This is a genomic window from Acinetobacter sp. UBA3106, assembly GCA_002365595.1.
Lineage (GTDB): Bacteria > Pseudomonadota > Gammaproteobacteria > Pseudomonadales > Moraxellaceae > Acinetobacter.
The window spans coordinates 108,345-166,015 of sequence record DFAM01000013.1; the positions used below are offsets into that span (position 1 = coordinate 108,345).

49 protein-coding genes and 1 tRNA gene (1 of these 50 only partly in view) are annotated in these 57,671 nt (G+C 42.4%); 25 read left to right on the forward strand and 25 right to left on the reverse strand.

The window, feature by feature from the left end:
• Together B4C48_RS06225 and purN are read left to right on the forward strand one after the other, a co-directional pair.
• Positions 1 to 315, forward strand: a 315-nt coding sequence (locus B4C48_RS06225) for an AIR synthase-related protein (protein ID WP_291354744.1), incomplete at its 5' end; no start/stop codon positions are given.
• Between the two features lie 9 nt (positions 316 to 324).
• Complete coding sequence (purN, locus tag B4C48_RS06230) at positions 325 to 954, forward strand: phosphoribosylglycinamide formyltransferase (RefSeq protein WP_291354745.1); 630 nt, start codon at positions 325 to 327, stop codon at positions 952 to 954.
• An 81-nt stretch (positions 955 to 1,035) separates the two neighbouring features.
• On the opposite strand, the gene B4C48_RS06235 is transcribed toward purN, so the two are convergent.
• Both B4C48_RS06235 and sppA read right to left on the reverse strand, forming a co-directional pair.
• A complete protein-coding gene (locus B4C48_RS06235; protein ID WP_291354746.1) occupies positions 1,036 to 1,839 on the reverse strand; it encodes an alpha/beta fold hydrolase in 804 nt (267 codons plus the stop codon).
• Complete coding sequence (gene sppA, locus B4C48_RS06240; protein ID WP_291354747.1) at positions 1,836 to 2,861, reverse strand: signal peptide peptidase SppA; 1,026 nt, start codon at positions 2,859 to 2,861, stop codon at positions 1,836 to 1,838. The genes B4C48_RS06235 and sppA overlap by 4 nt, the downstream gene beginning before the upstream one ends.
• Positions 2,862 to 2,992: 131 nt before the next feature.
• Between sppA and B4C48_RS06245 the strand changes: the two genes are divergently transcribed.
• A complete protein-coding gene (locus B4C48_RS06245; RefSeq protein WP_291354748.1) occupies positions 2,993 to 3,976 on the forward strand; it encodes a lysophospholipid acyltransferase family protein in 984 nt (327 codons plus the stop codon).
• Positions 3,977 to 3,983: 7 nt separating this feature from the next.
• Here B4C48_RS06245 and B4C48_RS06250 read toward each other — a convergent pair whose 3' ends face one another.
• From B4C48_RS06250 to B4C48_RS06260, 3 genes are all read right to left on the reverse strand, one after another.
• Entirely contained in the window at positions 3,984 to 6,434 is a 2,451-nt protein-coding gene (locus B4C48_RS06250; protein ID WP_291354749.1) for a DNA internalization-related competence protein ComEC/Rec2, read from the reverse strand.
• A gap of 363 nt (positions 6,435 to 6,797) precedes the next feature.
• Positions 6,798 to 7,481, reverse strand: coding sequence for a lipoprotein-releasing ABC transporter ATP-binding protein LolD (lolD, locus tag B4C48_RS06255; protein ID WP_291354750.1), 684 nt, complete (start codon positions 7,479 to 7,481; stop codon positions 6,798 to 6,800).
• A complete protein-coding gene (locus B4C48_RS06260; RefSeq protein ID WP_291354751.1) occupies positions 7,474 to 8,709 on the reverse strand; it encodes a lipoprotein-releasing ABC transporter permease subunit in 1,236 nt (411 codons plus the stop codon). Before B4C48_RS06260 ends, lolD begins: the two co-directional genes overlap by 8 nt.
• 23 nt (positions 8,710 to 8,732) lie before the next feature.
• On the opposite strand from B4C48_RS06260, the gene B4C48_RS06265 reads away from it, so the two are divergent.
• Positions 8,733 to 9,302, forward strand: a complete 570-nt coding sequence (locus B4C48_RS06265; protein WP_291354752.1) for a PilZ domain-containing protein — start codon at positions 8,733 to 8,735, stop codon at positions 9,300 to 9,302.
• 4 nt (positions 9,303 to 9,306) lie between these two features.
• On the opposite strand, the gene B4C48_RS06270 is transcribed toward B4C48_RS06265, so the two are convergent.
• A complete protein-coding gene (locus B4C48_RS06270) occupies positions 9,307 to 10,230 on the reverse strand; it encodes a DMT family transporter (RefSeq protein ID WP_291354753.1) in 924 nt (307 codons plus the stop codon).
• A gap of 12 nt (positions 10,231 to 10,242) precedes the next feature.
• Positions 10,243 to 10,713: a YaiI/YqxD family protein gene (locus B4C48_RS06275; RefSeq protein ID WP_291354754.1), complete on the reverse strand. Its 471-nt coding sequence runs from the start codon at positions 10,711 to 10,713 to the stop codon at positions 10,243 to 10,245.
• Between the two features lie 270 nt (positions 10,714 to 10,983).
• Between B4C48_RS06275 and B4C48_RS06280 the strand changes: the two genes are divergently transcribed.
• Positions 10,984 to 11,913: a hypothetical protein gene (locus B4C48_RS06280; RefSeq protein WP_291354755.1), complete on the forward strand. Its 930-nt coding sequence runs from the start codon at positions 10,984 to 10,986 to the stop codon at positions 11,911 to 11,913.
• A gap of 412 nt (positions 11,914 to 12,325) precedes the next feature.
• Positions 12,326 to 12,466 (forward strand): hypothetical protein, encoded by a 141-nt coding sequence (locus B4C48_RS06285; RefSeq protein WP_291354756.1) that lies wholly within the window; start codon positions 12,326 to 12,328, stop codon positions 12,464 to 12,466.
• An 85-nt stretch (positions 12,467 to 12,551) separates the two neighbouring features.
• Here B4C48_RS06285 and serC read toward each other — a convergent pair whose 3' ends face one another.
• Positions 12,552 to 13,631, reverse strand: coding sequence for a 3-phosphoserine/phosphohydroxythreonine transaminase (serC, locus tag B4C48_RS06290; RefSeq protein ID WP_291354757.1), 1,080 nt, complete (start codon positions 13,629 to 13,631; stop codon positions 12,552 to 12,554).
• Between the two features lie 353 nt (positions 13,632 to 13,984).
• On the opposite strand from serC, the gene B4C48_RS06295 reads away from it, so the two are divergent.
• The 6 genes from B4C48_RS06295 to B4C48_RS06320 all read left to right on the forward strand — a co-directional run bounded on the left by B4C48_RS06295 (position 13,985) and on the right by B4C48_RS06320 (position 21,815).
• Positions 13,985 to 15,472 (forward strand): TolC family protein, encoded by a 1,488-nt coding sequence (locus B4C48_RS06295; RefSeq protein WP_291354758.1) that lies wholly within the window; start codon positions 13,985 to 13,987, stop codon positions 15,470 to 15,472.
• A gap of 18 nt (positions 15,473 to 15,490) precedes the next feature.
• Positions 15,491 to 16,669 (forward strand): HlyD family secretion protein, encoded by a 1,179-nt coding sequence (locus tag B4C48_RS06300; protein ID WP_291354759.1) that lies wholly within the window; start codon positions 15,491 to 15,493, stop codon positions 16,667 to 16,669.
• Positions 16,670 to 16,671: 2 nt separating this feature from the next.
• Positions 16,672 to 17,802 (forward strand): ABC transporter permease, encoded by a 1,131-nt coding sequence (locus tag B4C48_RS06305; RefSeq protein ID WP_291354760.1) that lies wholly within the window; start codon positions 16,672 to 16,674, stop codon positions 17,800 to 17,802.
• A complete protein-coding gene (locus B4C48_RS06310) occupies positions 17,799 to 18,908 on the forward strand; it encodes an ABC transporter permease (protein ID WP_291354761.1) in 1,110 nt (369 codons plus the stop codon). Before B4C48_RS06305 ends, B4C48_RS06310 begins: the two co-directional genes overlap by 4 nt.
• A 269-nt stretch (positions 18,909 to 19,177) precedes the next feature.
• Positions 19,178 to 20,473 (forward strand): glutamate/aspartate:proton symporter GltP, encoded by a 1,296-nt coding sequence (gltP, locus tag B4C48_RS06315; protein WP_291354762.1) that lies wholly within the window; start codon positions 19,178 to 19,180, stop codon positions 20,471 to 20,473.
• Between the two features lie 175 nt (positions 20,474 to 20,648).
• On the forward strand, positions 20,649 to 21,815 hold the full coding sequence (locus B4C48_RS06320; protein WP_291354763.1) for a type I restriction endonuclease: 1,167 nt from the start codon (positions 20,649 to 20,651) through the stop codon (positions 21,813 to 21,815).
• A 50-nt stretch (positions 21,816 to 21,865) separates the two neighbouring features.
• On the opposite strand, the gene gyrA is transcribed toward B4C48_RS06320, so the two are convergent.
• From gyrA to B4C48_RS06340, 4 genes are all read right to left on the reverse strand, one after another.
• Positions 21,866 to 24,874, reverse strand: coding sequence for a DNA gyrase subunit A (gene gyrA, locus B4C48_RS06325; RefSeq protein WP_291354764.1), 3,009 nt, complete (start codon positions 24,872 to 24,874; stop codon positions 21,866 to 21,868).
• Positions 24,875 to 25,433: 559 nt separating this feature from the next.
• Positions 25,434 to 26,366, reverse strand: coding sequence for an FAD-binding protein (locus B4C48_RS06330; RefSeq protein WP_291354765.1), 933 nt, complete (start codon positions 26,364 to 26,366; stop codon positions 25,434 to 25,436).
• Positions 26,367 to 26,383: 17 nt separating this feature from the next.
• The gene (locus B4C48_RS06335) at positions 26,384 to 27,136 is read right to left on the reverse strand and encodes an electron transfer flavoprotein subunit beta/FixA family protein (protein ID WP_291354766.1); all 753 of its coding nucleotides are present in this window, start codon (positions 27,134 to 27,136) and stop codon (positions 26,384 to 26,386) included.
• Positions 27,137 to 27,639: 503 nt separating this feature from the next.
• Positions 27,640 to 28,245, reverse strand: a complete 606-nt coding sequence (locus B4C48_RS06340) for a LysE family translocator (RefSeq protein WP_291354767.1) — start codon at positions 28,243 to 28,245, stop codon at positions 27,640 to 27,642.
• Positions 28,246 to 28,358: 113 nt separating this feature from the next.
• Here B4C48_RS06340 and B4C48_RS06345 point away from each other — a divergent pair, with 113 nt between their 5' ends.
• Together B4C48_RS06345 and B4C48_RS14210 are read left to right on the forward strand one after the other, a co-directional pair.
• Positions 28,359 to 28,853, forward strand: coding sequence for an Lrp/AsnC family transcriptional regulator (locus tag B4C48_RS06345; RefSeq protein ID WP_291354768.1), 495 nt, complete (start codon positions 28,359 to 28,361; stop codon positions 28,851 to 28,853).
• 10 nt (positions 28,854 to 28,863) lie between these two features.
• Positions 28,864 to 29,229 carry a GNAT family N-acetyltransferase gene (locus B4C48_RS14210; protein ID WP_414631500.1) on the forward strand — a complete coding sequence of 122 codons (366 nt, stop codon included), beginning with the start codon at positions 28,864 to 28,866 and terminating at the stop codon, positions 29,227 to 29,229.
• 189 nt (positions 29,230 to 29,418) lie between these two features.
• Here B4C48_RS14210 and B4C48_RS06355 read toward each other — a convergent pair whose 3' ends face one another.
• The 6 genes from B4C48_RS06355 to B4C48_RS06380 all read right to left on the reverse strand — a co-directional run bounded on the left by B4C48_RS06355 (position 29,419) and on the right by B4C48_RS06380 (position 35,093).
• The gene (locus B4C48_RS06355; RefSeq protein ID WP_291354769.1) at positions 29,419 to 29,790 is read right to left on the reverse strand and encodes a hypothetical protein; all 372 of its coding nucleotides are present in this window, start codon (positions 29,788 to 29,790) and stop codon (positions 29,419 to 29,421) included.
• Positions 29,791 to 30,066: 276 nt separating this feature from the next.
• On the reverse strand, positions 30,067 to 30,960 hold the full coding sequence (xerA, locus tag B4C48_RS06360; protein ID WP_291354802.1) for a site-specific tyrosine recombinase/integron integrase: 894 nt from the start codon (positions 30,958 to 30,960) through the stop codon (positions 30,067 to 30,069).
• A gap of 230 nt (positions 30,961 to 31,190) precedes the next feature.
• Complete coding sequence (gene dapF, locus B4C48_RS06365) at positions 31,191 to 32,036, reverse strand: diaminopimelate epimerase (protein ID WP_291354770.1); 846 nt, start codon at positions 32,034 to 32,036, stop codon at positions 31,191 to 31,193.
• Between the two features lie 14 nt (positions 32,037 to 32,050).
• On the reverse strand, positions 32,051 to 33,295 hold the full coding sequence (lysA, locus tag B4C48_RS06370; protein ID WP_291354771.1) for a diaminopimelate decarboxylase: 1,245 nt from the start codon (positions 33,293 to 33,295) through the stop codon (positions 32,051 to 32,053).
• 38 nt (positions 33,296 to 33,333) lie between these two features.
• Positions 33,334 to 33,555 (reverse strand): LPS translocon maturation chaperone LptM, encoded by a 222-nt coding sequence (lptM, locus tag B4C48_RS06375; protein WP_291354772.1) that lies wholly within the window; start codon positions 33,553 to 33,555, stop codon positions 33,334 to 33,336.
• Between the two features lie 134 nt (positions 33,556 to 33,689).
• Positions 33,690 to 35,093, reverse strand: a complete 1,404-nt coding sequence (locus B4C48_RS06380) for an amino acid permease (RefSeq protein WP_291354773.1) — start codon at positions 35,091 to 35,093, stop codon at positions 33,690 to 33,692.
• A gap of 284 nt (positions 35,094 to 35,377) precedes the next feature.
• Here B4C48_RS06380 and radA point away from each other — a divergent pair, with 284 nt between their 5' ends.
• From radA to B4C48_RS06395, 3 genes are all read left to right on the forward strand, one after another.
• Positions 35,378 to 36,769, forward strand: coding sequence for a DNA repair protein RadA (gene radA / locus B4C48_RS06385; protein WP_291354774.1), 1,392 nt, complete (start codon positions 35,378 to 35,380; stop codon positions 36,767 to 36,769).
• Between the two features lie 113 nt (positions 36,770 to 36,882).
• The gene (locus tag B4C48_RS06390; RefSeq protein ID WP_291354775.1) at positions 36,883 to 37,854 is read left to right on the forward strand and encodes a Tim44 domain-containing protein; all 972 of its coding nucleotides are present in this window, start codon (positions 36,883 to 36,885) and stop codon (positions 37,852 to 37,854) included.
• Positions 37,855 to 38,058: 204 nt separating this feature from the next.
• Positions 38,059 to 38,577, forward strand: coding sequence for a tetratricopeptide repeat protein (locus B4C48_RS06395; RefSeq protein WP_291354776.1), 519 nt, complete (start codon positions 38,059 to 38,061; stop codon positions 38,575 to 38,577).
• A gap of 50 nt (positions 38,578 to 38,627) precedes the next feature.
• Here B4C48_RS06395 and B4C48_RS06400 read toward each other — a convergent pair whose 3' ends face one another.
• Positions 38,628 to 39,152 carry a cysteine peptidase family C39 domain-containing protein gene (locus B4C48_RS06400; RefSeq protein WP_291354777.1) on the reverse strand — a complete coding sequence of 175 codons (525 nt, stop codon included), beginning with the start codon at positions 39,150 to 39,152 and terminating at the stop codon, positions 38,628 to 38,630.
• Between the two features lie 235 nt (positions 39,153 to 39,387).
• Here B4C48_RS06400 and ahcY point away from each other — a divergent pair, with 235 nt between their 5' ends.
• The 7 genes from ahcY (at position 39,388) to B4C48_RS06435 (ending at position 49,857) form a co-directional block, all read left to right on the forward strand.
• Positions 39,388 to 40,770 carry an adenosylhomocysteinase gene (gene ahcY, locus B4C48_RS06405; protein WP_291354778.1) on the forward strand — a complete coding sequence of 461 codons (1,383 nt, stop codon included), beginning with the start codon at positions 39,388 to 39,390 and terminating at the stop codon, positions 40,768 to 40,770.
• Between the two features lie 138 nt (positions 40,771 to 40,908).
• Positions 40,909 to 41,745, forward strand: a complete 837-nt coding sequence (metF, locus tag B4C48_RS06410) for a methylenetetrahydrofolate reductase [NAD(P)H] (protein WP_291354779.1) — start codon at positions 40,909 to 40,911, stop codon at positions 41,743 to 41,745.
• Between the two features lie 29 nt (positions 41,746 to 41,774).
• On the forward strand, positions 41,775 to 42,491 hold the full coding sequence (locus B4C48_RS06415) for a 16S rRNA (uracil(1498)-N(3))-methyltransferase (RefSeq protein WP_291354780.1): 717 nt from the start codon (positions 41,775 to 41,777) through the stop codon (positions 42,489 to 42,491).
• Positions 42,492 to 42,661: 170 nt separating this feature from the next.
• Positions 42,662 to 45,523 (forward strand): bifunctional diguanylate cyclase/phosphodiesterase, encoded by a 2,862-nt coding sequence (locus B4C48_RS06420; protein ID WP_291354781.1) that lies wholly within the window; start codon positions 42,662 to 42,664, stop codon positions 45,521 to 45,523.
• A gap of 145 nt (positions 45,524 to 45,668) precedes the next feature.
• Positions 45,669 to 47,948 carry an NADP-dependent malic enzyme gene (locus tag B4C48_RS06425; protein WP_291354782.1) on the forward strand — a complete coding sequence of 760 codons (2,280 nt, stop codon included), beginning with the start codon at positions 45,669 to 45,671 and terminating at the stop codon, positions 47,946 to 47,948.
• Positions 47,949 to 48,029: 81 nt separating this feature from the next.
• Positions 48,030 to 49,265: a multifunctional CCA addition/repair protein gene (locus tag B4C48_RS06430; protein WP_291354783.1), complete on the forward strand. Its 1,236-nt coding sequence runs from the start codon at positions 48,030 to 48,032 to the stop codon at positions 49,263 to 49,265.
• Between the two features lie 151 nt (positions 49,266 to 49,416).
• A complete protein-coding gene (locus tag B4C48_RS06435) occupies positions 49,417 to 49,857 on the forward strand; it encodes a GNAT family N-acetyltransferase (RefSeq protein ID WP_291354784.1) in 441 nt (146 codons plus the stop codon).
• A gap of 39 nt (positions 49,858 to 49,896) precedes the next feature.
• Here B4C48_RS06435 and epmA read toward each other — a convergent pair whose 3' ends face one another.
• The 5 genes from epmA to B4C48_RS06460 form a co-directional block, all read right to left on the reverse strand.
• The gene (gene epmA, locus B4C48_RS06440; RefSeq protein WP_291354785.1) at positions 49,897 to 50,877 is read right to left on the reverse strand and encodes an EF-P lysine aminoacylase EpmA; all 981 of its coding nucleotides are present in this window, start codon (positions 50,875 to 50,877) and stop codon (positions 49,897 to 49,899) included.
• Complete coding sequence (locus B4C48_RS06445) at positions 50,874 to 51,941, reverse strand: 4-phosphoerythronate dehydrogenase (protein WP_291354786.1); 1,068 nt, start codon at positions 51,939 to 51,941, stop codon at positions 50,874 to 50,876. The genes epmA and B4C48_RS06445 overlap by 4 nt, the downstream gene beginning before the upstream one ends.
• A gap of 160 nt (positions 51,942 to 52,101) precedes the next feature.
• On the reverse strand, positions 52,102 to 53,331 hold the full coding sequence (locus B4C48_RS06450) for a CaiB/BaiF CoA transferase family protein (protein WP_291354787.1): 1,230 nt from the start codon (positions 53,329 to 53,331) through the stop codon (positions 52,102 to 52,104).
• 51 nt (positions 53,332 to 53,382) lie between these two features.
• Entirely contained in the window at positions 53,383 to 54,705 is a 1,323-nt protein-coding gene (locus tag B4C48_RS06455) for an MFS transporter (protein WP_291354788.1), read from the reverse strand.
• A gap of 230 nt (positions 54,706 to 54,935) precedes the next feature.
• Positions 54,936 to 56,159, reverse strand: a complete 1,224-nt coding sequence (locus tag B4C48_RS06460; protein WP_291354789.1) for an acyl-CoA dehydrogenase — start codon at positions 56,157 to 56,159, stop codon at positions 54,936 to 54,938.
• A 245-nt stretch (positions 56,160 to 56,404) separates the two neighbouring features.
• Between B4C48_RS06460 and B4C48_RS06465 the strand changes: the two genes are divergently transcribed.
• Positions 56,405 to 57,343: a LysR substrate-binding domain-containing protein gene (locus B4C48_RS06465; protein WP_291354790.1), complete on the forward strand. Its 939-nt coding sequence runs from the start codon at positions 56,405 to 56,407 to the stop codon at positions 57,341 to 57,343.
• 313 nt (positions 57,344 to 57,656) lie between these two features.
• Here B4C48_RS06465 and B4C48_RS06470 read toward each other — a convergent pair.
• Positions 57,657 to 57,671: transfer RNA gene (locus B4C48_RS06470), tRNA-Ser, on the reverse strand (it continues 75 nt past the right edge of the window).

Sequence of the window (57,671 nt, forward strand, 5' to 3'; positions counted from 1 at the left end):
ACAGGTGGCGGCTTACCGGGTAACTTACCGCGCGTACTTCCTAATGGCGCTCAGGCAGTGATTAATGAATCATCTTGGCAATGGCCAGAATTGTTCAAACTGCTTCAACGTGAAGGTGGTGTAGAACAGTTCGAAATGTACCGCACATTTAACTGTGGCGTAGGTATGGTACTGGCTGTTGACGCAGCAGATGCTGACAAAACTGTTGAATTGCTGAATAGCTTGGGCGAAAAAGCATGGACTATGGGTCACATTGTTGATAATGCTGAATCCGTTGAAGGTGCTGACGAAAAAATCCGTGTGGTTTTTGCATAAGTACTTCGCATGATTAAAATTGCTGTCCTGGTTTCAGGAAGTGGAAGTAACCTGCAAGCTCTGATTGATGCCAATCTTTCAGGTCAAATTGCCGGGGTTATTTCCAATAAACCTGAAGCTTATGCTTTAGAACGCGCTGGAAAAGCAGGAATTAAAACCGCCGTTATTGAACACAAGCAATATCCGAATCGGGAAGCCTTTGATGATGTCATGCATCAGCAATTACTCGACTGGGATGTTGATTTAGTGGTGCTGGCAGGCTTTATGCGCATCTTGAGTGCCAAGTTTGTCAAAGCTTGGGAAGGGAAAATGATCAACATTCACCCTTCTCTCTTACCAAATTACAAAGGTATGCATACCCATCAACGTGTACTGAACACCGGTGATGTTTTGCATGGCTGTACGGTTCACTATGTCACTGCTGAACTGGATGCAGGACAGGCACTTGCTCAAGGCGTGTTAAAAGTAAATCTGCATGACAATGTCATCAGTCTTGCCAATCGTGTGCATGTGCTTGAACATCTGATTTATCCGCAAGTAGTAGAATGGATTTGTACGGGTACAATTCAGCATACTGAACAAGGTGTATTGTATCGTGGTCAAGCCATGATTGAGCCGGTGCAGTTCTGCAAGATTTAAAAATGGTTACAATATAAAAAAACGCATCTGAGGATGCGTTTTTTTATGGCTTGATTTTTTATTGATCAACTGGCGCAGAAATTACGCTGCCTGCTGTTGAATCAATTGCTTAATCAATTCTACGGTCTCTAGCGGTTTTTCCAGCGGAAACATATGACTTCCCGGAACAACTGTATACGGAATACCAAACTTCTTTTTCGCTATTTGCGGAAAGCCACGTGCAATAAATGGCCCTTTCTCAGCTATCAGCAGCTGGACAGGCACTTGAAGTTTTGGCTGTGGCAGCCACCACAATGATGGATTGGTTCTGAAAATATTCACCTCATCCATTTTGGAAATAGTCAACTCCACACCGCCTCGCAGCTTGTCTTCTGTTAAAGCATGATCGATATAGGCCTGGAAACATTCTTCATCAAAATGTTGATAAAAGCCTTTAGAACGAAGCAATTCAGCGGCCTGTTCCCGACTTTCCCAATGATCTCGACGACGTAAGGATAAAGATGCCGGCGACATCTTATCCACAGCCTTTAACTTTAAGGTTTTGGCTACATGCAAAGCAAAGCCGTCTTTGCCCATAATTAAGGGCGGATCAATCATAATGACCTGTTCAAACAGCTCAGGACGTTTTAAGGCCGCCTGAAAAGTCAGCACCGATCCCAAAGAATGGCCAAGGCCGATGACTTTGCGTCCCTGAGCTTGGCGCGTAATGCTGTCAATCACCTGATTAGTTAAGCTGTGCCAGTGATTGTCTATAGGATAACGCTTGTCCGGACCAAGCAAGGGCACGTAAATAATGTCATATTCATCTTTCAGTCCATCAAACAGTTTTTGATAGACCTTCGATGGCACGCCATTGGCGTGCGCAAAGTGGATCAGTGGTTTCATTGCAATTTTGTCGTTTGTTCAGATTGTACTTGCTGTGAAATTGAGCTGGCAAAACCCTGCCCCATTGAACTTCCCACACGTCCCAGAACTGAATCGAAAGGACTATATTCGATGGTGTAATTCACCGCTTTTTCTACTTTCAGTTCACGTTTTAAGCTATTTAAACTACCGGTACGGTCTGCAATGCCCAATTTCACCGCCTGTTCACCTGTCCAGAACAAACCTGAGAAGATTGCAGGATCAGTCGATTTCAATTTTTTCCCACGGCCCTGTTTCACGGCATTGATAAAATGGTCGTGCACATTATCCAGCACCCCTTGTACGTGGGCCTTTTGTGTAGCATCTACCGGCTGAGTCATCGATAAAAGAGCTTTATTTTCACCTGAAGTCATGGTGCGGTCTTCAACGCCCAGTTTCTGCATTAAACCTGTTACTCCGTAGTTCGGCATAATCACACCAATAGAACCAACTAGACTTGAAGGATTGACAATGATCTCATCTGCAGCAGAGGCAATGTAATATGCACCTGAGGCACCTGTATCACCAATGATTGCATACAGTTTTTTGTCTGTATGGGCTTTCTTCAAATATTGAATTTCCTGCCAGATTTCATCCGATTGAACAGGTGAGCCACCTGGAGAATTAATATTTAAAACTACCGCTTTACTTTGTTTATTTTCAAAAGCCTTCTTCAGTGCTTTGACTGTATCGGTGCTATTCACGCTTTGCTTGTCTGCAGCAATGGTGCCAATAATGTCGACCACGGCAATATGCGAACTGGTTGTCGCTGTTGGATCTGTCGTTGAAGTACTGCAGCTTTTAGCCAGTAGTACCAAAATAAACAGGATATAAGCAAAAGTTAAAAATTTAAAAAAGATGCCCCAACGGCGTGCACGGCGCTGTTCTTCTACAGAGGCTAAAACGGCTTTTTCTAAAATGTGCCATTCTTTTCCAGTTATATTTTGCGGATTGGGTTGTATGTTTTGAATTTCATTTTCTGGTTTTGGTGGCCAATCGGACATGAAAAACGATCCAATGTTGAATTAAATTGGACTCATTATATACACTGATCGGGTTAAATCTGTCTAAATTATCGGTTTTCCCTTATAATAAATTTATCTTTTCCATTCATAATGTAATTGACAATACAACAATGACCGATCGAAGCTCCCAGAATACAACATATCGTCTTTTACATTTTATTAGCCGACAACCTATTCAAATTTCTCGATTTATAGCTCGTGGTTTAGCGGGTCTGGTCAATGCCCTTAAAATTTCAAAAACTTCAGAAACCATTCGACTGAATTTAAATATTGCCCTGCCCGAACTGAGCGATGCAGAACGGGAAAAAATTACCGCTCAAGCCATCCGCAATGAACTGATCTCTTATTTTGAGTTCTTCAGTATCTGGGGTTCCAGCAATGAAGCCAATCTTGCGCGCATTCACAAAGTTCATGGCAAGCAGCTGCTTCTGGATGCACTGGCAGAAAACAAAGGTGTGGTGTTAATTGTTCCGCATTTTGGTACCTGGGAAATCATGAATGCTTATATTGCTCAATTTACTAAAATGACCATCATGTATAAGCCGGTAAAAAATGAAGCGGCCGATCTGTTTGTGCGTAACGCGCGCAGTCGTGAACAGGCAACTTTAGTACCTACCGATGAATCCGGAGTTCGCCAGATTTTTAAAGCCTTAAAGCAAGGCGGAACGACGGTTATTTTGCCGGACCACACACCCAATGTTGGCGGTGAAATGATTCCTTATTTTGGACTCCCTTTGGCGACCAGTAATTTGAGTGCCAAACTGATTCAAAAAACCAAGGCCAAAACATTGTTTTTATATGCACTGCGCAATGATGATCAGGGCTTTGATTTGCATTTTGAAGCGATTGATGATCGCATTTATACAGTCGATACCAATCAAGGCACCGGCATTATTTTCCAAGCGATTGAAAACCTGATCCGTCGTTATCCTGAGCATTACCACTGGAGCTATAAACGCTTCAAAGCCAGTCCCGAATTAGATGCACTGTACTATCTTAAGAAACCAGAAGCTTTAGAACTGGTTGCTAAAGTCCGTGCCGAGACAGCAGCTCAAAATACAGCAATTCCATTAGCAAATGAGCAGGTCTTATAATTAAGCTTTATGATTTAAGCTTGGCTGTTGCACGTTTTAACCATTGTCTTTGTTCACGCGCGTAATGTAATTGCATCTGTCCATTAGTCTGTCTGATAAACTGAATACTGCCCTGCTGTACTGTGCTCAATACCGGAATATTCAACTGCTTGAGACGTTGCAGTGTTATTTCGCTGGGATGACCATAGCGGTTATGAAACCCTGCCGATGCAATCACCACTTTCGGTTTTAATTGCTTTAAAAAAGCGTAGGCTGAGCTGTGCCGACTGCCATGATGCCCCAAAACCAGCACATCAACTTTTAAATCCGGATAATCCTGCAGAATTTGATATTCCGTTTGCCAACCTGCATCTCCCATCAGTAAAAAATTTTGATAAGGTTGGGCATGTTTCACCTGCACATACATCACACAGGACATTTCATTTTTCTCAGCGTTGGCATAGACCAGATTTTCGGTTTTGGGTGACAATACGGTCATGTTTACCCGATCACCCCACTGCCAGTTTTGTCCTTGATGACAATAATCAAACCGGCTGGAAGCAGCCACTTCAAGCTGTTCATTTGAATAGACTTGCCTGATGGGTAATTGCTGTTTGATCGACTCATAACCGCCTTTATGATCCTGATCCAGATGAGTCAATATGAGTTGATTCAACTCGCTCACACCCTGCACCGATAAAAAGGGCAAAATGATTTGCTTGCCAATACTAAATTTACTTTCATCATAATTTCCGCCCATGTCTATCATCAGGGTTTGCTCATGATCACGGATAAAAATCGCCTGTCCTTGTCCCACATCCAAGACATTCAGTTCAAATTCGTTTTTACTGCTGTCTAGAGCAATCAAAGGCATAAAACACAATACAGCCCAGGTTTTAGGCAACACATTGCGCGGTAAAAACAGGATGATCAAGCCTAGACACACACTGAACCATACGACAGAATTCATGGCAATCGGTTGTAATGTCGGGGCAATCAGCCGATCTAAAAGTTGCATTAACAACAGCAAAGCAGCTAGACACTGATCATTGATTTGAAAAACCAGACTGCCCAAAGGTTCAGCAATGAAATAGCACAGCGCTGCAAGCAGATCCAATGGAACAATCACCAGACCAATCCAGGGAATGGCAAATAAATTGCTCAGTGGCGTAATCCATGCCATCTGTTTAAAGAACAGGATCATCAGTGGAAATAAGGCTAGAAATATTTTCCATTGCGATTCGATTAAGAGCTTCAACTGCATTTTGAGGTATTGAATTCTAGTCTTCAGCTCATCTGTGCCACTTTGCTGCTGCACGGTCTGATAAATTCGCAGTAACACAAAGCATGCACCATAAGACAGCCAGAACGCGGCCGATAAAATACTGAAAGGGTCAAAAATTAACAGGATTGATGCACTAAAAAGTAAAATATTAAGCGGCCGGACCTTGTGTTTGAACAAGATAAAAACACTGATCAATAAGCAGCTCAACAGCGTTCTTAACGCCGGAATTTCAAAGCCGACAAATGCACAGTACAACGCTACGCTAATACAAAAAGGCCAGATCAGCAGATATTGCTTAGGCCATTTTAAATAGAGCTGGGGTCGATAACGACGAATCAGCTGATGTAAACTCCAGCACAGCAATACGGCAAAAATCAGCACATGCGGCCCAGAGATGGCCAATAAATGACTCATGCCAAAGCGCTGAAACAGTTGCTCGGTTGCTGTATCCAGTAAGCTTTTGTCCCCAGTCAATAAAGCCAGCATCAAACCTTTATGCTGCACCGGCTGCTGCCTGATAAAATAGCGTAACGCCAAACGCTGCTGTTCGACCCACAGCTGAATCTGACTGGAAACAGAAGCTTGTTGTCTTAGGTATTTTCCATAACCCAAAGCCGCCACCTGTTGTTCTGACAACCTTTCTATTGCATTAACCTTAAATCCGGACATGACATTTTGCTGGATATACCATTTCTCCTGATCAAAAACACCCTCAGTGGCATAACTATGGGCGGGCAGAATTTGTCCCTGCAAACGGTAATATTGACCCAATTCAAGTACGGAAGATGAACTTGGATTTGCTTCATTTCTTAAAAATGCCTGCCACTGCACCACTTCTCTATGACGGTTCAGCACCTGTATTTTTTGCTGGATGGTCTGATCGCCTTCTTCATTCAGGTTTTTAATATAGGCAATTACTTCCACCTGTTCAGTCTGCTGTTCTCGAAGCAGTAAGCGTTCACTCAGTTGAGGATCAGCATAACTATAGCCGAGTGTGATCCCGAGACTTAATCCCACACAAAGCTGTAAAAAATTAAATCCCAAGGAATGAACCTGTTTAAAAACAGTCCACTTTAAAATAAGAGTCAGGGTAAAAAGAGCGATACAGGGAATGAATAAAGACTGCAAGATCGGGAAGGTTTTTCCCATGGTTGCAATACCCAGTACCCAGCCAATACATATGATTTGAATCATTGTGATTATAATTTTTTTATTTTTGGCAATATTAAAGCCCACCGCAGTGAGCTTCAATTATTTTTTAAATTTGTCGATCAGTGTCTAGGGTTGGTTGACACTTCGTCTATGTTTGCGACGACGAGTATTTTTTAGATGATACAAGGCGTGAAATACGAAATTTAGTCATTCTAAATGAGTAGTTCACAACGATGTAGCATCAAAAAATATTCACGTCCCGAAGGGTTGAAAGCGAAGATTAGCTTAAACCTTGTCATCAAATTTAAATATATGCCCTTCTTTGCATTTCATTTTTACGCTGTTATATCTCATTGTTTAATTGGAGCTTACAACGCAAACCCTTTATGAAATGTTAACAAACCCTTAATCATCAATCCAGACACCGTCTTGCATATGCAAGATCGAATCGGCAGTTTGTGCCAGCTGTTCATCGTGGGTCACAATCAGCATCGCCATATTGAACTCATTACGTAATTCGCTCAGCAGTTCAAAAATTTTCACCGCCGTTTTACGGTCCAGGTTACCGGTCGGTTCATCCGCCAGCATCAGTTCCGGTTTAGCCACCAGAGCACGTGCCAAGGCAACACGCTGACGTTCACCGCCAGACAGCTCACCCGGTTTATGGGTCATACGATGCGATAATCCAACCCGATTGAGCAGGTATTCAGCCTGTTCTTTAGATTGCTTATAGGTCGTTCCTGCACGCAGCATCAATGGCATAGCCACATTTTCCAACGCCGTAAACTCCGGCAATAGATGATGAAACTGATAAACAAAGCCCAAATGCTGATTTCGCAAATAACCACGTTCAGCTTCACCTAAACTATCAAAGCGCTTGTCGTTTAAGAAGACCTGCCCTTCAGTAGGACAATCCAGACCACCCAGCACATGCAGTAAGGTACTTTTACCGGAACCACTGGAACCGACAATAGAAACAAACTCGCCTTTTTTGACCTGCAAGGACAAATTTTTAATCACTTCTACCGTAGTCTTGCCGTCAGTAAAACTTTTCGAGATATTTTTCGCTTCGAGGACAATATTACTCATAACGTAAGGCCTCAGCTGGTTGAGTTTTGGCAGCACGGAATGCCGGATAAATTGTGGCAAGGAAACTTAGAACCAAGGACAGGCTCACAATCACCACGACATCTTGCCAGCGTAAATAAGACGGCAAGTAATTAATGAAATAAGCATCAAACAGGTTCAAACCGAATGCGGTATTCAACCAACCGATCAAACCACTGATACTCGAAGCGAAGATAATCCCCAAAATAGCACCGGAAACAGTCCCGATCACTCCAATGATGGTGCCCTGTACCATAAAAATTCGGGTAATGGTTGAAGGTGAAGCACCTAAGGTACGCAGAATTGCAATATCGGACTTTTTGTCAGTCACCACCATCACCAGTGAGGACACAATATTAAATACAGCCACCAGTACAATCAGGAACAGTAGCAAGCTGACCATGGCTTTTTCCATCTGAATGGCGCTGAACAAATTCCCGTGGGTAAAGGTCCAGTTCGATGCATAAAAATTGCTTGGCAGATCTTTAACAATATCATCAGCCACTTCAGGCGCCAGGAAAATATCATCCAGTTTTAAACGGACACCTTGGGCACCATCCGGCAAGCGCAATAAAGTTGAAGCATCGTTCAGGGCGATATAACCCATCATCGAATCTACTTCAGCTCCGATACTGAAAATACCGACAATCTTAAAACGCTTGAAACGTGGCACCACTCCTGCAGGAGACGGCGTTGCCTCAGGAAGCACTAAAGTAATATTGTCGTTTAATCCCAAACCCAGTGAATCGGTCATTTGTTTACCTAAAACAATGCCAAATTCACCTTTTTTCAGACTATCAATACTTCCCGCAATCATGTGATTCTGGATAATGGACACTTTCTTTTCGTATTCAGGTTCAATGCCCGTGACCATAATTCCAGCCACTTGGCCCTGTGCAGTTAGCATGCCCTGTAACTGGGTAAATGGTGCTACACCTTTGACATGTTCATGCTGTTCAACTTTTTTTGCAAGTTCCGGCCAATCTGTTAAAATTTGTGTTGAAGAAACAGTAGCTTGAGGTATCATTCCCAAGACACGGTTTTTCAGCTCTCGGTCAAAGCCATTCATTACCGATAACACAGTAATTAATACAGCCACCCCTAGGGTGAGACCGATCATAGACACCAAAGCAATAAAAGAAATAAAGTGGTTACTACGCCGTGCGCGAGTATATCTCAACCCTATGTACAGCGAGATTGGTTTAAACATACCATTTAGTCCGAGGAATAATTATGGAAAATTTACAGCATCAAAGCGGCAATATGGAACGCCGCGTTATGTCGCGAATCGATGCTGCCTTGCGAATTAATTATCAGATTATTTCTGATGATGTCGCACTTAATGACCCTTATGATCCTAACTTTGTGCTGCCCCGCTATTTTCTACTACTCGCAGAATTAGATCAATTTGATCACGCAGTAAACTACGAATTAGAACAATTAACTGAAAAAGATCAACAAATTGCTAGAATATTATCCTTATTCAACCAGAAATTAAACCTTATTACCGGTTCTTTGTACGATGCAATTGTACAATCCATGTTACCAATCCCGGAACATGTCAATTTTTCCGAAACAGGTTTCAGTTTCTTTAATGATCGCCCGATTCAGGAAGGTACTTATATTCATGTGACTTTAAGCCACCCTGAAAATTTCTTCCATATTGCCGCAACTGCTCAGGTCGTCTATAGCCGTGCAGAAGATAACGGTAAGTTCCGCACCGGTGCCTATTTTATTACCTTACACCCACAAGACCGGGTAAAACTGGCCGAATGTGTAATCGTGAGCAAAAATAAAGACTAGTTATTTAACCTTTAGACTGAAGGTTAGATTTGATCTTAGTGGCGAGATTCTGGCTCGCCTTAAGATCACGATAAAAATAAACGAACAGGCCAAACAATAAAATAAAGGATCCCACAAAAACCATCACCGATAATTTTTCATCATTCAGCACAGCACCAAACAGCAGAGCTAACATGGGCGTCAACACGGTGGTCAAAGATAACGTGGTCGCCTTGATATTTTGTACCAGTTTGAAATAACAGAACATGGCGAGCAGTGAAGCCATAATGACCGCATAAAACAGCCCGATCAATGCCTTTGTATTGGGGATATGATCTGGTGCATGCTGCCAGATCAAGGGCAGCATGCACAGTGCAAACAGGCTAGAGACCAAAATGGAGCCCGTCGCCTGCGCCATGGGTTTCAACGGTGCATTGACCTTTTTGACCCAAAAAAGGGAGGCGCAATACACAAAAACACTGATCAGCATCAACCCTATGCCCATCGGCTGGACATGCTGGTCACTTCCTCCCAGACAGATGGTGCCGAGTCCCAATAGCGCAATGCACATCCCCAGCCATTGCAAGCGATGTAAATGAATATTAAAAGCAAAACGTCCGATTAATCCGGTCATGATCGGTGCCAAACCAAACATCAAGGCAATAATGCCAGAGCTTAAATAGCCGGTCGCCAAATAGGTAAAAATTTGCGAACCAATAAAACTACAGGCACCTGCAACATAACTATGCAGGGAAATGGCATTCAAAGGTAATCTGGTTTTCAAAAATACCAACAAGCCCACAGCTAAAGGCAAAGCAATAAAAAAGCGCAGTGCCAAAGCCCATAAACTATGCAGATCAGCAACACTCCAGACGATTGCCAAAGGTGTGGTTGCCCAGATAAATACCAATAAGGCATAGGTGGACATGATGTTGGTTTTTGACGGCATGATTAGCTCAAATTACGGTGTAGTTTTACGTTTCTGTTTCTGAATGGTTTGATCCAGTGCACTGGAAAATTCACGTTTATCTCGTTCAGAAATCGGTGGCGGACCACCCGTATTGACACCTGCTCCGCGTAATGAATCCATAAAATCACGTAAATGCAGACGCGCTTTAACATTGGCGGTGGTATAGATTTCACCGCGAGGATGAATAGCAATTCCACCTTTTTCAATGACTTGAGCAGCCAGAGGAATATCTTGAGTCATGACAATATCATGCTCTTTCATACGTTCAATAATTTCTTTATCTGCAGCATCTGCCCCACTCATGACCTGAATGGAATTAATCCGTACTGACGGGGTAATCCCCACATTTTGATTGGCGACAAACGTCACTTCCAGCTGATAACGATCAGAAGCGCGAATGATCACTTCACGCAGGATTTTAGGCAATGCATCGGCATCCACCCAAAGTTTAAATGGCAGCACACCACATCCATATTTAAAAATAATTATGCCTAGTTTAGCAAATTCCCTGTGACAGGAGGATGGCTAAATCGATTCAGCTGGTGCGCGATTTTTAGATTTCGCCAAGATGCTCATGATTTGCTTAACGAAATTTCAGATTTCATCGTATTCAAATTCAGGAATTTGAGTACATTTCACTGAGTTTAATGGTTAAATTTCACCATTTGACTTGAAATTTAACAATAACCCTCGATTTAATAGATAAATACAACCCAACCCTCGATTGTGAATATGAAAAATCAAAATAGACCGGAACTGATCACCATTGAAGATCAGAACTTTGGCAGTCATGTCGAACATTGGAATCTGCTCACAGAAAATCCGGCTACAGATGTACCCAAGTGGCTAGGGCTGGCCCTGGATGCACCAATCATGCCGATGGGTTTATGTAAACAAGAATGCGACATGGACGCATCAGCCTGGCTGATTCAGGGACCTAAGCAAGCCACAGTAAAATTGACCCAAGTCATTGCCGTTGAAAATAACAAACCGCAAGCGGTCAAAACAGCCTTCCCAAGTTTTGAAAGCCCGTATAAGGTGCCTGCTACGATTGAACGGATTATTACCTGTAAATCCAACACCCAGGCAGTACTACGTTTAAACCTGGGTGCCAATACCATTGTCTATGCCTTTGACACACTATATAGCGTCAATCATGGTCAATACGAAAAAGATCAACCCTATCTTGCGCAGCTCAATGCCTGGGCCTATGAACTGGAAGCTGTTTCGGATCATGAACAACTGGTGGTCGATGATCCTGCTTCCATTAAGCATCACCGTGCCTTAAATGACATTCTTGCGCGCAATAACGGCGTGGCACCTGCCAATTTGCAAGAACAGATTGATGCTTGGGAACCCAAATCGGAAGATGATAAAGACCCGGTCACCGTCGATTTTTCCAAAATGGTTGCCTATCTGTATGGTGAAAATATGGGACAGGAAGATGAAGCCTGGTTCCAGGGCAATATTGTTGGTAAAACATCGATGTCTTTTATGGATCAGCCATATACCCTGTATGACGTTGCCTTAATTCATGATGAAAATCAGGAAGCCACATTAATTCGTATTGCCACCAAAAATCAGGCGCATAAAGACTTTGAAATTGGTCAATTCATTCGTGGCAATTTATGGATTCAAGTGAATATTTACGCTAAAAAATAATTGGCTACAACAGGCAGCGCCATCGCATGATTATTCCTGCACCTGTGGCGCTGCTTTTTTATGTGTAGTATTTATTATCTGCAGATTCAATTTGATCAAAATTTATCCACAGTAACGCATTATATTTAATATTTTTAAATTCAAATTAAAATACATTTATCCACAGTTTTAAATTCAAACTTTTATTTTAAATCGTTAGCTCAGCTATTATATTTTTATGAGTTATTTTAAGCTATGTATCCCGCACAGCCCGGTGGTGACAGGAATTTGAAAGCCAGCAGCTATTCTGCTAAATAAAAATAAATATTTTAATTACATATTTTTATTTAGTACTTTATTTAATCAATCTTTTATGCTAAAAATACAAACTAGCAATATAAATTAACGATAAATAAATCGGAATAGAGTTTCCATGAAAATCGTGCAAGAAGAAAATATACAAACAGTTGAACATCAACTGGTTAAACGCTTCCAATTAGACACCATCTCATGCCTATTTTTTGTACTGGGCATGTTTATGTCTGCCTACCTTTTGCATCACTTTATTCTTTAAGCTGATTGTAACGATCTTATCTTCAACACCCAGATTCTATTCAATAAAAAGCCCATCATGTGATGGGCTTTTTTAGCTTTAAGGATTAACCATTGCGCTTGGCAAAGTCATCCATAAAATTAACCAGAGCCTGTACGCCTTCTAATGGTACAGCATTGTAAATACTGGCACGCATACCGCCCACTGAACGGTGACCTGCCAAGTTAAGCAGATGATTCGCTTCAGCTTCTTTCAGGAATTGTTTCTCAAGCTCAGCTTTTGCCAAGGTAAACGGTACATTCATGATTGAACGATTTGCTTCTGCAATCGGGTTGGCATAGAAATCGCTGGCATCGATATAACCATACAGTAGCTTGGCTTTTTCAAGGTTGACCTGATGCATGGCATCGACACCGCCATTTTCAAGCAGCCATTCAAATACCAGACCAGACAAGTACCAGGCATAGGTTGATGGTGTGTTGACCATAGACCCGTTTTTCGCCTGATCTGAGTATTTCAAAATGCTTGGAATTTCAGGTTTGGCCTGATCGAGTAAATCTTCGCGGATAATCACTAAAGTTAAGCCGGCAGGACCAATATTCTTTTGTGCACCTGCGTAGATTAAACCGAACTTGGATACATCTAATGGCGCAGATAAAATGCTCGATGAAAAGTCACATACTAGTGGTTTATCTGTTTCAGGAATACCCGCAAACTGAAGACCACCAATAGTTTCGTTATCGGCATAATGCACATAGGCTGCATCATCAGACAGGTTCCAGCTGCTTTGCTCTGTAATCGCCAGTTTACCGTTAATGCTGGTACCCGCTTCTACAACATTAATGTCGCCATAACGTTTTGCTTCTTTCAGGGCTTTTTCTGACCAGATTCCGGTATGAATATAATCAGCCTTGCTGTTTTTACCCAACAGGTTTAAAGGAATAGCAGAGAATTGAAGTGAAGCACCACCTTGCAAGAACAATACTTTGTAGTTCTCTGGAATGTTCATCAGTTTACGCAAATCTGCCTCTGCTTTTTCTGCCACAGCCACATAGTCAGGACTACGGTGACTCATTTCCATGATCGAAAGACCTTTGCCATGCCAATCAAGCAATTCAGCCTGAGCTTGTTCTAAAACGGCAGTAGGTAATGCAGCAGGACCAGCACAGAAGTTGTACGCGCGCATGATTTTTCCTTTCAAAGTGAAACACAATAAAATGATGGCATTTAACCACAGATGGGCGTAGCTTGCAGTAAATTATCCTGAAAATATTTCAATGCTGTCGGACATTTAAAATCAAAATTTCAATGAAGGTGGATTTTACTAAATCCTTTTGCAATCTGTGTTCCAGAGTTTAAAGGGACAACTAGCTCTTAGGGCTGCTCTTTTGCAAATAAAGACTGCAAGATGTGAGTTTTTAGAATCTCGTCACGTGATTGATATACAAATGCATATTAAACAATACAACAACTTATTGATTAGACATACAATTCAATCTATGCAATATAATTGTTACAAAGAAATTGAGAGTCTGATCGATGTCACTGCGTTTAGCTGCATTACCAAAGAAACTTGCTCTACTTATACACCATCATCTTCGTTTTGGAATTTGTACTGCGGGTGTGATTTTTACTTCACAGGTTTTCGCTGAAAGTATCAGCTATGTGCAGGCTGAACAGACCATTCTCAAAGACTCTTATACCACCCAAGCCAATCAGGCTCTGCAGCAGGCTTCCCAACTTGAAGCTGAAGCCATTCAAGGTTTAGGCCTGCCCCGTGTCGATTTAAATGTCCGTGCTTATGCCTTTCATAATGAAGTGGATCTTCCGCTTGGGGCTTTAAAAAACAATTTAGAACAGTCCTTGAGCAATGGCGTAAATAATAAAATTGATGAACTCAATTTGGGCGGCTTTGCCGATCCATTAAAAGAAGGTTTAAAACAACCTATACAGGATGGCGTGGGATTAATTCCAGATGAGTCCACCGTTACATTAGATGATCAGGTCATCCGCCCGACCGTGTCAGTGATTATGCCTTTATATAGCGGTGGTCTGACTTCAAGTGCCAAGGAAATAGCGCAGATCAAGGCACAGCGCAGCCAATTGAATAGCAAGCAGGAGCAAGATGTACAACGCTTTGAACTGATTCAGGCTTATTTTAATACGCAACTGCAAAAGCAACTTTTGACCTCCAGTCAATCCAACTTCAATGCCATGCAAACCCACTACAGCAATGCTTTAAAGCTGGAACAACAGGGATTTATCAGCAAAGGCCAGCGTATGCAGTTTGAAGTAGCCAAGAACAATGCCGAGCGTAGTGTACAAAATGCCGAAGCCAATTTAAGATCCAGCCTGTTTCAGCTCAACAACCTGCTACAGCGCAGCCAGATTACCGAACTGAGCACACCGCTATTTGTTAATTCCAGTCAAAATCAAAATCTGAATGCGCTGTTAAAAAGTTATCCGGAGCAGTCAGCCCTGATTCGTAAAATGCAGATGGATACCCAGCTGGCCAATGCCAATGTCAAGGCACAAAGTGCCGCGAAAAAACCCAATGTTTTTGCCTTTGGCGAATACACTCTGGATGAAAAGCAAAACTGGATTGTTGGTGTAGCGGCACGTTATAACCTGTTTTCCGGGGTTGATAAGAATAAAAATGTTCAGGCCGCAGAATTGCAACGTTATGCCTCAGAACTACTGACAGCACGCACCAAACAGGAAATTGAAAATATTATTTACAAGTCCTATAGCGAAGCGACTACAGCCCAGCAAAGTCATCAGCTGTTACAGCAAAATCTGAAAGCCGCCCAGGAAAACCTGCGCATTCAGACTTTATCTTTTAAAGAAGATATGGGCACTGCCACCCAGGTGATTGATGCACAAAATACTTTGAGCGCTTTAAAAAGTGAGATGGCATTGAATGCGTATAAATATGTGATGTCCCTGGCTACTTTACTGCAAAGCCATGGCTCGATTGAGCAGTTTCAAAGCTATGTCAGCCAAAGCAATACCAGTTATATTCGTTAATTTTTGATGGGGAAAACCATGACTCAAGATCAAAACAAGCCTGATCAAGATGTAGAAAATGCCTCATTAGAAGGCACTTCTAGCAATATCTCGGCTCAAAGCAGTAAAATCGATACTCAAGAAACATCTGAACAGCAAAATAATACAGAGAATGAGTTTTTCAGTTATGCGGAACAATCTGCATCTACTGAACCTGCAGCTCAGAATGAAAAAAAATCTGCTTTGTTAAAAGCTGTGGGCGGCATACTGATGATTTTACTTCTGGGTTTAATTGGCTTTGGTTTATGGAAAAGTTATCAACCCAAAGAAGTTGAGCTACAAGGACGGGTTGAAGCGGAAACCATCCATGTCAGTACCAAAGTACCGAGCCGCATTGAAGAAATTTCTATCCATGATGGACAGAAAGTAGTTAAAGGTCAGCAACTGGTCCGCTTATTTAGTCCTGAAGTTGAAGCCAAAAAGCAGCAGGCGCTGGCAAGCCTGCAATCTGCTTTAGCCTTGCAATCCACAGCGGATCGCGGTTCCCAGCAGGAAAATATCGACAGTTTATATGCCAACTGGCAGGCCATGAAAGCCCAGCAAGAATTGGCCCAAACTACCTATCAGCGTGGAGCCACGCTGTTTAAAGAAGGCGTCATTTCACGCCAGCGCCGCGATGAAATGCAGGCTGCAGCACGATCCTCCGCACAAATGACTGAAGCAGCTTATCAGCAGTATGCACGTGCCAAACGCGGCAGTACCTCTGAACAAAAATCTTCCGCCGATGCACAGGTGGAAATTGCCAAAGCTGCGGTTGCGGAGGCCAATGCACTGCAAGCTGAAACCCAACTGGTTTCGCCAATCAATGGCACCGTTTCCAAAACCTATGGCAAGGTGTCAGAACTGGTGGCGATGGGTGTGCCAGTCGTCAGTATTATTCAGGATGATGATCTCTGGGTCAGCCTGAATATTCGTGAAGATCAATATGCACAAGTCTATCAGGCTAAATCGATTGAAGGTTTTATTCCTGCCTTGAACAAGAAAGCCCTGTTCAAGATCAAAAATATTGATGCCGAAGGTGAATTCGCCACCATTAAAACCACACGCCAAACCGGTGGCTATGATATTCGCAGTTTCAAGATTCGGCTCACCCCTGCCCAGCCAATGGCAGATTTAAAAGTGGGCATGAGCGTACTGTTTAAAGTGAAAGAGTCTTAATTATGCTGCATGGCATACTGTGTGAACTTCGCTATTTGCTCAAGCATAAGTGGGACTTGTGCATGGTCACACTGGCACCTGCATTTATGATTGTGCTGTTCGCCAGTATGTTTGCTCAAGGCAAACCCAGCCATCTGCCGATTGCGATTATTGACCAGGACCAGAGTGAACTGAGCCAAAACATTATTCATCATGCCGGTCTGAACCACAGCCTGAAAATCAGTACGATTTCCAACAGTCAGGATGAGGTTGAACAGCTACTCAATCAAAATAAGATCTGGGGTTATATCAGCATTCCCGAAGGTGCCGAACAACGGCTGGTTCAAGCCAAGGATGCTGAAATCAGTATTGCCTATAACCAAAGTTATTTTAGTGTCGGCAATAGCATTTCTTCTGCCATGCTAATCAGTACCTTACAGGCACTGGCCGACTTTACTGGACACAGTTATTTGCAAAACCAGATTCCTTATCTGGATGCACCGACACCCAATATCAAAATTTCCCCACTGTACAATCCGGGACTAAGTTATGAGTTTTATTTAGAACCGTACATGATTCCAGCGATTTTGCATTTATTGCTCTGTTGTTGTGTGGCATTTTCAGTTGGACAAGAACTGAAATTTAATACCACCACGCAGTGGCTCGCACAGCCAAATGTCTTGCTTGCCCTGTTTGCCAAAAATATGACGTATGTGCTGATTTTCAGCTTTTGGACCTGGCTGTGGATGTTCTGGCTGATTGAATTTCGAGGCTGGTTTGTTGCAGGTCAATTGTGGATGATTCTACTGGGGCAATTTCTTCTCTATAGCGCTTACGCCTTTATTAGCAGTAGCGTGGTTTTAGCCACCCGTGATCTGGCGAAAAGTTTTGGTTTTATTGCGGTGTATGGCGGGTCATCTTTAAGTTTTGCTGGCGTAACTTTACCGCTAAATAATGCGCCCTTATTTACCCAGTTCTGGTCCAATATTATTCCCTATACCCCTTATGCCAAGTTACAGACAGAACAATGGGTCATCGGCAGTCCTGTATCCATTTCACTGTTACCGTTTGCAGTTTTAGCGTTTTATTGCCTGTTTTATATGAGCACCGCCTATCTGTTCCTTAAAAAGAATATAAAGGGAGTTCAGGCATGAAAATGACTCCTAAAAACTTTCTATACTTTTATTTTAAAACTTTTAAAGATATTGCCGCGAATAGCTCTATTTTGACCACGTTGGTGCTCTCGGTATTTGTATACAGTTTCTTTTATCCGGCTGCATATAAAGCCGAACATGCTGAATCATTGCCGATTATTATTGTCGATGAAGAACAAAGCCTAATGACGTCCAGCATTATTGGCGAAGTGACTAAAAGCCCAAATGTACAAATTAAGACAGTCACAGGTAATTTTGCCGAAGCACAGCAGATGATTAAGCTGCAACAGGCTGACGGGATTTTACTGCTACCAGATAACTTATCCAGCAGTCTGCGACGTGGTGAAGTGGGCGGCATCGGTTTGTATTTAAGTGCAGCCAATTTTTTAAAAACCCAAAAGATTGGTTTGGGGCTGGCTACATCAGTTGAACATGCGCTGGCCGAACAGGCTGAAAAATTTCAGAATATTTCAGAATTTTCTCCGGCACTATCGATTCATCAAATTCCTTTGTTCAATACCCTGTCTGGCTATGGCAGTTATATTTTTCCGGCCGTTGCTCCATTGATTATCCATCAAACCATTCTGCTGGGTTTGTGCATGTTGATTGCAGGCTATCGTGAAAAGTACTGGGCACCCACTCGAACCGAATTTTGGGCTTTGTTTGGTGCCATTTTAACTATAGGCTTTTTAGGCTGTTTGTATCTGTTTGGATTTACCTTTTGGCTGAATGATTATCCACGTGGTGGTAATTTCCTGGGCATGCTCATAGCGGTACCTATATTTCTGAGCTGCGTGATTGGATTAAGTATGCTGATTGCATCTTTTCTGGATATGCCAGAACGTGCAGGTCATGTGATTGTGTTTACCTCTATTCCCCTGTTTTTGCTTTCAGGTACGGCATGGCCGCATGCTGCAATGCCAGAATGGATGCAATGGTTGGGTCAGGCACTTCCATCCACCCAAGGCATACAGATGTTTATTCAATTGAACCAGATGGGTGTGCCAACTCAGCTGGTCATTCCGAAAATGATTTATCTGGCGACTTTTGCTGGTATTTGCCTGGTTTGGTCATATTTCAGGCTGAGCCGAGCTGCTCAAAAATAATCTTTTACGTATGACGTCATAAGATTATTAAATAAAACTTTACAATTTGATTATTTCTTATACCAAAAATGATCTTTTTTTGACCTTTTGAATCAATTGTGAAGAAAAAAGTTAGATTGAATGTATTAATCGATGCAAAATAGCCCCCTGTTCATATTCCATGAATATTTTTTATATGATTCATTCCCACGCTTCCACTAACATGCCGATGTGATATCGACAGTGTTACAGCAGCTTTTTCATTAAAAATTTGATTTTAAGGGCTTAGCATGAAAAGGATTAAGATTAGTCTTGCTTGGCAAATCGTCATTGCGCTCATTTTAGGTGTGCTTGTAGGCTCTTTTCTACATTATTCTCCCGAATATCGTGAAACTCTAATTAATAATCTGCTGAGTCCTTTGGGCGCAATCTTTATTAATTTGATTAAGATGATCGTCATTCCACTTGTCGTTTCAATGCTGATTTTAGGTATTGCCAATACAAGTCATGGTCAAAATTTGGGTAAACTTGGTTTCAAAACCATTGTTTATTTTGAAGTGATTACCACTGTTGCGATTATTGTCGGTCTGGTTGCTGCAAACATCTTCCAGCCGGGCGCCGGTATTGATATGTCGAGTTTGACACAAACCGATATCTCCCAATATCAGCAAACCACCCAGGAAGTGAGCAGTCACTCTCATGGCTTGGTGAATACCATTTTATCTTTAATTCCTTCCAATATTTTTGGATCACTGACTGATGGGCATATGCTGCCAATTATCTTCTTCTCCGTGATCTTTGGTGTTGGTTTAGGGTCTTTAGCTAAAGAAACCAAGAAACCGCTGATTGATGTGTTGCATGCGATTTCTGAAACCATGTTCAAAGTAACCCACATGATCATGCTTTTTGCACCATTCGGTGTATTCGGCCTGATTGCGGCTACCGTTGCGAACTTTGGTTTTGCTTCACTGCTTCCATTATTGAAATTAGCTCTATTGGTTTACGGCGCTATTTTCTTCTTCATCTTTGTTATTTTAGGACTTGTCGCTAAATTCTGTGGTTTCAGTATTTGGGAAATTATTAAAATTCTAAAAGATGAGCTGATTCTGTCTTATTCAACTGCAAGTTCCGAGACAGTATTACCGCGCCTGATGGAAAAAATGGAAGCCTATGGTGCACCAAAATCCATTACCAGTTTTGTTATTCCAATCGGTTATTCATTTAACCTGGATGGTTCTACACTTTATCAAAGTATTGCAGCGATTTTTATTGCGCAGCTTTACGGTATTGATTTAACCATTACTCAGCAAATCATTCTGGTTCTAACCTTGATGATTACCTCTAAAGGTATTGCAGGTGTGCCGGGTGTGTCTTTCGTTGTATTGTTGGCAACCTTGGGCAGTGTCGGTATTCCGCTGGAAGGCTTGGCATTTATCGCCGGTATTGACCGTATTTTAGATATGGCGCGTACTGTGCTGAATGTAATTGGTAACTCATTAGCTGTTCTTGTGATCAGTAAATGGGAAGGTAAATTTGATGCTGAAAAGCAAAAAGATTATCAAGTTGAAATGAAACAGGCTGCATAATTTATAATATTAAAAAAGGAAGCTTCGGCTTCCTTTTTTATTACAAACAAAAAGAATTCCAACCAAATTAAATTTTAAAAATTTTCCTTATATTTAGTTTTCAATTGAAAACTAAAACAAAAAAGATAATACTGATTAAATATTAATCAAAAAATAAACTACAAAAGGAAGATAAATGGAAAATTTCATAAATAAGCTTCAAAGCCATATTGACCATGTTAAACGTGTTGGGGAACACTGCTCTACTGAGGAAACAACTAAACAAGCATTAATTTTACCGCTTTTAGACATTCTTGGCTTTAGTCCTTACGATCCCACAAAAGTATTAGCAGAATTTGCTGCTGATTTTCCAGGAGTCAAATCAACAGAAAGAGTTGATTATGCTTTATATTGCAATGGTCAACCTGTGATGTTTATTGAAGCAAAACCGTATGTAGCAAATCTAACCAATCATGCCCCACAATTATCCCGTTATTTTAATAGCAGTCTAGGCGTTACCATTGGAGCAATTACCAATGGTAAAGAATGGCGTTTTTTTACTGATTTAATTAATCCTAATGTCATGGATGAGAAACCATTTCTAACCGTTGATTTTATGAAACATAAAGCGGAAGAGCTGGTACAGTTAGCCGAATTTAAGCATGATAATTTCCACGTAGAAAAATTACGTTTCTTTGCAGAAGAAAATCAATATATCCAACAATTTAAAGCAGTAATTAAGAAAAGTATTAATGAAATTGATTTAGATTTTGTTCGCTATGTTGCACAGCAAGCAAATATTCAGCGCCAATTAAATACTAAATTTTTAGAAACGATACAACCATTTGTAAAACAAGCCGTTGAACAAGCTATCAGTGATACAGTTGTTAAGGGATTATCATCCCCAACGATTATTACCGCTCAAACAATTGAACCGAAATCCGAACAAACTATTGATCAACCAATTGATAAAGGATTTAAAGATATTGTTAATTCTGACAACGACAAAATTATTACGACAAAAGATGAGCAAGAACTGTTTCGAATAGTGAGTGAACTTTTCCCTGAATCAGATTTAGCAACTAGAGATACAGAAAGCTATTACTCTGTTTTATACCAAAATAAAAACAATCGTTGGTTATTTAGATACGATGTAAATCGAAAACGACCTACAATTCAATTTAATATAAATATTGATGACCAGCGTAAATTAGAATTATTACGTGCAGGACTAGAAGTATTAACTAATGGACAAGTTTATTTAGATAAACCAGAACATATTTATAGAGCTGTAGGCATCCTCAAAGATTGTCTGGATTACTGTAGTAACGATGATAATTTTAAAAGAAATGTTGCTTCTTAATTTTAAAGTCATAAAAAAGAGCGCCTAAGCGCTCTTTTTTAAATCAAAACTTATTCTTCGTCAGAATCTCTTAGATCCGATTCAGTATCAGCTTCATCAGCGATAGTTTCATCATCCACCAAAGTTTCAGAATCAATTAAAGCTGTAGAGGCAACAACTTCTTCACATTCAACCGCCTCAATAAACTCATCTTCTTCTACAGCTTCAACCGAAACCACACCTACAAGTAACTCATCATTACCTAAACGGATCAATCGAACACCTTGGGCATTACGACCAGTTTGCGCAACTTCAGAAGCACGTGTACGAACTAACGTACCACCATCAGAAATCAGCATCAGTTCTTTAGAGGCATCAATTGCAACCGCACCTACCAACTGACCGTTACGCTCAGAGGTCTTGATCGCAATCACGCCCTTACCGCCACGTTTCTTGGTCGGGAAGTCATCTACCGGAGTACGTTTACCGTAACCATTTTCAGAAGCACACAGCACTTCACCCGTTTCAGGTACAACCACCAGTGAAACAATACGGCTGATTAAAGCTGAATCTGAACTATCTTCATCATCTGACTCGATATCAGCATCTTCGGCATCTTCAACTTGCGCTGCACCAATGGTCACACGCATACCGCGTACACCTTTGGCTGAACGTCCCATTGAACGCACATCAGTTTCAGCAAAACGGATCGCTTTACCTTCATTCGAGAACAACATGATTTGCTGTTCGCCATCGGTAATCGCAACGCCAATTAAAGTGTCATCGCCATTAAGTTCAATGGCCCGTAAACCGTTCGAACGAACATTACTGAACTGTTCAAGTTCTACACGTTTGATCGTACCGTACTCGGTGGCCATAAACACATAGAAGTTTTTACGTACTGCTTCCGCTTGCTGTGCAAAGTCGGCAATGACTTGATCATCCAGATCGCTTGCTGAAAGCTCAACACCCAATTGCTTCAATTGAACACGTAATGCATCAGACAAGTCATCTGCACCATCTTCAAGTTCAGCAAGTGCTACTTCTAGTTCAGCATAATGTGAATTGATAATTTCATTTTCTTGAAGTTTCGCAGCATTGGCTTTTACAAATGCCTTAAAATCAACCAGACGATCTTTAAATTTCTTCGGTGCATCAATCACCGGAAGAATAGCGGTAATGGTCTCGTTCGCATCCAGCGGCAACAGGTTCACCATTGGGCGACCTTTGGCACCACGTGATGCTTGGGGCACTTCAAATACTTTCAGACGATAGACTTTACCTACATCAGTGAAGCAAAGCACCGTTGCGTGGTTCGAAGTCACAATCAGATGCTGGATGTAATCGTCTTCTTTCATTGAAGTCGCAGACTTACCACGACCACCACGACGCTGTGCAGCATAGTCAGAAAGTGGCTGGGTTTTCGCATAACCGGTTTTAGAAACGGTCAATACCACCTGTTCTTCAGGAATCAAATCTTCACGAGAGAAATCAATACGTGATTCAACAATAGCAGTTTTACGCGCATCGCCATATTGTTGCAGGATTAACGCCAATTCTTCTTTAATCACTGCCATCAATAAATTGAAATCGTTCAGAATTGCAGTTAATTCAGCAATTTGACCCAAAATTTCAGAATATTCAGCATGTAGCTTGTCTTGTTCCAGACCGGTTAAGCGATGTAAACGCAGTTCCATAATCGCGTTAACTTGTGTTGGTGACAGACGGTAAATATTACCTTCCAGACCAAATGGTTTCGCTGGATCTTCGCCTTCAATTTCGTCAGGACGTACCGATACTGAACCTGCTTTTTTAAGCAATGCAACAACACCGCCACCTGCCCATTCACCCGCTTGTAAACGCTCACGCGCTTCAGCCGGATTGGCAGAAGTTTTGATGGTTTCGATAATGGCATCAATATTTGCCAGAGCAACCGTCAAACCTTCCAAGATATGACCACGTTCACGTGCTTTACGAAGTTCGAACATGGTACGGCGAGTCACCACTTCTTGGCGGTGACGAATAAACGCTGCAATGATGTCTTTCAAGTTCATCAACTTCGGCTGACCGTTGTCGAGGCAGACCATGTTGATGCTGAAAGAATTTTCAAGTTGTGTGTTCTGGAACAGGTTATTCACAATTACTTCAGCGTTTTCGCCACGCTTCAAATCAATTGCAATACGCATCCCGTCTTTGTCGGATTCGTCACGAAGTTCCGAAATACCTTCAAGTTTTTTCTCTTTAACCAATTCAGCAATACGTTCAATCGTTTTTGCTTTATTGACTTGATATGGAATTTCAGTAAATACGATAGTGGTACGACCGTTTTTCGGGTCTTCTTCAAAATGATATTTACCACGAATATGCAAACGGCCTTTACCTGTACGGTAAGCATCGACAATACCTGACTTACCGTAAATGATACCGCCTGTAGGGAAATCTGGACCAGAGATGTGTTCCATCAATCCTTCAATTGAAATATTCGGGTTTTCCGCATAGGCCAAACATGCATTGACCACTTCGGTCATGTTGTGTGGCGCCATATTGGTCGCCATACCCACAGCAATACCGGTTACACCGTTAATCAGCAAGTTAGGCACACGTGTCGGCATAACTTGTGGAATACGTTCAGAACCGTCGTAGTTGTCTTCCCACTCGACTGTATCTTTTTCCAGATCAGCCAAAAGTTCATGGGTGAGCTTACGCATACGCACTTCGGTATAACGCATTGCTGCTGCGCTATCGCCATCGACTGAACCGAAGTTACCCTGACCATCCACCAATTGATAACGCAAGCTAAAGTCTTGCGCCATACGAACAATGGTCTCATAAACAGCAGAGTCACCATGCGGGTGATATTTACCGATCACGTCACCGACTACACGGGCTGACTTTTTGTATGCTTTATTGTAGTCGTTGCCCAATTCGTGCATAGCGAAAAGCACACGACGATGAACAGGCTTTAAGCCATCTCTCACGTCAGGTAATGCACGAGAAACAATAACGCTCATGGCATAGTCGAGATATGAGCTTTTGAGTTCATCCTCAATGGCAATCGGTCGGATTTCCGATACGCTCATGCATACTCCTTATTACAAACAGCCGTTCAAACTGCTCGTTTTATATAATCAATCTAGCAAAAAATTAACCCAAAATAAGCTGAGTTAAAGTCTAAATACAGCCATAAATTATAGCATAAATTCTGTTGTTTTTGTGCCATATCTCTTATCTTAATCTTGTTAATTTTCTATAATTTATCGTTTATTTTTTAGGCACTTTCATTTGTCGGAATTTTATGTGATTTAGTTCATTTTATTCGATGTCTAATTGCAAATCTTGGCGCTAAATCTTCAACTTGTTTATTCAGTTAAAATTATTATTTGGCCCTTAAAAAAAGATATAAATCGATTAAATACACTCTCCAATTTACCTGTTCAAATGCATGGAAGCTGAATCACTATTTAAGACAATGAAAATCGTAAAGTTTTATCTAATACTCCAAGATGCTAGCACTTGCACCTACACATCCTAAAAATGGATCCAGGTAAAATCCAGGCATAAAAAAACACCCCCAAACAGGCAGCAAAAGCATTGCTTTTACGACGTGTACAGGAGCGTTTTTTGAACTGCGTTCAGGAATTAGATTTTAGAAACCAATTCTGGAATGACAGTGTTCAAGTCACCAACTAACCAGTAGTCAGCTACTGCATTGATTGGCGCTTCTTCGTCTTTGTTGATCGCAACGATCACTTTAGACTCTTTCATACCCGCCAAGTGCTGAATCGCACCAGAGATACCTACAGCGATGTACAGGTCAGGTGCAACGATTTTACCCGTTTGACCAACTTGCATGTCGTTTGGTACGAAGCCAGCATCTACTGCAGCACGTGAAGCACCTTGAGCAGCACCAAGCTTGTCAGCTAATGGATCAAGGATCTTGTGATAGTTTTCACCAGAACCTACACCACGACCACCAGAAACAACGATACGAGCAGCCGTTAATTCTGGACGTTCAGATTTAACGATTTCTTCGTTAATGAACTTAGAAATACCCGCATCACCAGCAGACGCAGCAGCTTCAACGCTAGCCGAACCACCATCGCTTGCTACAGCATCAAATGCAGTACCACGAACAGTTGCAACAACAATAGACTCACCTGATTCTACAGTTGCAATCGCGTTACCTGCATAAATTGGACGTTTGAAAGTTTTAGGACCTTCAACAGCAATGATGTCAGTGATCATGCTTACGTCTAAAAGTGCAGCAGCACGTGGCAATACGTTTTTACCATTTGAGGTAGATGCAGCAAGGATATGTGTATAGCCTTTACCTAATTCAGCAACAAGTTTCGCTACGTTTTCAGCCAATTGGTTTGCATAAGCAGCGTCGTCAGCAAGTAATACTTTGCTTACACCCGCAACTTTAGCTGCTTGGTCAGCAACTGCCTGAGCGCCAGAACCAGCAACCAATACAGTGATATCACCACCGATTTTTTGAGCTGCAGCAACAACGTTTAAAGTTGCACCATTAAGTGCTTTGTTGTCGTGCTCAGCGATAACTAAAATACTCATGATTTTATCCTTCTGTATTAGATCACTTTCGCTTCGTTTTTAAGTTTTTCAACAAGCTCATCTACAGATTTCACTTGTACGCCAGCTTTACGTTCAGCAGGAGCTTCAACTTTAACTGTTTTAAGTTTAGTTGCAGGAGAAACACCAAAGTCAGCAGGAGACTTAGTATCAAGCGGTTTTTTACGCGCTTTCATGATGTTTGGAAGAGCTGCATAACGTGGCTCGTTCAAACGTAAGTCAGTCGTGATGATTGCAGGAAGTGCAAGCTCAACAGTTTGCAAACCACCGTCAACTTCACGAGTTACCTGTACTTTGTCGCCTTCAACTTTCACTTCAGAAGCGAATGTACCTTGACCTGCGCCAAGTAGAGCGCCAAGCATCTGACCAACCTGGTTAGAGTCGTCATCAATTGCCTGTTTACCAAGAAGGATTAATTGTGGTTGTTCAGCGTCAACAACACCTTTCAGGATTTTAGCTACTTCTAGCGCACCCAGTTGGCTGTCATCAGCTTCAACCAGAATACCGCGGTCAGCGCCAAGTGCCATCGCAGAACGGATTTGTTCTTGAGCTTCTTTAGGACCAATAGAAACAACAACGATTTCTGAAACAGTTCCTTTTTCTTTTAAGCGAACCGCTTCTTCCACTGCGATTTCACAAAATGGGTTAATTGACATTTTAACGTTAGTAAGGTCAACCCCACTATTGTCCGGTTTAACGCGAACTTTAACGTTGGCATCAACCACACGTTTTACAGCAACAAGAGCCTTCATGTAATCCTCGGCTGTTTTAGCAAATGTAAATGTTGAGAAAAGTTATAATAACTCTTCACTTAAATTTTTTTAGGTGCCCTATCTTGCAATGTGTACGGCATTTCGGTCAAGTCACAATTATCAAAAGAGCTGTAAAAATGCGTAATTTTCCTTGAACTTGTCGTTCATATTTTTTTTAAACGTTTTTACTCAAATGAAATACTTAAATATTTAGTTATTTTTTAAACATTGATTTTTATTATGTTTTTATCTGATTAAACTCATCAAAAGTTCTGATTTAATCCTTGTTTTGCATCAATATTTTAATATTCTTGTACAGCAGCCTGATTTAAACATTCAGGTAATGAATTGTCATTTTAGACAGATTGAACAAATTCTTTCACAAGTTTCGCCGTAAAAATGTGCTTTTTTTAAGTTAAACATGCAACAAATTAATTTTAGTAAGCTCACTTGTAGCAGATAAAAAAAAGCAGGCCATCAAGACCTGCTTTTTTTAAAGTCGATTATTGGATGATCAGCCAGGTTGCAGCCAGCATGAGTAAACCGCCTGAACCGCCATCAATCCATTTCTGTTTACGTTCATCTATATGGGTTTTTTGACTAATCTTGGCAAAAATCACACTCAAGCCACAATACACCACAAAAATCAGTCCAATAAAGATAAAGGACAAGATTAAACCCTGACTCACCGTATTTCCGGTTTTATCAATGAACTGCGGTAAAATTGCAAAATAGATCAGCATGCCTTTCGGATTTAACAGTGCAGTAAAAAACCCTTTTTTGATCGGACTGGACGAAGATTTTTTCTCGATCGTGAATTTATTTTGACTGAACACCGACTTGATTAAACTAAAAGCCAGAAATAACAGGTAAGCAATGCCGAGCCAGCGGATGGTTTCAAATAACACCGGGAAAGAGACAATGATGGCGGCGATCCCCAATGCGACCAAAACGGAATGGACCAAATATCCAAGACAAATTCCTACAGTTGCCAGCATGCCTGCTTTTGCATCTTTACCCATCACTTGTGACAAGATAAACAGCATATCTGGTCCAGGGGTGAAAATAAGCGGGATAACCGTTAAGGCGAACAGTGCAAATACAGACATTTCCTTTTCCCTTTCCATGTCTTGAAAGTGAAAATTAGTATCGAATAAATAGTACAAAATAGGATTTCAAATATTCTATAATTATGATCATTTTTCGAATTATATTCTAATTTATGAAGCTATCTTCTAAATCTGTTTCAGCAAAGCTGGACCGTATTGATAAAAATATCATTCGAGCCTTGCAAAATAATGGCCGTATGCAAAACAACGATCTGGCCCGTGAAATTGGACTCTCGCCATCTTCCTGTCTGCGGCGGGTGAAACTACTGGAAGAAGCAGGTGTGATTCAGAGCTACACCACTGTGGTCGATCCGCAAAAAATTGGCTTGCAGCTCATCTTGTTTTCACGAATCTGGTTAACTGGGCAGGATGCCGAAACCATTGATACCTTCATTGAAGCCATGAAGGAGCTTCCCCAGGTGATGGAGTGTTATATTATTTTGGGTGAATGCGATGCCATGCTGAAAGTGGTGGTTCCGGATCTGGAAAGTTATCGTAAATTTCAGTCCGCGCATCTGACCAAGAAAAATGGCATTACCAGTGTAAAAACGGATTTGCCGAGTCAGATTATTAAACAGAGTTTTCAATTACCGCTTGATGATCTTTAGGACATCTAGAATGAGTTTACGGCTTGAGACATCACGTTTGATTTTAAGAGCATGGAAAAATTCAGATCTTAAGTCGTTTTATGCCTTAAATTCTAACCCTGAAGTGATGCGTTATTTTCCAGATTGCTTAACCCGCACACAAAGTGATGCACTGGCGCATAAATTTCAAAGCCTGATCGAAAATCAGGCTTGGGGCGTGTGGGCAATAGAATTAAAACAGACAGGTGATTTTATTGGCTGCACCGGATTACATGCTCAACCCCATCAGTTTACATTTTCACCCTGCACCGAAATAGTCTGGCGACTTGAGCAGAAATATTGGGAGCAATGGTTTTGCGACCGAGGCTGCAACAGCGTGCTTAAACTTTGCTTTTGATTTATTCAATCTGAACCAGATCGTGGCCTTTACGGCAATACAAAACATTCAATCTCAAGCTGTGATGCAACGTTTAGGCATGCAGTTTAAGGACTACTTCAATCACCCTGCTTTAGATGACAGCAGCCCTTTACAAAGACATGTGCTTTATCAAATCACCGCAGCTCAATTTAGCAACCTAAAAAGGAATCAAGCAGGCTGATTATGCAAAAAGTCACGATGGATGTGGCTTAAATCAATTAAATCATAGGCCTGAAGATTAAATATTTCCCAAACCGCTAAAAAGTCTTCTTTTAAATCCACATTTGAGGTCGCGATTGGACGCTCCTGCCATTGCAGGTCTGAAATCCACAGGTAGGTTTGCTGGGTCACATCATTAATCGCCTGTACCTTACCTTCTGAATTGATTCCTTGTACATGCGCATGGGCAGGCAAAACCGGTTCGATATTAGGCAAACTAATTTCTACAAAATGTTTAACTTGACGCAGTCCATAACCTGCAAAAATTTCTTTTTGTGCAGGGGTTAACTGGTCATATTTCTCTAAAATTCCTGTAATCATTGTTTCGCCTATCATTTTCCTTCCAATATTTAGCTGACCCGCAGTGTAAGCATAAATAATTTCATCGCTATACATTATTCATGCAATCCACATTATGGTTATACGTGATTCTTATACCCTATAAATTGGCTTTTTATTATCCGACAATAGTTCAAAATGTCATCTTTATGCACTGATATTTTTTCATATGCTTATTTAACTTTAATGAAACCACTGTAGCTGACTCTAAAATAATCAAGCAAAGTCCAGGCCATATTTAGTCAGATTCTAATGTTGTTACGACTTTTTAACTTGCGCTCGTGGATGTGCCTGATCATACACTTGGGCCAAATGATCAAAATCGACATGGGTATAAATTTGTGTGGTGGTCAAATTGCTATGTCCCAGCATTTCCTGTACTGCACGTAAATCCCGACTGTTCGAGAGCATATGACTGGCAAAGCAATGACGTAACAAATGTGGATGCAAATCCACATTCACCCCGGCACGCAGGGCTTGCAATTTCACCCGGTTTTCAATTTGCCGTGCACCCAGCGGATTGCCCTTTTGGGTAATAAATACATGTGCATCCGGCACAAAATCGCCATGCCACAAGGGATAGACTTGCAGCCATTGCATTACTGCATCGCGAGCCTTGCTGCCAAAAGGTACCACACGGGTTTTATTACCCTTACCGGTAATGCGTAACAATTGACGGTTAAAATCAATATCTTTAATCCGCAAACCTTGCACTTCAGCCAGACGCAGGCCACTGGAATACAACAGCTCCAAAATGGCTTTATCGCGTAGCCACATTTGCTGTTCTACCGGTTTCTCAGGTGCAGGCTGATCCAGAATCTGGTTCACGGTTTCAATATCGACCATGCCCGGAAGCGGTCTGGGAATACGTTTTAGCTGAAAATCATCCGCCGGATTAAACGCCAGATACTGACCTTGCTCGGCCCATTTCATAAATTGGCGAATGGACGAAAGCATACGCTGTAAACTGCTGGAACTTAAGCCATGCTGTTCCACTTTATAGGCCAAATATTCACGCAGATCTGTGGTTTCTATATTGGCCAGATTCAGTTTTTTGCTCTCACAAAAATTTAAAAAATCGGAAACATCACGTTCATAAGCCTGCAAGGTATGTCTAGACTGGTTTTGAATTTCTCGTTCTTTTAACCACATCAGTAATAAATCAGCGGGAGTACGTAGCTGCATATCCAAATCAATCACGCTTTTCCCCATTTTATTAAATGATTAAAATTCATTTCAAACCTTGGTTTTATGAACCGCACAAAGAGCAATATTTGCTTTCATTTTCATTCTATCTGCTTCATGAGGACTTATCCAATTCACGATGCACAAATAAAAAGCACCATCATGAGGACAGTGCTTTTTTCATCAAAATATCTAACTTATTGCTGATAGTAACTTAAATCGATACGTCCCTGATAGACATTTGCCGTTGGACCGGTCATCCACACCACATCACCTTCTTTCCATTCAATTTGCAGCTTACCGCCTGCCAGTTCAATTTCAACATTATTAGCCAACAGACCACGGCGCATACCTGAAACCGCAGCAGCACAGGCACCTGTACCACAAGCTAAAGTTTCACCGACACCACGTTCAAACACACGCAAACGTGCATGTTTTTCGTCAATAATTTGCATAAAACCGGCATTAACACGTTGCGGGAAACGCTCATGTGATTCTACTTGCGGCCCCATACCTGCGACATCAGCCGTGATCACATCTGGGACAATGGTCACTGCATGGGGATTACCCATATTTACCACATCAATGATAATGCTTTGATCATTGGCCAAAGCCAGGCTGTAAAGGTTTTCAGGTGCATCCGCAAGGAATGGAATCTGGTTCGGCAAGAATTTAGGATAACCCATGTTCACACGAACCCAGCCATTTGCACCCAATTCAGGCTCTACGATACCGGCTTTGGTCTGCACTTTAATTTTGGTTTTGGTGGTGAGCTGACGCTCATGTACAAAACGTGCAAAACAACGCACCCCATTACCGCATTGCTCCACTTCAGAACCATCGGCATTGAAAATACGATATTTAAAATCAACATTGGGCAAATCAGGCGGCTCAACAATCAGCAGCTGATCAAAACCAATGCCAAAGTGGCGGTCTGCCAAACGCTGAATGGTAACGGTATCCAAATAGGCACGCTGGCTGATCAGGTCAACCACCATGAAGTCATTACCCAAGCCATGCATTTTGGTAAATTCTAAAAACATCTCAGAGATCTCCATTATGGCAATAATCGTTCACGTTCCCACAAAGATTCAACGGTTTCACGCTCACGAATCAAATGAGCCTGATCACCATCGACCATCACTTCAGCAGCACGACCACGGCTGTTGTAGTTCGAGCTCATCACGAAACCGTAAGCGCCCGCACCCAATACAGCCAGCACGTCATTTTCTTGTAATGCCAGCTTACGCTCTTTACCCAAGAAATCGCCGGTTTCACAAATCGCGCCAACCACATCCCACTCTTTCGCTTCAACATTCGTACGTGGCGTCACTTCCTGAATATCCATCCATGCTTCATATAAAGCAGGACGAATGAGGTCGTTCATGGCAGCATCAATAATCGCGAAGTTTCGGTGATTGGTTGGTTTAAGCAAATCGACTTTGGTCAGCAATACACCGGCATTGGCCGAAATACTGCGACCCGGTTCCATATACACTTTCAGACCAAGTTTTTCTAAAGCTGGTTTTAGTGCATTGGCATATTCTTCAACAGTGGGCGGAACTTCATCTTTATAAGTCACACCTAAACCGCCACCAATATCGATGTGTTTTAAATTGATACCTAATTCTTTAAGTTTCTCAATCAGCACAATGACGCGATCAAGCGCATCAACAAATGGCTGGGTTTCAGTCAATTGTGAACCGATATGACAGTCAATTCCTACCACATCCAAGTTTGGCAAAGACGCAGCATATTGATAGGTTTCAAATACGCTATCAGACGGAATACCGAATTTATTTTCTTTTAAACCAGTGGAAATATAAGGATGGGTTTTGGCATCCACATCCGGATTGACACGTAAAGAAATCGGGGCTTTTACATTCAATTCAGCGGCCACTTTTTGAATACGGTCCAGCTCGGCATACGATTCTACGTTAAAGCAGGCAATCCCCACCTCCAGCGCTTTTTTAATATCTGCTTCTGACTTACCCAAACCCGAGAATACAATTTTAGAGGCATCTCCACCCGCTTTCAGCACACGCGCCAGTTCACCGCCAGTAACAATATCAAAGCCCGCGCCACACTTGGCCAGCACATTCAACACCGCAAGGTTTGAGTTTGACTTTACCGCAAAACAAATTTGATGATCGATAAAGCTAAACGCACGATCCATATCTAAATAATGCTTTTCAAAAGTCGCTTTTGAATAAACATAAAGTGGCGTGCCAAATTGCTGCGCAAGCTGTTGTAGAGAACATTGCTCGGCATGCAAAACCCCATTGATGCGGGTAAAACTCATGAATGTATCCTTTCGATGACGCGTTTAGATATTGAAAATTAATTCGTTTCAGCAGATGAAGCGGGAAGCTCTTGGGCTACTGGAGCGGCTTCTTGCTTATTTGAGGATTGCTGTTTGGAATCCACATTGGGATATAACAAATATTTTGCACGTTTGTCATAATTCGGATCGCTCGGTAGCTGCAAAGCTCCAGATTGACCACAACCGACTAAAGCAAAACCTGTTACCAATACACTGATGCAGCAAATGACAAGACGCATCTAACCACCTATTTCATATTTTCGAAGAAGTATAACCTGATCATGTGACATGACCAAAGCACTAAACGCTAGAGATTATAGTGTGTTAAAAAAAAACGCCAGTTTGAAACTGGCGTTTTAATCGTTTAGCTGGATTATTTATGTTTCGGTTTGTAGAAACCAAAGTAGCCAATAATCAGAATAATGAACCAGATCGGGCTGACCATCAGCGCTTTCATGGTATCAGCTTCTAAGGACAGCACATAAATCATGCCGATAAAGAAGATGATGACCAGCCAGCAGGTGAACAATCCACCAGGAAGTTTAAAGGTTGATTTGGCATGCAGTTCTGGACGTGTTTTGTAATACACAATATAGCTCCAGATGATCATCAGCCAGACACAGATAAACAGGATGGTGGAAAGCGTGGTTGCCAAAGTAAACGCTTCAACCGTATTCGGTACGAAATACTGAAGTGCAGCACCCAATAACAAACAGATTGCCGAGAAATACAAGGCATTTGCAGGCACAGCACGTTTATTCAAATGTCCAAAAGCTTTTGGACCTTGCTCTTCCCGCGATAAACCAAACAGCATACGACTGGTTGAGAACACACCACTGTTCATGGATGACATTACTGAAGACAACACCACCAAATTCATGATGATGGCTGCTGCCGCAATACCTGCCTGACTAAACAGGTTTACAAACGGACTGATGCTAGGATCAATTTTATTCCATGGTGTTACCGACATGACAATCACCAGTGCCAACACATAGAAAATGATGATACGAATCGGAATCGAGTTCACCGCTTTAGGCAGGTTGCGCTCTGGATCTTTGGTTTCTGCCGCAGTCGTACCGACCAGTTCTACCCCAACAAAGGCGAAAATCGCAATCTGGAAGCCTGCCAGGAAGCCGGTGACTCCGGTTGGGAAAATACCGTCATGTGACCAGAGATGAGTAAATGACGCCACTTCACCTGCTGTTGAGGTAAAGCCGGTAAAGATCATCCACAGGCCCACAAGAATGAGCACCACAATAGCAATAATCTTGATAAGTGCAAACCAGAACTCTAGTTCACCGAATAGCTTAACGGTAACCAGATTCAGCCCCATAATAAACACAATGGCGGCAATACTGATCATTACTCCTTCGCCAGGCGTAAACGGCAGCCCTCCGTTAAAGAATTGCAGGTAATAAATAATGGCCGATAAGTCAGCAATACCGATGGTGATCCAGCACAGCCAATAGGTCCAGCCGACAAAATAGCCTGCCCAGGGACCGATTAAATCTGTGGAAAAATCAATAAAAGACTTGTACTTCAGGTTAGACAGTAACAGTTCGCCAAGCGCACGCATGACCAAAAACACCATGAAACCAATAATCATATAAATGATCAGAATGGATGGTCCGGCCAGGCTGATGGTTTTACCCGAACCCATGAATAAACCTGTACCAATTGCCCCGCCAATCGCAATAAGTTGCAAATGCCGATTCGACAAACTCCGCTGCAGTTCACCACCTTCAGTCGGTGAACTATGGTTTTCATTTGACATTGTTATTTTCGTCTCTCAAATTTCGTGTGATAAAAGTAGCTCAAATTAAAATAAATAAATAAAGTTTTTTGAGCGATTGTTTAATATTTTTCAAGCCTGACTGTGTTTCTGTCGCTTTTTCATCCAAATCGGGTCCATTTTACTTTCCTTTTCTTCATTTCCCTTGTTTTAGCAGTTTACGTGCCAAGATAAAGTTTGGCGAGAATTTATGCAAAAAATTGTATTTCCAGACAGCTATTGCTACATTCTTCACCCGTCTTCCTATTTATATAGATACCATTCAAATGAGCAAAGTCAAAACTGTATACCGTTGCGAACAATGTGGAACTGACCATCCCAAATGGGCGGGTCAATGTTCAGATTGCGGAGAATGGAATAGTCTGACCGAAGTTCGTCTTGAACCCGCAGTGAGTCACCGTGCACAACCAAAAATGGGCGGCGGCTATGCGGGCCAGGCTGCAACAATTACTACCCTAAATAAAGTTTCTGTTTCACATGAAACACGCTTGGCTACAGGGATTGGTGAATTTGACCGTGTTTTAGGAGGTGGCCTGGTTACAGGTTCGGTGGTGCTGATTGGCGGTGATCCCGGAATTGGTAAATCGACCATACTTTTACAAACTGCGACCCATATGGCAGCAGCACAGAGTTCTGCACTCTATGTCACCGGTGAGGAATCACTTTCGCAAGTCGCTTTACGTGCCCACCGTTTAGATTTACCGACAGAACATCTTAAAGTGATGGCTGAAACCTGCGTGGAACGGATTTGCGAGGTATTGGCGCAAGAACGCCCTGCAGTTGCCATTCTGGATTCTATTCAAACTCTGTATACCGAAACCTTGCAGTCGGCACCGGGCGGGGTTTCACAAATTCGTGAATCGGCTGCTTTATTGACCCGCTTTGCCAAAAATAGTGGTACTGCCCTGTTCCTAGTAGGGCATGTGACCAAAGAAGGTGCATTGGCAGGACCACGTGTGCTGGAACATATGGTCGATTGCGTCCTGTATTTTGAAGGTCAGTCTGACTCACGTTACCGCATGATTCGCGCAGTCAAAAACCGTTTTGGCGCAGTCAATGAACTTGGCGTATTTGGTATGACCGACAAAGGCTTACGTGAAGTGGCTAACCCATCGGCTATTTTCTTAAGCCGTTATGATGAAGCCATTCCCGGTTCGATTGTGATGATTAGCCGCGAAGGTACTCGTCCACTGTTGGTTGAGGTGCAGGCTTTGGTGGATGATGCGCATGGTCAACCGCGTCGTGTCGCGCTGGGTCTGGAGCAAAACCGGTTAAATATGCTGCTTGCAGTGATGCACCGTCACGGCGGTGTACAAACCTCTGGACAGGATGTCTATGTCAATGTAGTCGGTGGCTTAAAGATTACTGAAACCGGTTCTGACCTTGCAGTTTTACTTGCCTGTGCCTCCAGCTTGCGTGGTAAAGCCTTGCCACAGCAACTGGCAGTCTTTGGTGAAGTGGGACTGTCCGGTGAAATCCGTCCTGTGCCAAATGGTCAGGAACGCTTAAAAGAAGCCATTAAGCATGGCTTTAAATACATTATTTTGCCTAGAGGCAATGCACCACAAAAACCGATCCCGAATGTACAGATCATTTCAGTGGCACGCCTGCATGAAGCACTGACTGAAGCGATGAATTTGAGTGAAGAACTGGCTTAAATCCTCAACATGAATGTTCATGTAAAAAAAATACCAATTTGATATTGAAATTCACTACAAATGCCTACATAACTATAAGGCTACAATTTACTTTTTTATTTAGGAAAAAATCGATGGAAGTTCGACAGCGTGGTTTGATGGCCGGTATTTTAATGGCAGCTATGGTGGTTGCACCAATGGCTGAGGCAAAACGTGCAGGTGGCGGTAAAAGCCATGGCATGAGTCGTTCTGCTGCTCCAACCCAGTCTTACCAACAACCGCGTCAAGTTACTCCTGTTCAACAACCTGTTGCTCCTGCCCAACAAAAATCGGGTTCAGGTGTAGGTAAAATGGTTGCTGCGGGTGTTGCGGGTGCTGCAGTGGGTGCGGTAGCGGCAAATGCCCTTGCAGATGATAAAAATGCACAAGCTGCTTCAGATGCACAAGCGACCCAACAGGAAGAAAAAGGCGGACTTCCAGGCTGGATCTGGATTCTTTTAGCTGCTGCAGTCGCATTCTTCTTGTTCCGTAAATTCGGAGCAAAAAAAAAACTAGCCGCTAATAATCCGTATGCACCAAACAATGCTGGCAATACAGCACCGTTCGGTCAGCAAACTGCAGCACCACGTACTTCAAATGACAGCACCAATATTTTTGGTCAGTCTGTAGGCGGTTCTGCAGGTGCAGCACCTCAAGCGCCTTTTGGTGCAGCTTCAACACAAAGCGGCAACCAGTTACCAGACGGTACTGAACCTGCTGCATTCTTGCGTGTTGCCCGTCAGCGCTTTAACCATATTCAGTCGATGAATACAGCAAGCAACATTGCTGAAATTCAACGTTATTTAACACCTGATCTGTATCAGTCGATGTATAACGACATTATGGCGAATCAGGACCAGGACGTTGCTGAATTCTCTAACCTGAATGCAATGGTTACAGATTCTGCTACTGAAAATGGTCGGTACATTGTGAGCGTACGCTTCACCGGTACAGTAAGCGAAGACTTAAACAGCTTGCCGCAACCTTTTGCAGAAGTTTGGCATTTCACCAAACCTGCAGGTTCTACCCAGGACTGGCTAGTTGCCGGTATTCAGCAAGAAGTTTAAAATTCATTAGGCTCAAGACAGCGACTTCGGTCGCTGTTTTTTTATTCAGGCTTAAATTCTCTTTAAATCAGTCAATGGTGAGCAGTGCTTTGACTTGAAATAAAAATGCATCTCGATCATCCTGATTTATCTTTAAGGTCATTCTTGGGATGACTTTTTACTGGTTCAACATTCTGTTTTTTAAAATACAGCTTTGGAATTTATATGGCTAATCCACTTTCTCTCCCTAAAGCCCTGATCAATCGTGCAATTGCAGGTAATGCAGAAGCTCAGTTTGAAGTCGCTGAACTGTATATGCAAAGCGAGAATGACGACGACATTGCACTGGCTGAAGAATGGGCACTGAAAGCCGCTGAAAATGGCCATGTTGAAGCAATGTACTGGTTGGGTGAAGGCTATACCGTGTATGCCAAAGACCTGATTGAAGAAGATCCTGAAGAATCAAAAGCGCATTTTGAATTAGGTTATTACTGGCTCAGCAAAGCCAATATGCAAAAACACCCTGCTGCGACTTTGGAATTATCAAATTACTATCGCCGTGGCGATGTGATTGAGAAAGATGTCGCAAAGTCAGTTGCTTTGGTCAAGCAAGCGGCTGAATGGGGCGAAGTTCAAGCCATGCGTGATTTGGCCTGCATTTATGAACACGGTTTGGGTGTAGATGTGGATGATGAAAAAGCCGATTACTGGCATGATAAAGCTCAATCTGCTGAAGAAAAATAAAATTAAAAAGCCCATCAATAGATGGGCTTTTGTTTTACACAGTTTAAATCTTAACTTTCAATATCATTATTTGCTTCAACAACAATTACCTGTCGGCAAATCCCTTCCGCTTTACGTTGCTGTTCAAAAATTGAAGCTAACATCGCATCAAAGCTATCAAAAAAGCAAATTTCATCCTCATTAACATCATAAACAAGAGAATGATTACCGACATTTTCTAATGTATCGTAATAAACAATCACAAATTTGTTTTGCTCAAAGGCTTGCTGGATTTGCTGATAATTTAATGCAGGTAAAATCGCTAAACCCAGTTGCTCGGCTTCTTGGTAACTGAGTATTTCACTCTCCTGAAGCTCAGGGTCAGGATCGGTATAAAACTGCACATTAAAACCAAACTTTTTTAATCCAACAGCTAGACCTATGGTTGTGGTGCCATTTTCAGCCTCATATCCACAGACCTCTAGCAGTTGTTGAATTTCAGCATCGATACCTAAATGTTGCAGCAACATCCATACCGCAAAAATACCGCCATTTGCTTCAAGATTCGCTAATTCTTCAGGTATTTCTAAAGCCATAATTTTCATCCAGAATATGATTGTGCTGATAATAATCAATTTCAGATTGGAACAAAATCAATTTCCAAGTACAATAGCCCGCTAGTCGAGGGATGCTGCGACGTTTTACAGGCTGATTTTAAAAAATAGCAATGTAAAAGCGCCAGGCTCGACGATCGGTTCAAATACTCTTTTGAACCAAAAACGGCATCCGCGAACAGAACGATCCAATCTATTTTTTCTCTAGGAGGTCCTGATGAACGCGGTTAATGCTTCATTTACAGATTATAAAGTTGCCGATATTTCACTTGCTGATTACGGCCGTAAAGAAATCAAACTTGCTGAAGCAGAAATGCCAGCCCTAATGGGTTTGCGTAAACGCTATTCAGCAGCAAAACCACTTGCAGGCGCGAAAATTCTCGGCTGTATTCACATGACCATTCAAACTGCAGTTTTAATTGAAACTCTGGTTGAATTGGGCGCTGAAGTTCGCTGGACTTCTTGTAACATCTTCTCTACTCAAGACCATGCTGCTGCTGCAATTGCTGCTCGCGGTATTCCTGTTTTTGCCTGGAAAGGCGAAACTGAAGAAGAATACATGTGGTGCCTTGAACAACAAATCAATGTCAATGGCAAACCTTGGGATGCCAACATGATTCTTGATGATGGCGGTGACTTGACTGCTGTTGTGCATGAAAAATACCCAGAACTGATTGCTAAAATCCACGGTGTGACTGAAGAAACCACTACGGGTGTGCAACGTCTTTATGAAATGTTACGTGACGGTACTTTGAAAGTTCCTGCTATCAACGTAAACGACTCAGTAACAAAATCTAAAAACGACAACAAATACGGTTGCCGCCACTCGCTAAACGACGCGATCAAACGCGGTACTGACATGTTGATGTCTGGTCGTCGTGCACTTGTGATCGGTTATGGTGACGTAGGTAAAGGTTCTGCTCAATCACTTCGTCAAGAAGGCATGATTGTACGTGTCACTGAAATCGATCCAATTTGTGCAATGCAAGCATGCATGGACGGTTATGAAGTTGTATCTCCATACAAAAACGGCGTACAAACAGGCAAGAAAGAAGACATCAACCTTGACCTTCTTCAAAATACTGACCTGATCGTAACGACTACGGGTAACTATCACGTATGTGACGCTGCAATGCTAGATACATTAAAAGCTGGCGCTGTAGTTTGTAACATCGGTCACTTCGATACTGAAATTGATACCAACTACTTACGTGGCTACAAATGGGTTGAAGTTAAACCTCAAGTACACCAAGTGTATCGTTCAGAAGATGAAAACAACTACCTGATCCTTCTTTCTGAAGGTCGTCTGGTGAACCTAGGTAATGCAACCGGTCACCCATCACGTGTGATGGACGGTTCTTTTGCTAACCAGGTATTGGCGCAAATGCACTTGTTCGCTGAAAAATTTGCTGACCTTCCTGAAGATCAAAAACAGGCATCGATTCGTGTAGAACTTCTTCCTAAGAAATTGGATGAAGAAGTTGCTGCCGCAATGGTTGCTGGCTTCGGCGGTGTATTAACTACGCTTACTCAAGAACAAGCAGATTACCTTGGCGTAACTGTTGAAGGTCCATTCAAATCTGAGACTTATAAATACTAATTTTACACCTCTCCTAAATCCTCTCCTAGAAGGAGAGGACTTTTCCCTGACTTTAAATACCGTGAGGTTCCCCTCTCCCTTTGGGAGAGGTCAGGGAGAGGTTAAATTTTAAGTATGGATAAAAAAAGGATTTGAAAAATGACCAAACGTGTTCCAATCTCTTTTGAGTTTTTCCCGACCAAAACTGATGTCGGTGCAGAAAAACTTCGTGTCGTGCATAAAGAATTACAACTGTTAAATCCTGAATTCTTTTCAGTGACTTATGGTGCTGGTGGTTCTACCCGTGAACGCACACTTGCTGCAATCAATGACTTCAACGGCAAAGGCACACCAGTTGCCCCTCACCTGTCTTGTATTGGTGATGACAAAGCCCGTATTGCCGAATTGCTGGATTTATACAAATCGCAAGGTATTGACCGTATTGTGGCACTGCGTGGTGACTTGCCTTCTGGTCAGGTGGGCTTGGGCGAATTGCCCTATGCGCAAGACCTGGTTCGTTTCATTCGTGAACATTCAGGTGATCATTTTCAAATTGAAGTTGCCGCTTACCCTGAAATGCACCCACAGGCAGAAAGCTTTGATAAAGATATTCAACATTTTGTCGAAAAAGCTAATGCCGGTGCCAATGCCGCTTTAACTCAGTTCTTCTTTAATCCGGATGCCTACTTCTATTTTGTAGACCGCATTCAAAAAGAAGGTATGAATATTCCTGTTGCTCCGGGCATTATGCCAATTACCAATGCAAGCAACCTGATTCGCTTTGCAGACGGTACAGGTGCAGAAATCCCGCGCTGGATTCGCAAGCAATTGGCGACTTATGGCGATGACACGGCAAGTATCAAAGCCTTTGGTCATGAAGTTGTGGTGAAATTGTGTGAACGTCTGCTTGCAGGCGGTGCACCGAGCTTGCACTTCTACACCATGAACACCACTGATCCGACACGTCAACTCGTGACCGATCTTGGCCTAGCTTAATTTATATCTGATTTGTGAGTAATACTTAAATGCCGCGTTTTTATATTGAAGCTGATTTAGCAGTGGATATGCATGTTGAATTAACCGAAACGGTTTTTCATCACTGGGTGAAAGTATTACGCGCACAAGTCGGTGAAAAAGCCACCTTGTTCAATGGACAAGGGGGTGAATATGAAGTAACACTGGTTGAGGTTGCAAAAAAATCAGCCAGTGTTGCTGTCGATTCGTTCAATCCTGACGACCGCACCCCTGGTTTTAGCACTTTACTCGGACAAGTAATGAGTAAAGGCGACCGTATGGATTATGCTATTCAAAAAGCCACAGAACTGGGTGTATCCAAAATCCAGCTGCTGACGTCTGAACGCTGTGAAATGCGGCTTAAATATGATCGTGACCAAAAGAAAATCGATCACTGGCAAGGCATTGCCATCGCTGCGTGTGAACAATGCGGCATGAACAAAGTACCGGAAGTGTTAGCCCCTGTATCTTTACAAGACTGGCTGAATAGTGAATTACCTGCAACAAAACTGGTACTTGCCCCGAATAAAGACCAGATCGATGTACTCGCTGCTGCAACCCCCAATATTGCATTATTGATTGGTCCAGAAGGTGGTCTGAGTGAAGCCGAAATACAATTATCAAACAATGCAGGATTTATAAACTGGTGTATCGGCAATCGTGTGTTACGCACAGAAACCGCCCCAATTGTGGCCTTATCTATTTTAAACTACAACTTAACTGTCTAGTTCATCAGAATTTAGATAAATGGGGAATGATTAGATTGATTTTTTCAAATAACGTTATTACTCTTGACTTAAACAGACAAATATATATTTAGAATATAGTTTAGTTTTTTAACAGAGTTAAAATTTTAATAAGTAATTTATCGCAAAACAAAAATAAGGTTTTTGCTTATATGTCAGATATTCAAGACGAGTACATTAAGCAGCATGTGAGTGCTGCTCAAATTATCAATACGATTCGGCTCAGTCGCTTCTTTCTCATAAGTATTGTTCTCGTTTCATTGTACGTATATGGCATTTATCAATTTTATTACGTCAAGCCATCTCTTTATTTCAATCTTTGGTTTATTGGCATTGAACTGTTTTGTTGCCTGAATATCCTACTGACCAGCATCTACTTTAAGCCCGATCAGTTCAGTTTGAACCATGCACACCGTTGGCTACAATTCCAGAGCATTCTGATTGGAAGCAGTATCGGGATTGGCATTAGCCTGATTTATTACTATCTGCCGCAATACAATCCTGCATTTAGTTATGTGAATGCATTAATTTTGTCAGCTTTATTGCTCATCGTCAGTCAGGCATTTGCACTAACCTTTTTAACCCAGCGCTTAAACTATTTCTGCCTGACATTTATACCGGCTATTTTTCCTTATTTGGCCTCACAATTTATCAGCACAGAAACAACAAATCATTTATTCCATCTGACCATAAATTTTGCCCTGATTGTCATGTTGTTATGCGCCAATACCACTTCTCGTATTCATCAGCGCATTTCAGCCCTTTATTCAAAAAACAACCGTTTAGTTGAAAATGCCAAACAACAGGTTTTGTGGACAGATGAATTATGCAAACAGCTGCAAACTGAAATTAACAAATCGAAAGATATTGAGCTGCAATTACAACTAAATAATCAGCTACTTGAACAGAAAGTTAAAGAACGAACTTTTGATATTGCCAAAATGAATACCGATTTGGAAAACCAGCAACAGAACCTGGTTTTGGCGCATGAAATTGCCGGACTGCGCCCTTGGGACTGGAATATCAAAGATCGTGAAATTCTGGTGACGGATTCGAAACAGCAAAAGACTCTCAAACCTTCTAAACTGCATCATCATCAACTGCAAAATATTATTCATCTGGATGATATTGACCAGTTCAAGCAGGCCTTGAAAAAACATTTACGGGGTCAGTCACCACTCTATGAAGCAAGCTATCGCATTCAGAATAGTAGCGGCAAGTGGAAATGGGTTCACGATATTGGCCGGGTCATCGCTCGAGATCCGGTTAATAAAAAGCCCCTGCGTATGGTGGGGATTCGTCGTGACATTCATCAGGAACGTACCGATCAGGAACGCTTGAAATTAGCCGCAAGCGTACTTCAGCAAGCAGCCGAAGGCATTTTCATTCTCGATGATCAATTATGCTATATCGATGTCAATCCATTTTATGAACAGCTCACTGGCTTTTCACATCAGCATATTATTGGCAAAAATTTATTTGATATTACGGCGAATTATAAATCCCAGCAAAGAAGCAGCCATTACTCGATTATTCAACAACTGGAAAAAATCGGTGAGTTTGACGGTGAACTGCATGAAAAATTCCTTTCCGGTAAAGAACTGACCATCTGGATGCGCATTAATGCCATTACCGATGAGCAAAATCGTGTCACCCATTATATTGGTATTGTTTCCGATCTCACTGAACGTAAACTGCAAGAACAGCGTTTGTCTTATTTAGAGAATTACGATCCTTTAACAGATTTACCGAACCGTTTTTATTACAACTACCAATTACATCAATATTTAGTCAGTCAAAAAGATTCAATCAAACAACTGGCCGTGATTCGTTTGAATATTGACCGCTTCAGACCTCTCAATGAGTTTTTAAGCAATAGCGGTGGTGACGAGTTACTGCGTCAAGTTGCACAACGATTGCGACTGACCAATGCCGAAGCATTATTTGTAGCGCATCTAAATGGTGATGACTTTGCCATTGTGTATGAGATTTCACATATTCGCCCATCTATTCAGCAACATTGTGAACGCATCACCAAAGCATTTTCCTTGCCGTTTAATATTTTTGAACAGGACCATATTATTACCCTGTCTATGGGGGTTGCGTTCTATCCGGAAAATGGACGTCAGCTGGATTATCTGAATAATTGCGCTGAGCAGGCTTTGACTGAAGCTAAAAATCTGGGCGGCAATACCTGTCGTTTCTATTCCAATAACAATACCGCTTTACTTGAACAAGGTATTTATCTGGAACGCGATTTGCGTCATGCCATCAATAACAATGAACTGATCGTTTACTATCAGCCGAAAATAAATTTTAGTGATCAAAATATTTATGGGTTTGAAGCACTGGTGCGCTGGAATCATCCAAGCAAGGGAATAATTCCCCCTAACCTGTTCATTCCCCTGGCAGAACAAACCAGTCTGATCTCGGATATTGGCAAAATTGTGATTCAACAAACTGCCAAACAAATTCGCCGCTGGAATGAGTTAGGCTTTAATAATATATGTGTATCTGTCAATGTGGTTGCCCAGCAATTACAACGCGGTCAACTCCTGGAAGACCTTGATCATGCCATTCAGAATTATAAAATTTCCGGTTCTAGCCTGGAACTGGAAATTACTGAGTCATCCTTACTGGAAAATTCAGTCACAGTGAAAAACCTGCTGAATGAAATTAAAAAACGTCATATTCATATTTCTTTGGATGACTTTGGTACCGGCTATTCATCCTTGTCTTATCTTGCTGATTTTCCAATTGATATCTTAAAAATTGACCGCAGCTTTATTTCCAAGATTGGACAAAACAAACAGGAAGCAATTGTCAGTGCCATGATTGCCATGGGCAAAGCTATGGGACTCACAGTGGTTGCCGAAGGAATTGAAACCGAGCAACAACTGCAATACCTGCAAGATTTGGAATGTGATATTGCACAAGGTTTCTTATTTTCAAAACCCCTTCCTGAAAAAGAAGCGACTACCTACCTAGAACAACATCGACTTATACCTTCTTGATATAAGTCAACCTTTCTAATTCCAAGTTTGCCGGAAAAAGACACATACGCGACTGTGCTAAGGTCGCAACAAATGTTATATTCGACCCAATCAAGCAAAAAACCAGCAGTTTTGCTGGATCACCTCAGTAACAAACGAGATACAGATGGACGATCAATCTTTAAAACAACAGGCATTGTATTATCACGAATTCCCAACACCAGGAAAAATTAGCGTCACACCTAGCAAGCAACTGGTCAATCAACGTGACTTAGCGCTTGCCTATTCACCTGGTGTCGCTGCACCATGTCTTGAGATTGAACGTGACCCTTCAACCGCTGCCCTTTATACTGCACGCGGTAATCTTGTAGCGGTGGTGAGTAATGGTACTGCGGTACTGGGCTTAGGGAATATCGGTCCTTTGGCTTCCAAACCGGTGATGGAAGGTAAAGGCGTACTGTTCAAAAAATTTGCGGGTGTCGATGTATTCGATATCGAAATTGATGAAAACGACCCGGATAAAATTGTCGACATCGTTGCTGCCTTAGAACCTACTTTTGGTGGTATTAACCTTGAAGATATCAAGGCGCCTGAATGTTTCTATATCGAGCAAAAACTTCGTGAACGCATGAACATTCCGGTGTTCCATGATGACCAGCACGGTACTTCAATTATTGTGGGTTCTGCTCTGCTCAATGCATTGCAATTAAACGGCAAAAAAATTGAAGAGATTAAAATTGTCGCTTCAGGTGCCGGCGCTGCAGCGCTGTCTTGTTTAGACTTGCTTTGTGCTTTAGGTGCAAAAAAAGAAAATATCGTTGTAGCCGATTCACGCGGTCTGTTAACGACCAAACGTGAAGGTCTGGATGAATCCAAAAAACGTTATGTACAAGACATTGAAGGTTCTCAACTTGCTGATGTGATCGGCGGTGCTGATATGTTCCTGGGTCTTTCTGCTGCCGGCATTTTGACCAAGGAAATGGTCAAAACCATGGCCGTAGATCCAATTATCTTTGCCTTGGCTAACCCGGACCCGGAAATTCTGCCTGAACATGCTCACGAAGTACGTGATGACGTGATCATGGCAACTGGTCGTTCAGACTATCCAAACCAGGTGAATAACGCGCTTTGCTTCCCGTACATTTTCCGTGGTGCCTTAGACGTTGGTGCAACCACCATCAACGAAGAAATGAAGATTGCTTGTGTACACGCAATTGCTCGTATGGCACATGTTGAAGCCGATGCTGCATCTTATGGTGAAAAATCTGCTTCCTTCGGTCGTGAATACCTGATCCCGCGTCCATTAGACCAACGCTTGATTCTTGAAATTGCCCCTGCAATTGCACAAGCTGCAATGGATTCAGGTGTTGCAACTCGTCCAATTCAGGACTTCTCTGCTTATCGTCAACGCTTGTCCGAGTTTGTTTACAACTCTGCATTCATGATGAAACCGATTTTTGCTCAAGCAAAATCAGATCCTAAACGTATTGCCTATGCAGAAGGTGAAGACCTGCGCGTACTTCGTGCAGTACAAATTGCAGTGGATGAAGGCTTGGCTCAACCGATTCTGGTCGGTCGTACCGCAGTTATTGAAACAAACATCAAAAAATTGGGCTTGCGTCTTGAACATGGTGTAAATATTGAAATCGTAGACCAGGAGAAAAACCCGCACTACGAAAAATTTGCCGATGACTACTACAACATCATGCAACGCAAAGGGGTAACACCTGAGTATGCACAACGTGAATCACGTCGCCGTTCTACCCTCATTGCTGCAATGCTGGTAAAACACGGTTTGGCTGATGGTATGTTATGTGGTACCTACTCAAGTTACGACATTCACTTAGACTTCGTGGGCAATGTGATTGGCAAAAAAGATGGACATAATACCTTCTTCACGCTAAATGCCTTGATGCTTGAAGACCGTAACCTGTTCATTGCAGATACCTATATCAACCGTAACCCAACGGCTGAACAGTTGGCTGAAATGACCATTTTGGCTGCTGAAGAAGTACGTCGTTTTGGTATTACGCCACGTGTAGCCTTGCTTTCTCATTCAAGCTTTGGTTCAGATCCAACAGATCCAAGCGCGCAAAAAATGCGTAAAGTATTTGAAATTTTAAGTGAAACTGCACCTGAGTTGGAAGTTGAAGGTGAAATGCACGGTGACGCAGCACTTGATGAAAATATTCGTCATTTTGCCTTCCCAAATACGCGTTTCAAAGGTTCTGCAAACTTGTTGATTATGCCGAATCTGGATGCTGCCAATATTTCGTTTAACCTGTTGAAATCAACTTCAGGTAATAACGTGACCATTGGCCCTATCCTGTTGGGTGCAGCTAAACCTGTTCACATTTTGACACCAACGACCACAACCCGTCGTTTAGTCAATATGACTGCATTAACTGTTGCTGAAATTCAGGAAAATGAAAAATCAGCACTTTAATTTAGTCAGCTAGATCACATTTTGTGACTTGAGAAAACCTCTATTCTGTAGCATGATTGCTTGAAGAATAGAGGTTTTTTCATGCGAGTTTATTTAGTAGGCGGTGCAGTACGAGATCACTTACTCGGACACCCCTATCAGGAAAAAGATTACGTTGTGGTTGGCGCAACGCCCGACCAGCTTCTTGCTCAAGGCTATCAGCCGGTGGGTAAGGATTTCCCTGTTTTTTTACATCCCGAAACAAAAGAAGAATATGCACTGGCACGCACCGAACGAAAATCCGGTCGTGGCTATCATGGCTTTGAATTTTATACCGATCCTACCGTTAGTCTTGAAGATGACCTGATTCGTCGCGACCTGACCATCAATGCTATGGCCATGGATAACGATGGCAACATCTATGACCCCTATCAAGGTCAGAAAGACCTGGAACAGCGCATTTTACGTCATGTATCAGATGCCTTTGTAGAGGATCCGCTACGGGTACTGCGTATTGCCCGTTTTGCTGCGCGCTATAAAGGCTTAGGTTTTAGTGTTGCCACAGAGACTCTTGCTTTAATGAAAAAATTGGTGGAATCAGGCGAACTTGATGCCCTGATTTCTGAACGTGTTTGGAAAGAAACTTCACGTGCACTCATGGAAAATCATGCGGACGAATATTTTCATGTATTACGTGAGTGTGGTGCATTGAAAGTCTTGTTCCCGGAACTTGATGCCCTCTACGGTATTCCACAGCGCCCTGAATATCATCCGGAAATTGATTGTGGTATTCATACCATGATGTCCTTACAACAGGCCTGTAAAGCCAACTATTCTTTAGATGTACGCTTTGCCGTTCTGGTTCATGACTTGGGCAAGGCACTCACCCCGGAAGATGAATTACCACGTCATATCATGCATGAAGAACGTGGCGTCAGACCGGTCACCGAAATTTGTGACCGTCTTAAAGTGCCAACCAATACCAAGCAACTGGCGCTTGCGGTATGTAAAGAGCATTTAAAATGCCATCAGGCACTGACCTTAAAACCGGGTACTTTATGGCGTTTATTGCAACGGCTAGATGTCTTACGGCGCCCTGAACGTGTAGAAGCTTATGTTCAAGCCTGTGAATGTGATTCTCGTGGCCGTTTGGGTCTGGAAGACCGAGAATATCCTCAGGCAAAATATGTACTGGATGCCATGCAGGTAGTACGTAATATCAAGGCTCAAGATTTACCGCCTGATATTCAGGGACCCGATATTGGGGAAATGCTGATTCAGCGACGCATTAAAGCGATTGAGGAATTGAAAGCACGGCAGCTTGCTGTAGTCGTATAAAAAAAGCACCTAAGGGTGCTTTTTAAATTTCCATGACAGATCTAGATGGAATATGGATAGACAAAATTCGTATAACTGGTTTGAAATTGATTCCATGTTAAGAATTTGAAAGTGTTTTATCATACAAAAAACTTCCAAGATTTTTTCATATATGACCCTCCTTGTTCGACCTTTACAGTTATCGGATGATCTGGAAGCGATTCATCAGCTTACCCTTCAACTGGGCTATCCCACGAGTATTGAAAATATTCAGCGACGTTGGCAGCACATTCACCAAAACCCACTTTGCCACACTCTTGTCATTGAAAATCAACATCGGGTGATTGGTTATACAGGCTTTATTGAACAATACAGTTGGGAATTTGATGATGGCTTTATTCGTATACAAGCCTTTGTAATCGATGAAGCCCATCGTGGACAAGGAATCGGAAAAATATTGATGAATGCAGTCGAACGGGAAGCAAAACAGCGTGGATTAAAACGGATTTTACTTAACAGTGGCAATCGAGCTGAACGCTACCCTGCACATGCATTTTATTTAAGCCAAGGTTTCGAGCCTTATAGTATAGGCTTTACCAAATATTTGCCTTGATCAGCAAATCCGACGATTCACTGATCAAATATAATTGTCTCAGGAAATATCCGCCGGAAAAGTAATCACTTTTTCAAGTTTCATTTGCTCAGTCGCGACCATCAACAAACGGTCAATCCCCAAGGCAATGCCTGAACATTCGGGCATCTGAGATAAAGCGGCCAGCAAATATTCATCAATCGCCATCACATGCAAACCGAGCTTTGCACGTTCAGCATTATCCGCTTCAAAGCGTGAACGCAATACATCGGCATCAATCAGCTCATCGTAGGCATTCGCCAATTCCAAACCCTCGATATATAACTCGAAACGGGCAGCGACCAGTTCGCCATCTTCATCAATCCGGGTTTTGGCCAGGGACGCCAGTTCAGCTGGAAAATCCGTTAAAAATACCGGCGTGTCAAAACCCAGACTCGGTTCAACAAAGTGCGAAAAGAGCAAATCTATATAACCCAGGCGGTCATCACCCAGGTCCAAATTTAGACCGACCCGGTTACAACAATCCTTTAATTCTTTTACGCTGGCTTGTAATGGATTGATATCTAGACGATCGATAAAGGCATGTTTATAGCTGAGGATCGTCGGACGAACTTCACCAAAGCGCTGTTTTAAAGTCACATTGAGCAAGTCCGTCACTTCAAACATCAAATCTTTCAGGCTAAATCCGGGACGATACCATTCCAGCATGGTGAACTCGCTATTGTGCTTACGCCCATGCTCATTATCACGAAAGACTTTGCAGATTTGATAGATCGGGCCGCTGCCACTGGCAAGCAAGCGTTTCATGGCAAATTCCGGTGAGGTTTGCAGGTAATGAGTTTGCTGTTTACCTCCTACATGTCGCCGCGCTTGTATAGAGGCTAAATGTACATCCGTAACGCCGGCTTGTGACAAGATTGGGGTTTCCACTTCCAGTACATCCCGCTCGGCAAAAAACTGGCGGATTTGCGCATACATTTTGGCCCGTGCCTGCATGGCCTTTAAATCACAAGTCGGCTGATAAGTGACAGTTTGACTCATGCCGCAGGCCCTCCATGTGCTGCCCATTCACGGCGTAAGGGATAGGTTTTGCGTAAATAATCAAAGGCCTTTTGATCAACCTTGCCGTCTTTTAAGCAGCTACGTAAATTGGCATCATCACGGGCAATATCATAAATCTGGCTTAAATACTGTTTTAACACCGCCTTTAAATCGCGCTCTTTAAAATATGGCTCACACACCGGCAATTGCGTTTCAAATTGCTTTGTCGCTGGATAATGAAAGGTATTGCAGAATGCATCGTAGATCATTTGCGTACCGCGTGCCTTGCCTTCCAGACTATAGCCAGCAATATGCGGTGTCACCAACGTGACTAAATCCAGCAACTCAACTGAAATTTCAGGTTCATGCTCAAAAACATCCAGAACCACGGGACGCTGTGTCTGTTGAATATCAGCAATTAAGGCCGATTCTTCAACCACTGGCCCTCGTGCCGAATTAATTAAAATGGCTGTAGGTTTCATCTGTGCCAAAGCTTCTGCATTGATGAGATGGTAAGTCGGATGATCACCTGTTTTGGTCAATGGCACATGGGTCGAAATGGCAGCCGCTTTTTTTAGCAATTCTTCAAATTCAACATGCTGCACATGTTCACGCTGTACAAAGGGATCATAGCCAATCACGTTCCAGCCTAGGAGTTTGGCCATAACAGCCAGACGTGAACCGACATTGCCCAGACCGACAATGCCTAAAGTAAAGCCTTCATTGGCATCGATCAGTTCAGGTTTTAAATGCAATAAAGCGGTAATGACATATTCCGCAACCGCCTGCGCATTGCAACCGGCGGCATTTGACCAGGCAATATGTTGTTGTTCTAGGGCAGGAATATCCAGATGATCGGTGCCAATGGTCGCACTACCGACGAATTTTAATTTTGTGTCCTGAACCAGTTCGGCATTAACTTGGGTCACAGAACGCACCAGTAACGCTTCTGCATCTTGCACATCCGCATGGGTTAATGTTCGCCCTGCAGCCTGCTGAATTTCGCCAAAATCGGCAAAGAAATATTCAGTAAATGCCAGATTTTCATCTGCGACAATTTTCATAGTGCGTTCCAATGACTTGAAGACCGTTATGATAACGCCTGCAGCCAAATCTGACCATGTAAGCATGGTACTATTAACCAATAAATCAACTCAATAAAAAAGACCGGATATGTTTAACATCCGGTCAAGACAGGAAAAGCTAAAACTTCAATTAGCTGGATTAAGCCACTTCACCATCAATAATGCCCTGGGCTTTTAACAGCTGTAATTCATCCCGAGATTTAAAGCGAGAAAGAATATGTTGCGTGTGCTCCCCCAGTTGTGGCGGTGCATGACGGTATTGCACAGGCGTATCTGAAAGCTTGATGGGGGAAGCAATCACTTTAAAGTTATCATTTAATTGATGTGGAATATTTACCACCATCTCACGATGCTGAATTTGAGGCTCAGCCAGTGCATCTTCAACCGAGTTGATCACCCCAACAGGCACTTTCATGGCATGAATGGCCTCGACCCAGTCCTTGGCATTTTTCGACAGGAAATATTCAGACAATAAGGGAATTAGCTCATCGCGGTGCTTGACCCGGTCCTGATTGCGCTGGAATTTTGCATCTTCCAGCAGTTCAGGCAAGCCAATTGCAATGCACAAATCCTTAAATTGCTTGTCATTGCCACAGGCAATAATAAATTCCTTATCCTTAGCCTTAAAGGTTTGATACGGCACAATATTGGGATGATTATTTCCCATCCTTTTCGGAGATAGACCGGTACTAAGATAGTTCATGCCCTGATTGGCCAAGGTTGCCACCTGTACATCCAGCAGTGACATATCAATATATTGCCCGCGTCCAGTGTGTAAGCGTGCCAATAAGGCAGCCTGAATGGCAACGGTAGAATACAGGCCGGTTTGAATATCGACCACAGCTACACCCACTTTCTGTGAACCCGCTCCCGGTTCACCGTCTTTTTCACCGGTAATGCTCATCAGACCCGACATGCCCTGAATAATAAAATCATAGCCGGGTTCTTCCGCTCTTGGTCCATCCTGGCCAAAGCCGGTAATCGAGCAATACACTAGCTGTGGATTTAAGGCACTGAGTGTTGCATAATCCAGTCCATATTTGAGTAGTGAACCGGCTTTATAATTTTCAATCACCACATCGGCAGTTTTGGCAATCTCCCGAATAATCTCTTGCCCTTGCGTTGATGATATATCTACGGCGACTGAATATTTATTGCGGTTGGCACATTGAAAATAGCCCGATTCCCGCGTGGCATTGCCCTGTTGATCTGGCATCCATGGTGGTCCCCACATACGGGTATCATCACCGACTTGCGGACGTTCAATTTTAATCACTTCAGCACCTAGATCCGCCAGAATCTGTCCGCACCACGGACCTGCCAGTACGCGGCTTAAATCTAAAACCCGAATTCCCTGTAATGCACCCATTGTCATTCCTTTATAGAGGAAGATGCCGCATGAACATCTTCCTATGATTGATTATGATTGTTGTTGCGGATCATACTGACGGTCTTTAATAAAAAGACCCGGTAACACACCTGCGACAAAGTACGCCGCACCCATCACAATAAAGGCCATGGTGAATGTACCACCCGATGCCAGAAAACCAATCGTCGCTGGGGCAATTGCCGCACCGACGCGGCCGATGTTATAAGCACCGCCAATGGCTGTACCGCGTACATCTGTAGAGAAGCTCTCTGCCATATAGGTCGCATTTACACCATATGGAATGCCGTACAAGAAGCCAAAAGTCACCAACAAGTACAGAATGTTGTCTGGCGTATTGCAGAAGATAATCACTGGCAAGAACACAGCGCTGGCAAGAGTGCCGAATACAAACACCGCACGACGGTTAAATTTATCTGCCAGATAGCCTGCCAGAATCTTACCGAGAATCATGGCGGTATATGAACCCACCATATAGCTGGTCAAACTCTTAAAGTTCATGTGAACTTCAGTTTCCAGATAGCTTGGCATCCAGTTGTTAATGCCGTAATAACCAAATTGTAGGAAGAAAGCTGTGCTCATCCAGAGCAAAAACATTTTACGATGTTTAAAATTACTGAAAATCTGCTTGTAGATGCTGCCACTTTTCGGTTTTTCCTGAGCCACCACCGCTGTAGGCTGAGTTTTGCCTTTTAGGGCATTCAATTTGGTTAGCTGCCATGATTTTGGTTCTGGTACAAAGCGTTGCAGGAAGATGTTGATAAATGCTGGAATCACGGTGATAAAGAACAGAATACGCCAGCCATGATCTGGAATGATTGAACCTGCTAATAGCGTTGCAACAATATAACCGACTGTTTGACCGGTTTGTAGCGTACCCAATACCGTTGTACGGTAAGTGGTTGGCACATATTCAGCCATTAGAGTATTACAGGCCATATATAGTGCACCAATACCCAAAGCTCCGATAAAACGCAGTGCCATAAAGTGCTCAAAGCTATGGGTAAAACCTAACAAACAGGTGGCTATCGAGAAGAAAGTCACTGAGTTGGCAATAGTACGAACACGGCCAAATTTATCACATGCCCAGCCGCCCAAGATTCCACCAATACCCATCCCGGCGAGCGATGCGCTGCCTAGTGCACCGGCCTGAAAGGTCGACAATCCAAATTCGGTCTTTAAGCTGGTTAAACTATAAGACAGCAACATGATATCCACACCATCTACCACCATGGCAAAATAGGCAAATAGCAAGGCCCACTTCCAAGTGTTGGGTCCTATTTTTTCATAGGTTCCAATATTGCGTGACAAAGAACTCGCTGGAGTTCCTGCACTTGTTTGAACGTCATTGTTCATGATTTATTACCTCATTTTCCCAAATGAGTCATCGGCAGTCCCATGTCTCTACATTTGCCCTAAACGGTTCTTTATTCTTTTTATCTATATATATTTTGAACTTAAGCTTGCAAATACAGAGCTTTACAAGAATGTTTCACGATGAATCCTTTATCGATATCAGTGATTTTTTTGAGACAAAACATCTCTAGGATGTTCACGAGTGAACATCCCTATTTTTTTAAAATGACTTAATTACAAAATGCCGCGATACCGGTTTGCGCACGACCCAGAATCAGAGCATGGACATCATGGGTACCTTCATAAGTATTCACCACTTCAAGGTTTACGAGATGACGCGCCACGCCAAATTCATCGCTGATGCCGTTGCCGCCCATCATGTCACGCGCTACACGGGCAATATCCAAAGCCTTGCCACAGTTATTGCGCTTGATTAATGAAGTGCCTTCAACTGCTGCAATGCCTTCATCCTTCATGCGGCCAAAACGTAACGCCGCCTGCAAACCCAAGGCAATTTCAGTTTGCATATCCGCCAGTTTCTTTTGAATCAGCTGATTGGCAGCCAGTGGACGGCCGAACTGCTTACGGTCCATGGTGTATCGATGCGCCGTGTGCCAGCAGAATTCTGCCGCACCCATCGCGCCCCAGGCAATGCCATAACGGGCGCTGTTCAGACAGGTAAATGGACCTTTCAAGCCACGCACTTCAGGGAAAGCATTTTCTTCTGGAACAAACACATTATCCATCACGATTTCACCGGTAATTGAAGCACGCAGGCCCACTTTTCCGTGAATGGCAGGAGCCGAAAGCCCTTCCCAACCTTTTTCCAGAATAAAGCCGCGGATATCACCCACATTGCCCTCAGCAGACACTTCCTTGGCCCAGACCACAAAAACATCTGCAATCGGACTATTGGTAATCCACATTTTTGCACCAGTTAAGCGGTAACCACCGTCGACTTTTTTGGCACGGCTAATCATGCTGCCCGGGTCAGAACCATGATCCGGTTCGGTTAAACCAAAACAACCGATGTATTCACCTGTAGCAAGCTTCGGGAGATATTTCTGTTTTTGTTCTTCTGAACCAAACTCGTTGATCGGCACCATCACCAGTGAACTTTGTACACTGGCCATAGAACGGTAGCCGGAATCGACATATTCAATTTCACGCGCCACCAGACCATAGCTGACATAATTCAGACCAGCACCGCCATACTGTTCTGGAATAGTTGGGCCTAATAGGCCAAGTTCGCCCATTTCACGGAAGATTGTTGGATCAGTTTTTTCATGGCGGAACTGTTCCAGCACACGCGGCTGTAATTTGTCCTGACAGTAAGCCTGCGCCGTATTGCGAATCATGCGTTCTTCTTCAGTCAATTGCTGTTCCAGTAAAAATGGATCTTGCCAATTGAACTGAGCCTTTACCGTTTTTTTAGTATTCACCATTTGATTCATCGCTTCCTCTGCCTGAGATCAGTTTTCTTTGTTTGATTCGATGCTATGTTTGAATAGCCAATCTTTCAAACGATAAATTTGCATGCAGATATTCCATTTACACATATCTCAATAATTTTTGGTTTTTTGTGTGCTTATACTGCTCTGCCAATAATCACCTTAAATAGATTTAAAGACTAAAGTCGAATAGGTTGCTGTTTGAATTATGTCATTTTGAAATATCTTCCAGATAAAAGAACTTATCTATGCGTCGAAGTATTCCCTCACTCCAGAGCCTGCTCTGCTTTGAATCGGCTGCAAAACATGCCAGTTATACCCATGCATCTCAGGAACTTTTTATCACCCAAAGTGCGGTTTCTCGGCAAATCCAGCAACTGGAAGAATTTCTGGGAGTCAGTTTATTTACCCGGACCCGTCATGGCGTAGAACTCACTCATGCCGGGCAGCAATATTATAAAAGCATTCAGCCTTATTTAAGTGGGCTTGAACAAAGCACGCTGGATGTCATGTCGCATAAAGGTTTGGGCGGCACCCTGAAATTGGGCGTGGTTCCGACCTTTGCCACCCGCTGGTTATTGCCTAAATTGCATCGTTTCAATACCCGTTACCCTGAAATTACCGTGCATCTGGAAACCAGTACCAAACCGTTTTTATTTAATGAAAATATCTTTGATGCTGCCATTTATGCCGGCACACCGCAGCAGATTGAACACTGGCCCGGCACGCAAACCCATTATTTAATGCATGAAGATGTAGTTCCAGTATGTTCGCCAGCACTTATTCATAAACACTTTCCAGCTGCCAAAATGGTGAATGAAATCAGTTTTGATCTGGATGCAGAGCAACTGGTACAGCTGCCTTTACTCCAGCAGACCACCCGTCCGAGCATTTGGGAAGAATGGTTTGCCCATCATCAGATCAAGCATGCCAATCCTTTTGAAGGTCAACGACATGAACTGTTTTCCATGCTCGCTGTAGCGGCCAATCATGGCATGGGCATGGCACTGATTCCGCAAATGCTGATTGAACAGGAATTACAGGGAAAAAAATTGGTGATTGCATCTACTAAAAAACTGGAAGGTCGGCGTGCCTATTATCTGGTGCATTCCAGCCAGGAAAGCTCGCCTTTAATTCAAAAATTTGTCGACTGGATGCAACAGGAATTGTTAACTTCAATACAGTAAAACCATTTGATTAAACATAGACATTGATAACGGCTTATTTATTCATACTCTTCGAAAATATAGGGACTGAACTTATATCTACCGGATTTGATATTGCTCCCGATATAAAAAGCCCTTACACAGTCATAATGGCCTTTTTTTAGTCTTGTTTTTTATAAATTTCTGCTGAATTTTACGATCAAGTTCTTCGGTAACTATTCAGCTAGAAATCAGAAAATACATACTTTTTAAAATCTATTTTTATAGAAATTCAACATCTGGACAAAGTCACAGACATTAAAAAAGCCCCTGTTTTCACAAGGGCTTTTGAATTTGGCGGAAGCGGTGA

Excerpts from the sequence above, each read along its gene's own strand:
- B4C48_RS06245 (WP_291354748.1), top strand. The coding sequence starts at position 2,993 with ATGACCGATCGAAGCTCCCAGAATACAACATATCGTCTTTTACATTTT.
- gltP (WP_291354762.1), top strand. The coding sequence starts at position 19,178 with ATGAAAAGGATTAAGATTAGTCTTGCTTGGCAAATCGTCATTGCGCTC.
- B4C48_RS06450 (WP_291354787.1), bottom strand. The coding sequence starts at position 53,331 with ATGGGTGCATTACAGGGAATTCGGGTTTTAGATTTAAGCCGCGTACTG.
- B4C48_RS06415 (WP_291354780.1), top strand. The coding sequence starts at position 41,775 with ATGCCGCGTTTTTATATTGAAGCTGATTTAGCAGTGGATATGCATGTT.
- B4C48_RS06400 (WP_291354777.1), bottom strand. The coding sequence starts at position 39,152 with ATGGCTTTAGAAATACCTGAAGAATTAGCGAATCTTGAAGCAAATGGC.
- dapF (WP_291354770.1), bottom strand. The coding sequence starts at position 32,036 with ATGTTTTTAGAATTTACCAAAATGCATGGCTTGGGTAATGACTTCATG.
- B4C48_RS06305 (WP_291354760.1), top strand. The coding sequence starts at position 16,672 with ATGCTGCATGGCATACTGTGTGAACTTCGCTATTTGCTCAAGCATAAG.
- B4C48_RS06380 (WP_291354773.1), bottom strand. The coding sequence starts at position 35,093 with ATGTCAAATGAAAACCATAGTTCACCGACTGAAGGTGGTGAACTGCAG.
- lysA (WP_291354771.1), bottom strand. The coding sequence starts at position 33,295 with ATGAGTTTTACCCGCATCAATGGGGTTTTGCATGCCGAGCAATGTTCT.
- ahcY (WP_291354778.1), top strand. The coding sequence starts at position 39,388 with ATGAACGCGGTTAATGCTTCATTTACAGATTATAAAGTTGCCGATATT.
- B4C48_RS06295 (WP_291354758.1), top strand. The coding sequence starts at position 13,985 with ATGTCACTGCGTTTAGCTGCATTACCAAAGAAACTTGCTCTACTTATA.
- B4C48_RS06265 (WP_291354752.1), top strand. The coding sequence starts at position 8,733 with ATGGAAAATTTACAGCATCAAAGCGGCAATATGGAACGCCGCGTTATG.
- xerA (WP_291354802.1), bottom strand. The coding sequence starts at position 30,960 with ATGTGGTTAAAAGAACGAGAAATTCAAAACCAGTCTAGACATACCTTG.
- B4C48_RS06310 (WP_291354761.1), top strand. The coding sequence starts at position 17,799 with ATGAAAATGACTCCTAAAAACTTTCTATACTTTTATTTTAAAACTTTT.
- B4C48_RS06235 (WP_291354746.1), bottom strand. The coding sequence starts at position 1,839 with ATGAAACCACTGATCCACTTTGCGCACGCCAATGGCGTGCCATCGAAG.
- B4C48_RS06260 (WP_291354751.1), bottom strand. The coding sequence starts at position 8,709 with ATGTTTAAACCAATCTCGCTGTACATAGGGTTGAGATATACTCGCGCA.
- B4C48_RS06420 (WP_291354781.1), top strand. The coding sequence starts at position 42,662 with ATGTCAGATATTCAAGACGAGTACATTAAGCAGCATGTGAGTGCTGCT.
- B4C48_RS06390 (WP_291354775.1), top strand. The coding sequence starts at position 36,883 with ATGGAAGTTCGACAGCGTGGTTTGATGGCCGGTATTTTAATGGCAGCT.
- radA (WP_291354774.1), top strand. The coding sequence starts at position 35,378 with ATGAGCAAAGTCAAAACTGTATACCGTTGCGAACAATGTGGAACTGAC.
- B4C48_RS06445 (WP_291354786.1), bottom strand. The coding sequence starts at position 51,941 with ATGAAAATTGTCGCAGATGAAAATCTGGCATTTACTGAATATTTCTTT.
- B4C48_RS06435 (WP_291354784.1), top strand. The coding sequence starts at position 49,417 with ATGACCCTCCTTGTTCGACCTTTACAGTTATCGGATGATCTGGAAGCG.
- sppA (WP_291354747.1), bottom strand. The coding sequence starts at position 2,861 with ATGTCCGATTGGCCACCAAAACCAGAAAATGAAATTCAAAACATACAA.
- B4C48_RS06250 (WP_291354749.1), bottom strand. The coding sequence starts at position 6,434 with ATGATTCAAATCATATGTATTGGCTGGGTACTGGGTATTGCAACCATG.
- B4C48_RS06340 (WP_291354767.1), bottom strand. The coding sequence starts at position 28,245 with ATGTCTGTATTTGCACTGTTCGCCTTAACGGTTATCCCGCTTATTTTC.
- lolD (WP_291354750.1), bottom strand. The coding sequence starts at position 7,481 with ATGAGTAATATTGTCCTCGAAGCGAAAAATATCTCGAAAAGTTTTACT.
- B4C48_RS06395 (WP_291354776.1), top strand. The coding sequence starts at position 38,059 with ATGGCTAATCCACTTTCTCTCCCTAAAGCCCTGATCAATCGTGCAATT.
- B4C48_RS06345 (WP_291354768.1), top strand. The coding sequence starts at position 28,359 with ATGAAGCTATCTTCTAAATCTGTTTCAGCAAAGCTGGACCGTATTGAT.
- B4C48_RS06460 (WP_291354789.1), bottom strand. The coding sequence starts at position 56,159 with ATGAATCAAATGGTGAATACTAAAAAAACGGTAAAGGCTCAGTTCAAT.
- B4C48_RS06335 (WP_291354766.1), bottom strand. The coding sequence starts at position 27,136 with ATGAAGGCTCTTGTTGCTGTAAAACGTGTGGTTGATGCCAACGTTAAA.
- serC (WP_291354757.1), bottom strand. The coding sequence starts at position 13,631 with ATGCGCGCGTACAACTTCTGTGCTGGTCCTGCTGCATTACCTACTGCC.
- B4C48_RS06430 (WP_291354783.1), top strand. The coding sequence starts at position 48,030 with ATGCGAGTTTATTTAGTAGGCGGTGCAGTACGAGATCACTTACTCGGA.
- B4C48_RS06320 (WP_291354763.1), top strand. The coding sequence starts at position 20,649 with ATGGAAAATTTCATAAATAAGCTTCAAAGCCATATTGACCATGTTAAA.
- B4C48_RS06355 (WP_291354769.1), bottom strand. The coding sequence starts at position 29,790 with ATGATTACAGGAATTTTAGAGAAATATGACCAGTTAACCCCTGCACAA.
- B4C48_RS06270 (WP_291354753.1), bottom strand. The coding sequence starts at position 10,230 with ATGCCGTCAAAAACCAACATCATGTCCACCTATGCCTTATTGGTATTT.
- B4C48_RS06465 (WP_291354790.1), top strand. The coding sequence starts at position 56,405 with ATGCGTCGAAGTATTCCCTCACTCCAGAGCCTGCTCTGCTTTGAATCG.
- B4C48_RS06300 (WP_291354759.1), top strand. The coding sequence starts at position 15,491 with ATGACTCAAGATCAAAACAAGCCTGATCAAGATGTAGAAAATGCCTCA.
- gyrA (WP_291354764.1), bottom strand. The coding sequence starts at position 24,874 with ATGAGCGTATCGGAAATCCGACCGATTGCCATTGAGGATGAACTCAAA.
- purN (WP_291354745.1), top strand. The coding sequence starts at position 325 with ATGATTAAAATTGCTGTCCTGGTTTCAGGAAGTGGAAGTAACCTGCAA.
- lptM (WP_291354772.1), bottom strand. The coding sequence starts at position 33,555 with ATGCGTCTTGTCATTTGCTGCATCAGTGTATTGGTAACAGGTTTTGCT.
- B4C48_RS14210 (WP_414631500.1), top strand. The coding sequence starts at position 28,864 with ATGAGTTTACGGCTTGAGACATCACGTTTGATTTTAAGAGCATGGAAA.
- B4C48_RS06285 (WP_291354756.1), top strand. The coding sequence starts at position 12,326 with ATGAAAATCGTGCAAGAAGAAAATATACAAACAGTTGAACATCAACTG.
- B4C48_RS06330 (WP_291354765.1), bottom strand. The coding sequence starts at position 26,366 with ATGAGTATTTTAGTTATCGCTGAGCACGACAACAAAGCACTTAATGGT.
- B4C48_RS06280 (WP_291354755.1), top strand. The coding sequence starts at position 10,984 with ATGAAAAATCAAAATAGACCGGAACTGATCACCATTGAAGATCAGAAC.
- B4C48_RS06455 (WP_291354788.1), bottom strand. The coding sequence starts at position 54,705 with ATGAACAATGACGTTCAAACAAGTGCAGGAACTCCAGCGAGTTCTTTG.
- metF (WP_291354779.1), top strand. The coding sequence starts at position 40,909 with ATGACCAAACGTGTTCCAATCTCTTTTGAGTTTTTCCCGACCAAAACT.
- epmA (WP_291354785.1), bottom strand. The coding sequence starts at position 50,877 with ATGAGTCAAACTGTCACTTATCAGCCGACTTGTGATTTAAAGGCCATG.
- B4C48_RS06425 (WP_291354782.1), top strand. The coding sequence starts at position 45,669 with ATGGACGATCAATCTTTAAAACAACAGGCATTGTATTATCACGAATTC.